We start from the raw sequence: 57,671 nt of genomic DNA, 5'->3' as shown, positions 1-57,671 counted from the left end.
GTCGCCTACGACCGGCTCCTGCCGGGCGCGGCCGTGTGCGGCCAGCCCACCGCGCAGGACGCCGGCCTGCCGGCCGGACCCTGCACGGCCGAGCCCGGCGGCCTGGTCCACCGGCAGGGCCCGGTCGAGCACGGCTACCAGGTACGGGTGGGCCGCCGGTACGTCACGGTGGTGGGGAGCGCCGCCGTCCCCCGCGACCTGCTCCGGTCGGCCGCCCGGAGCCTGCGTCCGGCCGCCGCCCGCGAACTGGGCGACCAGGAGCAGACCGGCGACTACTACGCGGCGCGCGTCCCGGGCTACACCCCCCATCTCACGGGCATCCCGGCGGGCCTGGTCTACACGCCCTCCGACCACACCGGCAACGGGGGCCAGAGCGTCCACATCACGTTGTCCGTGAGCCCGGCCGACGACGACGTCTGCTACCTCGCCGAGAAGTGCGCCCCGGCCGGCTCCGGCCTCACCTACGTCCGCCGCGAGGACACGCACGGTTACGCGGTGCGCCGCGGCACGGTGACCGTCCAGGTGCTCGGCGGCCTGCGGGTGGACGCGAAGCCGCTGCGCCAGGCCGCCCTCGACGCCCGCCCGGCCACCGACGACGAGCTGCGCCGCCTGCTGCCCCCGCTGGAGCCGCGTACCCCCCTCGACCGCCTCCGCCGGTGGCTGCGCACGTTCTAGTGGACGCGCACGCTGGTGGACGCGCACGCCCCCGGACAGCGAAAAGCCTCCGACCCGCCGAGGTCATCGGCAGGTCGGAGGCTTTTGATCACGTGGAGGTGGCGGGAATCGAACCCGCGTCCTTCAATCCCAAGTCAGGGCTTCTCCGGGCGCAGCCTGCTGTGCTTTTCTCAGCCCCGGCGATCACGCAGGCGAGTCGCCGACGGGCTCAGCCACTGTTTGATTTCCCGATCTCCCCCGTGGCCGGGTCGATCGGTTGAGCCTTCTAGCGATGCCAGACACCGGGCCGAAGGCACTCCCGGGCTGACAGAGGTTTCGCTACTTAGGCAGCGAGAGCCAGGGAACCCTGGCTGACCTCAGTGCGCTTGGAATTGGCACTTATTGGTTTGCGGTCACAGGATTAACGAGGTTATGTCCGCAGTCCTCGGCCCGCTTCACCTGGCTTGCAAGATCGAAGTCGAAGCCAGTCACCCCCTGTGCAGTTGTCAACACGCCTCACGCTGATCGCTGATCACACAGAGACGAGCAACACTGAATCTACAGGGGACAACGCCCCCAACGCCAACTTAATTCCAGCATGGCGAAACCCCCGGGAGCGTGGCACAGCAGCACGCGCTCCCGGGGGCCGACCGGCAGGGTCGAGCCGGTCCGGACGGCAGGACTTCCCCCGAGATGAAGTCCTGATCTCATCACGGCGACTGAGTCCGCAACCCCCCGAGCGGGCCCAGTCATTCAGTAAGACGCAGCCGCGACGCGGAACGGTTGCTCGCCGTCACAAGATTTTCACGCAGGGTCACGAATGCCCGAGAAGAAGCTGCCCGCTATGGCCGCCGCGTCGTAGCTCTTGGCCAGGACGGCGATCGCCACGTCGCCCTGCCAGCCGACGAACCAGGTCATCGGCTTGTCCTGGGTGCCCGCCGTCGCGCGCACGCCGTAGACCCTGCCCCGGCCCGCCTGGGCGGGGCTGCCGACCGCCCCGGCGCGCATCATCGCGGTCAGCGCCGTGCGCACCTTCGGATCCATCGGGACGGCGTCCGGCTGCTTGGCCGGGACGACCTCCGCCGCCGGATCGGGCGACGTGGGCGCGGTCACGAGCACCGGCGGCCGCCAGGTGCCCGACCCCACGGCCGCCGCGACCAGCGCCATCGACAGCGGGCTGACCTCGACGGTCTGGCCGGCGATGGCCCGGGCCTTGTCGGCGTCGCTGGACAACTCGGGCATCGCCCCGCTGAACGACTTCAGCGGCAGCCGCCACGGCTGGCCGATGCCGAAGTCCTTGGCGCTCGCGGCCAGGCCGCCGGCGCTGGCCCGGCGGGCCAGCGAGGCCAGCGCGGTCACGCAGCCCTTGGCGAAGTTGTCCTGGAACGTGGCCGACGACGTGACCCCGGCGGTCTGGCTGGCGTGCACGAACTTGGCGCCGCCCACCGTGCGCTCGGCCGGGCAGGCCAGCCGCTGCTTGGTGCTGACGCCGCTTTTGATCAGCGCGTCGGCCGCCACGATCGAGAAGGCCGTGCCTGCCGGGAATCTGCCCGCCAGCGCGTCCTTCTCCTGGTTGAGCCCGCTGGTGCCGACCGCCAGGATCTCGCCGGTGTCGCGCTGCACGGCCACCAGCGCGCTGGTGGCCGTCTCGGCCACCGCCCGCTCGGCCGCCGCCTGGGCGCGGCTGTCGATCGTGGTCTTGACCGAGACGTTCTGGCGGCCCGGCCACTCCTGCAGCTTGGCCACCTGCCGGCCGGTCTTGAGATCGAGGGTGATCACCCTCGTCTCGGTGGAGCCGGTCAGATAGTCCTGGTACGCCTGCTGCAGGCCGCTCTGGCCGATCGAGTCGCCGGCCCGCTGGGGGCCGCCGAGCTTCTGCTCGTCCTCGGGGGTGAGGGCGCTGACCTTGCCGACGATCTGCTTGGGGGCGGCCGGGTCGATGGGCTGCGGCTGCGGGTCGGTCTGGATGCCGGAGATGCCGGCCAGCTTCGACTTCATCGACAGGTAACGCGAGCGCCCGAACGTGACCAGCGGCACGAACTTGTCGGGCGGCGAGGACCTGATCCGGCTCAGCAGCCGGTCCTGGGCGTAGCCGGTGATCGCCGACAGCTTGGCCACGACCTCCTCGGCCCGGTTGCCCAGCGCGGACGGCACCACGCCCACGACGTAGACGTAGAGCTCGTTCTGCAGGGGGTCGTCGGTCCGGTCGACCACGGGCTGGCGCGGCTTGGGGTTGGTCTCGACCGCGAACCGCTGGCCCTCCTTGAGCTGCGGGTGCAGCACCGACGGCGACCAGCGCACCTTCCACCTGCCGTCGACCAGGTGCAGCGGCAGCGAGCCGTCGTACGCCCAGAGCGGGGTGTTCTCGCCCAGGTCGACCTCGGCGCGGAAGTCGGCCTTGGACTCCTCGCCGGTCACGCTCACGCTCTTGATCTTGAAGCGGAACGAGGCCGCGTCGAGCTCCAGCTTGGCGTTGGCCAGGGCCTTGCCCACCTTGGCGGGGTCGCCGTCGGTGCGGCCCGCGGCCAGGGCGTAGTCCTCGGACTGCCAGCCCACGAGGAAGTCGCGCACCGCGTCGTGCGGCGAGGACTCCTCGAAGCAGCCGGTCAGCGTCATGCTCGCGACCGCCAGGGTGACGGTCGCGGCAAGGGTGCGGCGCGCGCGTGTCATCGGTTAGAGTGCCGCCGCTCTCATCGGTTGCGGTGCCGCAGGGCCCGCGCCATCTCCCGCTTGGCCTGCTGCTCGGCCAGCGACTGCCGCTTGTCCCAGTCCTTCTTGCCCCGGGCGACGGCGATCTCGACCTTGGCCCGGCCGTCCTGGAAGTACAGGACCGTGGGGACGATCGTGAGGCCGCCCTCCTTGGTCATGGCGGCCAGCTTCTCGATCTCCTTGCGGTGCAGCAGCAGCTTGCGCTTGCGCTTGGCGGCGTGGTTGGTCCACGTGCCCTGCATGTATTCGGGGATGTGCACGTTGAGCAGCCACGCTTCGCCATCGTCGATGCTGGCGTAGCCGTCGACGAGCGAGGCGCGGCCCTCGCGGAGCGACTTCACCTCCGTGCCCTGGAGCACGAGCCCCGCCTCGAAGGTGTCCTCAAGGTGGTAGTCGTGCCGGGCCCGCTTGTTCTGGGCGATGACCTTCCGCCCGGTCTCACGTGGCATGCTTCGACCTTACCGGCGATTCCTCACACCCTGAGGTATCGGCGGAGCGTCACGAACGAGGCCAGCACACAGATCACGACGCCGATGGCCATGGTGAGCGTGATGGTCTGGGCCACCGCGTCCCAGCCGAGCTGGGCCATGCCGCTGCCGAAGTAGCCGGCGATCTCCTCGAACAGCAGGACCTTCGTCACGATCAGGATGATGGCCGCGAAGACGCCGCCGATCAGACCGGCGATCACGCCCTCCATGACGAACGGCAGCTGGATGTAGAGGTTGGAGGCGCCCACCAGGCGCATGATCCCCGTCTCCCGGCGCCGGTTGAACGCCGACAACCGGACCGTGTTGCCGATCAGCAGCGCCGCGGCCAGCACCAGGACGATGGCGACGGCCAGCGCGTAGAAGGACAGCTTGTCGAGCAGGTCGAAGAACTTGCCGATGAGCTGCTTGTGGTCCATCACCTGGGACACGCCCGGCTGGCCCTTCACGGCGTCGATCACCGGCTGGTAGTTGTCGGGATCGACCAGCTTCACGCGGAACGACTGCGGCATGTCCTCGACTCTGGTGGCCTGGACGAGCGTCGGGCTGGCCTGGTAGGCCGTCTTGAAGTTCTCGTACGCCGTGCTCTGGTCCTCGTAGAAGACCTCCTTGACGCCCTGGAGGCTCTCAAGACGGGTCTTCAACGCCTTGGTCTGGGCCGGCGTGACGGCCTTGCCGTTGCACTCGGGGATCGCGGTGCCCTTGGTGCACAGGAAGACCGAGATCTCGACCTTGTCGAACCAGAACGACTTGAGCATGGAGACCTGGGCGTTGATCATCAGGCCGACGCCCAGCATCGCCATGCCGACTGCCACGGTGATGACGACCGCGATCGTCATGGTCAGGTTGCGACGGAGGCCGATCCAGACCTCGGAGAAGATGAAGTTCGCCCGCATGTTGTGTCTGCCGCTCCCTGTCAGTACGCCTGGCCGTACACGCCACGCGACTGGTCACGGACGATCTTCCCGTCCTCCAGCTCGACGACGCGTTTGCGCATGGAGTCCACGATGGCCGCGTCGTGCGTGGCCATGACGACCGTGGTGCCAGTTCGGTTGATGCGGTCGAGCACCTTCATGATGCCGATGCTCGTCGCGGGGTCGATGTTGCCCGTGGGCTCGTCGGCCAGCAGGATCATCGGCCGGTTGACGAACGCGCGGGCCATGGCGACACGCTGCTGCTCGCCGCCGGACAGCTCGTCGGGCATGCGATGGGCCTTGCCCTCCAGGCCGACCAGCTCGATGACCTCGGGCACGACCTTGCGGATGAACCGCCTGGGCTTGCCGATCACCTCTAGGGCGAACGCCACGTTCTCGTAGACGTTCTTGTTCGGGAGCAACCTGAAGTCCTGGAAGACGCAGCCGATGCGGCGGCGCAGGTGAGGCACCTTGAAGTTGGAGAGGCGGGCCAGATCCTTGCCGGCGACGTGGATCGCCCCGGAGTTGGGCCGCTCCTCCTTCAGGACCAGACGCAGGAACGTGGACTTGCCTGACCCCGAAGGGCCGACGAGGAACACGAACTCGCCCTTGTCCACGTCGACGGAGACGTGGTCGAGAGCGGGCCGGTTCTGGTTCGCGTAGACCTTGGTGACATTATCGAAATGGATCACGAGAGCATCACGGCATGCCAGTCTAGGGGTCAGGACGGAAGCGAGGGTGGCACATGCCCATTTCCCGCCGCCGGCCGATCGGGGGCGCCGTCTTTACTGATGATCGACGTTCCGATTGGCCAGACGACAGTCTAGGGGGAAGACTGGCATGGAACGTCCATAACGGAAACAAAACGATTGTGCGGCTAGACTTGGGGCTGTCATGAGTTGTGAACACCTCGTATGCGCGCAGTGCGCCCACCCCGTGATCGAGGGCCGCTGCCCCCTCTGCCGAGCCAACAGGGAGCGGATGCACAGTCACGGCTTCGCCGGACTGTCACCCGCCCTCGTCGTCGTCCTGCTCCTCGTGCTGCTCTTCGCGACGCTGGTGCTCAGGCACCTAGTCGGTGGCGCCTGACTCCGCCCTGCGCATCCAGCGGATCTCCGACTCGATGAACCCGTCGAGGTCGCCGTCGAGCACCGCCGACGGGTTGCCCGCCTCCGTGCCCGTGCGCAGGTCCTTCACGATCTGGTACGGGTGCAGCACGTAGTTGCGGATCTGCGTGCCCCATGACGTGGTGGTCGCGCCACGCAGCTCCGACATCTTCTCCGCCTCCTCCTGCCGCTTGCGCTCCAGCAGCTTGGCCTGGAGCACGTTCATGGCCGAGGCGCGGTTCTGGAGCTGGGAGCGCTCGTTCTGGCAGGAGACCACGATGCCGGTGGGCAGGTGGGTGATGCGCACCGCCGAGTCGGTGGTGTTGACGCCCTGCCCGCCGGGGCCCGAGGACCGGTAGACGTCGACCCGCAGGTCGTCCTCGTTGATGTCGATGTGGTCGGTCTGCTCGACGACCGGCACGATGTCGACGCCCGCGAACGAGGTCTGGCGGCGGCCCTGGTTGTCGAACGGGCTGATGCGGACCAGCCGGTGGGTGCCGTGCTCGCCGCGCAGCGTGCCGTAGGCGTAGGGGGCCTTGATGGTGAACGTGGCCGACTTGATGCCGGCCTCCTCCGCGTAGGAGGTGTCGTAGACCTCGGTGGAGTAGCCCTTGCGCTCGGCCCACCGCAGGTACATGCGCAGCAGCATCTCGGCCCAGTCGGCGGCGTCGACGCCACCGGCCTGGGAGTTGATGGTGACGAGCGCCTCGCGGGCGTCGTACTCGCCCGACAGGAGCGTGCGCACCTCAAGGGCGCCGATGTCGGTCTTGAGCGTCTCCAGCTCCTTGTCGGCCTCGAGGCGCGTGTCGTCGTCGCCTTCCTCGGCCGCGAGCTCGTAGAGCACCTTCAGGTCGTCGAGACGGCGCGCGACGCCCTCGACGCGGTTGAGCTCGCCCTGGAGGTGGGAGAGCTTGCTGGTGACCTTCTGCGCCTGCTCGGGGTCGTCCCACAAGTCTGGGGCGGCAACCTGCTGCTCCAGCTCCTCGATCTGCTTGCGCATCGCGTCGAGGTCGAGCACGTCCTGGATGCTGCGGAGCGTGTTCGCGAGCTCGTTGATCTCTTCTGCCGGATCGATGCCTGCCACGTCTCCCTAGGGTACGCGACCCTCGCGTGCACGAATAACATGGCGAGGTGCGTGCATACGGTCGGGGGAAGATGCTGGCGCTCGCCGTCGGCGTGCTGGCCGCGGCGACCGCGTGCACAGGCCCTGCTCAGACGTCCCCGGCGGTGACCCAGGGAAAGGCGGGCGCCACCGGCGCGGCGAGCCCCTCGCCCAGCGCGCCGCCGCCCGCCGTCACGCGTCAGGAGGCGGCCGAGGCGGTCGCCGAGATCCTGCCCACCGACGACGTGCTGCGCGTGGAGAGCCCCGTGACGGGGCGGCTGTTCCTCGGCACCGACCTGGTCCGCGACGGTCAGCTGGCGCTCACGCAGGCCGCCTTCGAGTCCACCGGCGACCGCCCGCCGCGCTACTCCTGGGGCTCGCCCACCCTCTACGTGCCCAGGTTCGCCCAGGGCGAGCGGGCGCCCTGGTTCAGCGCGCTGGCCACCCGCAACGGGCAGCCGACGCTGCTGACGTTCGCCAAGAGCGGCGACGACTGGCTGCTCAGCTCGGCCGCGCAACTGCTGCCGGGCCAGGAGCTGCCGCGGGTGCGGCTCGACGCCGACGGCTACGCCACGGCGCTGACGCCCGACGACAAGACCGTCACGATCAGCCCCCAGTACATGGGCCCGGTGCACGCCAGCGTGGCCGAGACCGGGTCGGCCGGGGTGACGGCGGGCCTGCTCGCCGACGGGCCGTACACGACGGAGGTGGCCAGGCAGATCGCCGCCGACCGCGAGAAGGCCAAGAAGGACGGGTTCAGCTACGACTCGATCTTCAGCGCCGACAACTGGCCGGTCTACGCGCTGCGCACGGCCGACGGCGGCGCGCTGATCCAGTACTCGCTGTCGCGCAACACCTCGACCCGCACCGTCGCCAACAACACCTACATCATCCCGGTGCCGCCGGAGGCGGGCTGGGCCATCTCGACCTCGTCGGTGCGCCGCAGCCTCAAGCTCACCGAGGTCCACCAGTACGCCACGGCGGTGCCCCCGCTGTCGGCCCCGGCCGCCGCCCGGGTCGTCGCCCACGACGGAGCCCTCACCCGCGCCAGCGGCGAGTGAGGGCCCCTCCGGGCGGTTCCTACGCCTCCGTGTGAGGCAGGTTGCTGGCGGCCACCAGCGTGCGGATCGCGCGCAGGGCCACCGAGAGCGTCGCCAGGTCGAAGTGGTCGCTCTCCCAGATCTCCGACAGCGTCTGGCGGGCGCGTCCCACGGCGGCCGAGTTGCCGTCGGTCCACCGGGCCAGCCGCTCCTCGGGCGGCAACCCGGACGTGCTGTGGGCCAGCACGTCACGGGTCAGCGAGGCGTGCGCGGCGTACAGGTCGTCGCGCAGCGCCGAGCGGGCGATGGAGTTCCACCGGTTGTCCCTGGGCAGGGCGATGACGCGTTCGCGCAGACGGGCCAGCTGCAGGCGGTCGGCCAGGTCGAAGTAGACCTCCGCCACCTCGTTCACCGGACGGCCCGTCACGGACGCCACCTCGACCAGGTCCAGCGTCGAGTACGCGGGCACCATCGCGGCCACCCGCTCGGCCAGCTCCTGCGGCACCCCGCGGGCCACGAAGGAGTCGCGGCGCTCCTCGTACGCGGCCAGGTCGGGCCCGGTGAGCAGCTTGGGGATGTGCGCGGACAGCCCGTTGACGCCCTTGAGGAAGAAGCCGACCGACCCGGCCAGGTCGAGCGGCGGACGCCGGTTGACCAGCAGCCAGCGGGTGCCGCGCTCGACCAGCTTGCGGGCCTCCAGCAGCATGGCGATCTGCGTGGCGGTGTCGACCTCGTTGTCCAGCGCCTCCACGGCCCGGTAGAAGCTCGGCAGGTCGAAGACCTCCCGCGCCACCAGGTACGCCCGCACGATGTCGGACGTGGACGCGCCGGTCTCCTCCGCGAAGCGGAACATGAACGTGGTGCCCATGGCGTTGACCAGCTCGTTCACCACGCAGGTCGTGATGATCTCGCGCCGCAGCGGGTGGGCGTCCATGTACGTCCGGAACCGCTCGCGCAGGGCCGACGGGAAGTACGACACCAGCCACGACGCCAGGTACGGGTCGTCGGGCAGGTCGGAGCCCAGCACCTCGGCGTCGGCCACCAGCTTGGTGTAGGCCAGCAGGACCGAGAACTCCGGCGCGGTCAGCCCGAGCCTGGCCTGCCGCCGCTCGGCCAGCGTCTTGTCCGAGGGCAGGAACTCCAGCTCCCGGTTGACCAGCCCGTCGCGTTCGAGCTTGCGCAGGTAGCGGGCGTGGATGTGGAGCATCTCGACCGCCTGGGCGCGGGTCGCGTCGAGCACCACGTTCTGGGCGTGGTTGTCGCGCAGCACCAGCTCGGCGACCTCGTCGGTCATCGACGTGAAGACCTGGTTGCGCTGCTTGTCGGTCAGCTCGCCGTCGCGCACGACCTGGTCGAGCAGGATCTTGATGTTCACCTCGTGGTCGGAGGTGTCCACGCCGGCCGAGTTGTCGATGAAGTCGGTGTTGACCAGGCCGCCGTTCAGGGCGAACTCGATGCGGGCGAGCTGGGTGAAGCCCAGGTTGCCGCCCTCGCCGATGACCTTGCAGCGCAGGTCGCCGGCGTTCACCCGGAGCGTGTCGTTGGCCTTGTCGCCGACGTCGGCGTGGGACTCCGAGCCGGCCTTGACGTAGGTGCCGATGCCGCCGTTCCACAGCAGGTCGACGGGGGCCCGCAGGATGGCGCTGATCAGGTCGTTGGGGGCCAGCGAGCTGACGCCCGCCTCGATGCCCAGCGCCTCGCGCATCTGCGGGGTGATCTGGATCGACTTGGCCGTACGCGGGAACACGCCGCCGCCGGCGGAGATCAGCGAGGGGTCGTAGTCGTCCCAGGAGCTGCGCGGCAGGTCGAACAGGCGCTGCCGCTCGGCGAACGAGCGGGCCGCGTCGGGCGTCGGGTCGATGAAGACGTGCCGGTGGTCGAAGGCGGCCACCAGCCGGATGTGCTGGGAGAGCAGCATGCCGTTGCCGAAGACGTCGCCGGACATGTCGCCGATGCCGGCCACGGTGAAGTCGGTGGTCTGCACGTCCACGCCCATGGTGCGGAAGTGGTACTTGACCGACTCCCAGGCGCCGCGGGCGGTGATGCCCATGGCCTTGTGGTCGTAGCCGACCGAGCCGCCGGAGGCGAAGGCGTCGCCGAGCCAGAAGCCGTACTCCTTGGCCACGCTGTTGGCGATGTCGGAGAAGGTGGCGGTGCCCTTGTCGGCGGCGACGACGAGGTAGGTGTCGTCGCCGTCGTGCCTGACCACGTCGGCCGGCGGCACGACCTTGCCGTCCACCAGGTTGTCGGTGATGTCGAGCAAGCCGGAGATGAACATCCGGTAGCAGGCCACGCCCTCGGCCAGCACGTCCTCGCGGGCGCCGGACGCGGGCGGCTGCTTCACCACGAACCCGCCCTTGGACCCGGTGGGCACGATGACGGTGTTCTTCACCATCTGCGCCTTGACCAGGCCGAGGATCTCCGTCCTGAAGTCCTCCATGCGGTCGGACCAGCGCAGGCCGCCGCGGGCGACCTTGCCGAAGCGCAGGTGCACGCCCTCGACGCGGGGCGAGTACACGAAGATCTCGTACTTCGGCCGCGGCAGCGGCAGCACGCTGATCGCCTGCGGGTCGACCTTCAGCGAGATGTACGGCTTGCGCTGCCCGTCGACCGTCTGGAAGTAGTTGGTGCGCAGGGTCGCCTGGATCATCTCCAGGTAGGCCCGCAGGATGCGGTCCTCGTCGAGGGAGGCCACCTCGTCGAGGGCGCCCAGGATCTCCTCGTTGAGCGCGTCCACGAGGTCGACCCGCACGTCGTCGCCGCGCCTCGGGTCGAGCTTGGCCTCGAACAGGCGGACCAGCAGCCGGGCCAGCCGCACGTTGCCCAGCAGCACGCGTTCCATGTAGAGCTGCGAGAACGTGCTGCCGGCCTGCCGCAGGTACTTGGCGTAGACCCGCAGGATCTCGACCTGCTCCCAGGTCAGGCCGGCCCGCAGGATGAGGGCGTTGAAGTTGTCGGCCTGGACCCGGCCCTGCCACAGGGCGCTCAGGCCGTCCTGGAAGAGTCGCTTGAAGTCGTTCCTGTCCACCTCGTCCGAGGGGGTGTAGCGCAAGCCGAAGTCGTAGATCCAGGCGTTCTTGGTGCTCGCGTCGCCGTCCCGGTCGATCTCGTACGGCCGCTCGTCCACGACCTCGACGCCGAGCCGCTGGATCAGGGGCAGCGCCTCCGACAGGGAGATCGGCGAGCCGACCTTGTAGATCTTCAGCCGCCGCTCGCCCTCGGCGGCGTCGTACGGCTCGTAGAGGTTGATCGCCACCTCCTCGCCGTCGGCGACGAGCTGCTCCAGGCGGCGCAGGTCGACCACGGCGACCTTGGGCGGGAAGTCGGCCTTGTACCCCTCGGGGAAGGCGGAGACGTACCTCCTGGCCAGCGCGGGGGCCTCCTCCTCGGAGGTCATCTCGTCGAGGGCGGCGGCCAGGTCGTCCTCCCAGGAGCGGGTGAGCGCGGCCAGACGCGCCTCCAGCTCCTCCACGTCGACGCTCGGGGCGGGGAGCTGCTTGCCGCGCTCGCCGCGCACGACCACGTGCAGCCGGGCCAGCACGGACTCGCCGATCATCGCGCTGTAGTCGAGCGACCTGCCGCCGAGCGCCTTGAGCAGCACCTCCTGCATCTTCAGCCGCACCTTGGTGGTGTAGCGGTCGCGGGGCAGGTAGATCAGGCAGGAGATGTAGCGGCCGTAGTCGTCGCGCCGCAGGAAGAGCTTGACCTGCTTGCGCTCGCGCAGCCGCAGCACGCCGAGCGCGATCGGCAGGAGCTGGGCGACCGAGGTCTGGAACAGCTCGTCGCGCGGGAACGTCTCCAGGATCTCGATCAGGTCCTTGCCGTCGTGGCTGTCGGGCGCGTGGCCGGCGGCGTTGAGCACCTCGGCCAGCTTGCGCCGCAGCACGGGGATCCTGGAGATCGACTCGTTGTAGGCCACGTGCGTGAGCAGGCCGAGGAAACGACGCTCTCCGATCACCTCGCCCTCGGGCGAGAACAGCTTGACCCCGATGTAGTCGAGGTAGGTCGCGCGGTGGACGGTGGCCCGGCTGTTGGCCTTGGTGATGATCACGAGCTGCTTCTCGCGGGCCTTGGCGCGCACCTCCGCGGGCAGCGCGGAGAAGCTGTCGGAGCCCACCTTGTCGTCGCGCAGGATGCCGAGCGCGGCGCCGGGCAGGGCCTTCAGCATCTCGCCCTGGTCGGTGTGCTCCAGCCGGTACTCGCGGTAGCCGAGGAACGTGAAGTGCCCGTCGGCGAGCCAGCGCAGCAGGTCGAGGCTGTCCTCGACCTCAGCGGGCTCCAGCGGCGGCGGGTTCATGCTCAGGTCTTCGGCCGTCTGGACGGCCAGGGCCCGCATCTTCCTGAAGTCCTCGACCGCGTACCGCACGTCGGCGAGCACCCGCTGCAGGTCGGCCTCGACGCGCCTGAGCACCGCAGGGTCGGCCTGGCGGTCGATCTCGATGTGGATCCACGACTCCACCAGCATCTGGCCGGTGACGTCCTCCTGGCCGCGGCCGAGCATCCGGCCCGTCATGTCGCGGCGCACCCGCATCTGGGGGTGGACCACGAGGTGGGTGCCGATGTCCTGCCGGTCGAGCTCCATGGTGACCGAGTCGACGAGGAACGGCATGTCGTCGGTGACCACCTCGACGACCGAGTGCCCGGGGTCCCAGCCGTTCTCCTCCAGCGTGGGGGTGTAGGCGCGGACCACGGCCCGGCCCTGGGGGCGTACCTCGGCGAGCTGCCGCTGGGACATCGCCGGGCCGTACACGTCGACGGGGTTGCGGTCGAGCAGGTCCTCGGGTGCGACATGGCGGTAGTAGAACCGCAGGAAGGAGAGGGCCTCCTCCGCGCTCATGTGCTCGCTGCCGACCGCGCAACTCTCCGCGGCTCTTTGCAGCAGCTCATCCTTGGCCTCGTCGAGCGGCATTTCGCTCTCACTCCTTTGTGAGGGTTTGCCATGACTGTTCATAGCCAGGCTCTTAGTTCCCATAGCGAGGGGAAGTAGTGCAGACGGGTACGTCCGCGGAGATGGGCGACACCTGGTCGCCTTCCTCGCCGGACCGCCGGCGCGGGGGGAACGGGCGCATCACCGTCGATGCCCACCGAACACCTCCCCCTGAACGCCCGGCCCTGATTCCGGGCGTGTGCCTCGCCGTACCGATATCACCCGAAAAGGGCATAGACGTCAACGTGACATCGACATGGGGGGATCGTCGCCGGAGGCCGAGGGGGCGGTCTTGAGGTCGTCGAGCCGGTCGGGAAGCTCGGCCAGCTCCAGGAGCTCGGCCTGGCACCGCTCGCACGCGTCGAGGTGGCGTTCGAACGCCTCGTGCTCCTCTTCGTCGAGGACGCCGAGGACGTAGGCGGCCACCCCGTCGTGCATCAGCCGGCTACCCCCTTGTCACGCAGCTGTTCGCGGAGAGCCCGGATCCCGTAGTAGAGCCGGGACTTCACCGTGCCCGGCGGAATCCCCAGAATCTCCGCCGCTTCACTTATCGTACGGTCTCGGAGGTAGGTCTGCTCAATGACTTCGCGGTGTTCGGCGGACAGGCTGCGCAGCGCGTCGGCGACGACGATCGCCGACAGGGCGCGCTCGGAGCCGTCCGGCACCGACATCTGGTCGACTTCGGGCGGCTCGACCTCGTGAGGCCGGGCGCTCTTCCGTCGGCGTCCGTCGATGACGATGCGGCGGGCCACTGTCAGCAGCCACGCCCATAAAAGGCTCGGTTCCCATTGCAGTCTTGCCGAGTTTCGCCAGGCCCTGACCAGGGTCTCCTGTACGACGTCCTCGGCCCATTGCAGATCGTTTCCGGTCGATTTGCGTACGTGGCGCAGCAGAGGGCCGCCGAACTCCTGGTAGAGCACCGCGATGCGATGTTCCGCCTCGGCATCCGCACTCTCGAACCTGCCGTCGAGGTGACCTAGCACGGGGCACATCTTTACACCTTCGTTATCGGTCCGGCAGCCACTCCGATAACTCCAGTTATTTCTAACTATCTCCGGTCATGGGTGAACCTGATGGTGTAAGCCCGCGTACCTCCCACCATGCAACGGCTGACAACCATGAGAACCGGGCGCATGGCCGCGGCCATGACCGCTCTTGCCGTGGCGGCGGGCGGCCTGGTGTCCGCCGCCGTCATCGGCGTGGCGCCGGCGCGGGCCGACCACTGCGACCCGGCCCAGGCGAGCCAGGACGACGGCCGCCGCCAGCGCGACCGCGCCCCCGACCAGCAGGCCCCTGACCAGCAGGACCCGGACCAGCAAGCACCCGACCAGCAGAACCCGGACCAGCAAGCACCGGATCAGCAGGCGCCCGACCAGCAGTTCCCTGACCAGCAAAGACCGGATCAGCAGGCGCCGGACCGGCAGGGGCGGGGCGGGGATCGGCAGGTGCAGGGCGGCGGGATCGTGCTGCGCGACCCGGCGCGGTCGCCGGAGCCGGAGGACTCCGGCGACGCCCTGTTCCGCCGCGACCGTTCCCCCCACACCCCCACGGCCGCTCCCCAGGACCCCCAGAACCCGCGCGACCCCCAGGACCCCCAGGACCCCCAGGATCCCCAGAACCCGCAGGATCCCCAGGACCCCCAGAACCCTCAGGACCCGCAGGACCCCGGCGACCAGTCGCAGGACCGGCGTGGCCGGCCGACCCGGACCGCCTCCCCCTCCCCCACGGCCTCCCAGGACGACGACTGCAAGGACCTCGGTCCCTTCGTCACGGACTTCGTGGACATCCGCCAGGTCCAGCCCCTGCGGCTCGACGCCGGCATCGGACGGAACGGCTCACGTGGCACGTTCGTCGCCCAATGCGGCACCAACCGCAACGGTCACAACAACCCCGACAACTTCATCGTGGCCCCCGGCGTCAGCAACGGCGCCCACCACCTGCACGACTACGTCGGCAACCTGTCCACGGACGGCTTCTCCACCGACGAGAGTTTGGCCGCCGCCGGAACCACCTGCCGCCTAGGGGATAAATCCACTTACTTCTGGCCAGTTCTGCGCGACCGCAAAGTGGACGCGAACGTCCAGGACCCCGACGGCAACGTGGGCCGGGTGATCCGCGCCGGCACGGTGAGCCTGCAGTTCCGGGGCAACGCGACCTCCAGGGTCGTCGCGATGCCGAGGTTCCTGCGCCTGATCACCGGCGACGCCAAGGCGGGGACGAACGGCGCCGCGAACGCCCGAGCCCGCTGGAGCTGCACAGGATTCACAAATCGCATAAGTCCCGATAAATATCCGCTTTGCCCGCGCGGAAGTCAGGTTCTTCGTATTCTGGATTTCCCCAGCTGCTGGGACGGTCAGAACACCGACAGCGCCAATCACCGCACGCACGTGGTCTTCGCCGGGCAGAACGGCGCTTGTCCGCAAGGCACCAGGGCGATTCCGCAACTGCGCATGCTCCTCGCCTACACGGTTCCACAGGGTCCGTCGTTCGCCGTGGACGCGTTCCCTGAACAGAAGCACAACCCGGTCACCGACCACGCGGACTTCGCCAACGTCATGCCCGAACGGCTGATGCAGTTCGTCGTCTCGTGCATCAACCGGGGTCGCCGCTGCTGACACGTCCCCATCAGCCTTCCGAGTCGTACCCTCACCCGACCTTGGAGGGAAATAGATGCTCCACAGACGACACCCCCGGCACGCCCCCACCAAGCTGGACACAAGGAATGTCCGGCTGGGGGCGAGCGCCTCGTTGACGGCCGTCCTGTTGTCGGTGCTCGCGCTGGCCAGGACAGAACGCGGCGTCGCGCTGCTCGGCCGAGGAGTGAGTTTCCTAGAGTTCTACGCGGGCGTGTTCGCCCTGGTGCTGCTGACCGCGACGGTCGCGCTCGGCCTGGTCACCACCGAACGCGTGTTCCTGTCCCCGCCCAACCGGGTCAGGGCCCAGCTCGCGCACCGCGCCACCGCCCTCATCGGGCTCGCCTACCTGGTCACGCACATCGTCCTGATGATCAGCTTGGGACACGCGCCGCCGGGCGCGGCGATCGTGCCGGTCGCCGGGGTCTACGTGGGGTTCGGCGCGCTCGCCTTCGACCTGATGGTCGTGGCGGTGGCCACGGGGATGCTCAGGGGCCGCTTCGCCGTGCGGGGCACGCCGTGGTTGTGGCGGCTGCTGCACTCGGCCGCCTACCTGGCCTGGCCCATCGCGATCATGCACGGGCTGACGGCGGGCCGGTCGCCGGCCGGCTGGGTGGCCTGGTCGTACGTGGCGTGCCTGGCCGCGGTCGGGTCCGCGTTGATCGTTCGGGTGCTGGCCACGTTGCGCAGGCCGCCCGTCGTACCGGAGAGGGTCGAGGCGCCAGCCGTGACGGCCGGGGTGGCGGCGGACGTGCCCGTCGAGCGGCCGCGGGCGACGGCCGCGGCCACAGCGGCAGCCACAGCGGCGGCGGCCGACGCGCCGGTGAGCCTGGCCGACGCCCGGCGCAGGTACCGGGAGGCCGGATGAGCCCGCGCCGCGCGACCCCGGGGAGCCGGTCGTGATCCCGCACCGGGTGCCGCGCGTGCTCCGGATGGGCCCGGCGCGGCTGACCGCCGGGCTCGACCACTGCCGGCGGCTGGACCTGCCCGCGCACCGGACGCTGCACGGCGAGCCGCGGCCGCGCGAACTGGCCGAGCTCATCTCCATGGTGAACGAGGTCGACATGCGCGGACGGGGCGGCGCCGCCTTCCCGTTCGCCCGCAAGCTGCGGGCCGTGGCCGACGCGGCGGGCACGGGCGAGAGCGTGGTGCTGGTCAACGGCGCCGAGGGCGAGCCGGCCAGCTCCAAGGACGCCATGCTGCTCACCCGCACCCCGCACCTCGTGCTGGACGGCGCCATCCTGGCGGCGGAGGCGCTGGGCGCCCGCGAGGTGGTCGTGGCCACGGTCGAGGGCGAGGTGGCCGAGTCGTCCGTGGCGGCGGCCGTGGCCGAGCGCCGGGCCGCGAACGTGTCGGGCGGTTCGGAGAGCCGCATCCCGATCCGGGTGGTCGGGCTGGCGGAGAGGTTCATCAGCGGGGAGGGCGGTGCGCTCGTCCGCGGCGTGAACGGCGAGGAGGCCATCCCGCCGGGCAGGAAGCGGCGGGCCGCGACGAGCGGCGTGGACGGGCTGCCGACCCTGCTGTCCAACACCGAGACCTTTGCCCAGTTCGCGCTGCTGGCCGAGTACGGCCCGCAGAAGTACGCCGAGGTGGGCACCAGCAAGGAGCCCGGCACGATCCTGCTCACGGTGAGCGGCGGCGCGGCCAACGGCGCGGTGATCGAGGCGCCGACCGGCGTGCTGCTGGCCGACGTGCTCGCCCTGTGCGAGGCCGAGGCCGGGGACGGCGTGCTGGTCGGCGGCTACCACGGCGCGTGGTTGTCGGCCGAGGTGGCCGGGTCGGCGGTGATCTCGCGGGAGGGCATGAAGCTGGCCGGCGCCACGCTGGGCGCGGGGATCATCGTGCCGCTCGGCGACGGCACCTGTCCGCTGGGCGAGGCGGCCAGGGTGGCCTCGTACCTGGCCGCGGAGTCGGCCGGGCAGTGCGGTCCCTGCCGTCTGGGGCTGCCCGACGTGGCGCGTGCCCTGTGCGCGATCGCCGAGGGCACCGGCTCCGTGGACGCCGTGCGCCGGTGCGTGCGGGCGGTCGAGCGGCGTGGCGCGTGCTTCCACCCTGACGGCACGGCCAAGTTCGTGTTGTCGGCGCTGGACGCGTTCGAGAGCGAGATCGCACTCCACCTGGAGCACGGCTCGTGCGGCCGTCCGGTGCGCGGCGTGCTGCCGATGCCGGAGCCGGAGGTGGAGCCCGAGTACCGGCTGGAGGTGGACTGGACCCGCTGCCAGGGGCACGGCCTGTGCGCGCACCTGCTGCCGGAGTTCGTGGACCTGGACGACTACGGGTTCCCGTCGTTCCGGAACGTGCCGGGGTGGATGGTCAAGGACGCGCGGCGGGCGGTCGAGATGTGCCCGGCGCTGGCCCTGCGGATCGTCCAGACGAGCGGGGAGGCGCCGAAGCCGCCCACGTCGCCGCTGCGGCTGGTCAAGGACGGCGTGTTGCGAAAGGCTCCCGGGCTGACCCGGGTGGGGGCCACTACCAACCTCTTCGGATTTGGCGGGACGGCGGGGTGATGTCGGTAGTGATGTAGTTGTGACCAACTTGTCCGGAGGGCCAGGCGTCTCATCGATCGGTTCGACACGACCGACGGGGGACGCCCATGGACCGCCGCGACTTTCTCCATCTCACCGCGCTCGCGCCGCTGGCGCTGGCCGCCGACGCGAGGACACCCGCCGCACCGGCCACCGGCGCCCGGCCGTCCGGCACGGGACCCTACGGCCCAGGTCCTCACGGCCGGGGGGCACGCGGGGCGGAGCTGGTCGGCGCGCTCGGCGCCGGGCGGTCGGCGCCGCCGCCGGACTGGGCGCGGCTGCGCGGGCGGCTCGCCGGCACGCTGGTGCTGCCCGGCGACTCCGGGTACGACGACGCCCGCCGCCTGGTCAACCCGGCCTACGACCGGATCAGGCCGGGCGGGGTGGCCTACTGCGCGAGCCCGGCGGACGTCTCGGCGTGCCTGGCCTTCGCGCGCGCGAGCGGCGTCGCGGTCACCCCCCGCTCCGGCGGCCACTCCTACGCGGGCTGGTCCACCGGGACCGGCCTGGTCATCGACGTGTCCCGGATGAACACGGTCTCCTACGCCGCCGGGCGGGCCACGATCGGGGCCGGCGCCAAGCTGGTCGACGTCTACGACCGGCTGGCCCGGCACGGCGTGAGCATCCCGGCGGGCTCGTGCCCGACGGTCGGGATCGCCGGGCTGGCCCTGGGCGGCGGCATCGGGGTGGTGTCCAGGAAGTACGGCCTGACCTGCGACACCCTGGAGTCCGTACGCGTGGTCACGGCCGACGGCCGCCTGCTGACGGCGGACGCCACCCACCACTCCGGCCTCTACTGGGCCTGCCGCGGCGGTGGCGGCGGCAACGTCGGCGTCGCGGTCTCCTTCACCTTCCGCACCCACGCCGCGCGCGACCTGACCGTGTTCTTCCTGCACTGGCCGTGGTCCAGGGCCGCGGCCGCGGTGCGCGCCTGGCAGTCGTGGGCGCCGTCCGCGCCGGACGAGCTGTGGTCCTCGCTGCACCTGGCGCGCGAGGAGCGCGACCTGGACGTGCTCCTCGTCGGCACGTACGAGGGACCGAAGGCGTCACTGGACCGCCTGCTCGCCCCGCTGGTCGCCCGGGTCGGCGCGCCGTCGTCGAGGTCGGTGCGGACGACGTCGTACCGGGAGGCCATGATGATCATGGCGGGATGCTCGTCACGGTCCGTGGCGCAGTGCCGCCGGCCGCGGCGGGAGGCGTTCGCCGCCAAGTCGCACCTGGCCTACGCCGAGCTCCCCGCCGACGGCGTGCGCCGCCTGGTGGACGGGGTGGCGCGCGGCGGACGGCACGCCGTGCTGCTGGACGCGCTCGGCGGCGCGGTGGGCCGGGTCAAGCCGGCGGCCACGGCGTTCCCGCACCGGGCCGCGCTCTACAGCGTGCAGTACTACGCGAAGGGCACGGACCGGACGTGGCTGCGCCGCCTGCACGGCGAGCTGACCCCGCACTTCGGCGAGCACGCCTACGTGAACTACGTCGACCCCGACCTGACCGGCTGGCGCGGCGCCTACTACGGCCCCAACGCCGCCCGCCTGGCCGAGGTGAAGTCCACCTACGACCCCGACCGGCTGTTCCGCCTGCCGCAGGGCGTCTGACCTACTTCTCCCGCACATAGACCGGCTCGCCGATCTTCACCATGTCGAACAGCCGCTTCGAGGTGGGCAGCGGCAGGCGGACGCAGCCGTGCGAGGCGGGCCGCAGCGGCACCTTCGACGAGCCGTGCATGGCGATGCCCCCGACGAAGTAGAGCGAGTCGTACATCGTGCCGAGCGGGCCCTCGGTCCAGCCCGGCGCCCGGCTGGTGACGTGGAAGTCGCCGGTCGGGGTGATCGCGTTGCCGCAGTGGCCGTTCTCGCAGTAGTTCACCCGCGCGCCCGTCGAGACGTGCGAGATGAGCGCCGGGCGGCGGTGGCGGTAGACGACGAGCAGCTGGTAGCGCAGGTTGATCTCGACCCGGTCCGCCTCGCCGCGCGGGACCAGCGGCTTCATCCGCACCGGACGGTCGAAGGCCCGCCACACCTCGGGCCCGACCGCGCCCTGGGGACGCAGGTGCCGGTGCTTCTGGAAGGCCCACACGCCGAACTTGGTCTGCTCGTCGTAGACGCCGTTGAGCCGGCCGAAGTAGTAGCCGTTCCGGTGCAGCCGCTCCTGGAGGCGCCTGACGGTCTCGCCGCGGTCGCCCGGCCGCAGCACGACCACCCCGCCGGGCACCGCCTTGTCCGCCCGGTCCACCTTGTCGGTCTTGTCGGTCTTGTCCGCGCGGTCCGCCTCCGCCCGGTCCACCCTGTCCGTCCGGCCCGCCGTGTCCGTCCGGTCCACCCGGTCTGGCCGGTACGCCCTGTCTTCTACGTCAACCGTGTCCGTCGCGTCCGCCGTGTGCGCCCTGTCCGCCTTGTCCGGCGTGTCCGCCATCGCGGGCGTACCGGCCAGGAAGGGAAGCCCACCACACCCGAGAGCGGCGAAAACAACCGCTCTCCGAACCTTTGTGATCATAGGTCAACGCCTACCCAGATCGCCGACAATTCACGACACTGGCAAATCCCGCTAAAAGCAGGCATATCGCTTTTATGCGACGGCACGGTCAAAGCTTTAGCAAGCGTGGACCGAGGCGAGACATCCGCGAAATCGGCGGAACGAAGAAAAGGCGGATGCGCCATGGACGCATCCGCCTTTTCTCCAGAGGCCGGGGAGCGAGCTGCGCGTTCACCCGCCCGGCCACTGTTCACCCCTCCGAACAGCCCCAACCTTAACCAAGACGACGCCTGGAACGCACACCGTTCCGCAAAACCTTTCCAGGAATCCTCGGGGGCCGGCAAAAAACGAGTCGCGCGGACGGGGATACGCCTGGAAGCATGCCGGAATATGCGTCACTGGCCGCTCTTTGAGCTCTCCATCACCACGCCGCGACTGGAACTGCGGCACCCCACCCTCGACGACCTCGACGACCTGGCCGACCGGGCGGCCGAGGGCGTCCATGAGGCCGGTTTCATGCCGTTCATGTTCCCGTGGACCGAGGCGCCCCCGGCCGAGCGGGCCCGCCGTACGGTGCAGTACCACTTCCGCAACTGGGCCGGGTTCACCGCCGACGACTGGTCGCTGGAGCTGGTCGTGGTGCACGAGGGCCAGGTCGTCGGCACACAGGGCGTCATGGCGACCAGCTTCCCCGTCACCCGCGAGGTCAAGACGGGCTCCTGGCTGGGCCGGCGGTTCCAGGGCCGCGGCATCGGCACGGAGATGCGCAGGGCCGTCCTGCACCTCGCCTTCGCCGGCCTCGGCGCGCGGCACGCCGTGACGGAGGCGTTCGAGGACAACCACGCCTCGCTGGCGGTGACCAGGAAGCTCGGCTACCGCGAGGACGGCGTCACCGTCCACGCGCGCCAGGGCGAGCCGGTCGTCACCCGGCGCTTCCGCATGGCCCGCGCGGACTGGTCGCCGTCCCCCGACGTCGAGATCCGCAACCTCGACGCCTGCCTGCCCCTGTTCGGGCTTGCGCCCTGAGCCCCCGCCGTCACGGCCTGAAGTGCCGCAGCACCTCCGGGTTGGCCATGGCGTCGGGGTTGGCCGCCTCCTCGACGGGCGTGCCGAGCAGGATCTTGCGTACCGGCACCTCCAGCTTCTTGCCGGACAACGTCCGGGGGATGCCGGGCACGACACGGATCTCGTTCGGCACGTGCCGGGGCGACAACTCCTGGCGCAGGGCCGCGCACAGCGCGCGTTCGAGCCGCTCGCCGAACTCGGCGCCCTCGGCGAGGGTGACGTAGAGCAGCAGGCTGCCCTCCTGGCCGAGCTGCCCGGTGTCGATCACGAGGCTGTCGGCGATCTCGTCGAACCGCTCCACGACCCGGTAGAACTCGCTGGTGCCCATGCGCACGCCGCCGCGGTTGAGCGTCGAGTCGGAGCGGCCGTAGATGACGCAGCTGCCGTCCTCGTTGATCTTGATCCAGTCGCCGTGCCGCCACACGCCCGGGTAGACGTCGAAGTAGCTGTCGAAGTAGCGCCGCCCGTCGGGGTCGTTCCAGAACATCACCGGCATCGAGGGCATCGGCCGGGTCAGCACCAGCTCGCCCACCTCGCCGACCACCGGCTCGCCCTTGGGGTCGTACGACTCCACCTTGGCCCCCAGCGACCGGCACGGGATGATCCCCGCCCTGATCGGGTGGAGCATCGTGGCCCCGACGAACCCGGTGCACACGTCGGTGCCGCCGGAGAACGACCCGATCGGCGTGCCGGGCAGCTCGGCGGCGACCCAGGCGAAGCCCTCGGGCGGCAGCGGCGAGCCGGTCGAGCCGATGCCGCGCAGCCGCTCCAGCCCGTCCGGATGCAGCCCGGCCTTCAGCGAGGCCATGATGTACGGCGCCCCCACCCCGAAGTACGTCACCTTCTCCGAGGCGGCGATCCGCCAGAGCGCGGCGGGCGAGGGATGCGTGGCCGAGCCGTCGTAGAGCACCGGCGTGGCCCCCACCAGCAGGGCGCCGACGAGGTAGTTCCACATCATCCAGCCCGTGGTGGTGTACCAGAAGAACACGTCGCCCTCGCCCAGGTCCTGGTGGAAGGCGAGCGACTTGAGGTGTTCCAGCAGCACGCCGCCGTGCCCGTGCACGATCGGCTTGGGCAGCCCGGTCGTGCCGCTGGAGTAGAGGATCCACAGCGGATGGCCGAACGGCACCCGTTCGAACTCCAGCGGCCCCGCCTCGGCCCGCAGCCCCTCCCAGCCGATGACCTCGCCGTGCGGCACCGAACGGGCGGGCGCGGCGGCCGGCTCGGCCTCCTGGGGGGCCTGGCCCTCGCCGGCCGCCGCCAGGTAGGGGATCCAGACCGTGGCGCGCAGCGTGGGCAGCTCGGCGGCGATCTCGTTCACGGCCTCGGAACGGTCGTAGGTCTTGCCGTTGTAGTGGTAGCCGTCGACCGCGATGAGCACCTTGGGCTCGATCTGCCTGAACCGGTCGACGATGCTCGGCACCCCGAAGTCCGGCGAGCCGGCCGACCAGACGGCGCCGAGCGAGGCCGTGGCGAGGAAGGCGATCAGGGCCTGCGGGATGTTCGGCAGGTAGCCGGCCACGCGGTCGCCCCTGGTGACGCCGAGCCTGGCCAGGCCGGCGCGGACGCGGGCCACCTCGTCGCGCAGCTCGGCGTGGGTCAGCTCCTGGCGGGCGCCGTCCTCGGAGACGAAGACCAGGGCGGTGCCCTCGGTGCGCCGCAACGCGTTCTCGGCGTAGTTGACCTCGGCGCCCGCGAACCAGGTCGCGCCCGGCATCTCCCCCGACAACACCGGCCCGTCGCCGCGCTCCCCGACGACGTCGAAGTAGTCCCAGATCGACGTCCAGAACTCCTCAGGACGGTCGACGGACCACTGCCACACCTCCTCGTAGCTCGCGCCGGACCGCCCCAGCCACTCCAGGTAGCGGGTCAGCTTGGCGGCGGACACGACCTCGCCGGTCGGTTCCCAGAGAAGCGCACCTTCAGCAACCATGTGCCCCATCCTGTCGCCCGTCAGGTGGAAAGTCATACCTGACCTCCCCCATAACTTGCTACCTCCGTAGGTGGTCCACCGCCATACGGGCGGCGGTGCCGATCACCGCGTCGGCGCGCGGCTGGATGACCGCCGTGCTGAACGAACGGGTGAACACCGCCACCGCGTACCGGCCGCCGTCGGGGTACTCGACCACGCCGACCTCGGTGCGCAGCGTCGGCAGCGAGCCGGTCTTGCCGCCGACCTCGACGTCGTCGTACGGGAAGCCCGAGGCCAGCCGGTGCGGCCACACCTGCATGTTGAGCACGCCGCGCATCCAGGAGCACGACTGCGGCGAGGCGGCCTCGTCCCGCCAGATCATGGACAGCAGGCGGGTCATCTCGCGCGGGGTGCTGCGGTTGGTGTGCGCCGGGTCGAGCGCCCGCATGCGGGAGATGTCGTCGGGATCCAGGTACGGCCACCCGTGGCCGGTGTCCAGCTCCATGGTCTCGTACAGGTCGCGGCCGCTCTGCAGCATCCGGGTGCCGTCGAGGCCGAAGGCGTCCAGCATGGCGTTGACCGCGTCCATGCCCACCCGGTCGAGCAGCACGTCGGCGGAGGTGTTGTCGCTCACCGCCATCATCAGGTACGCCAGGTCGCGCAGCGACATGGTCACGTCGTCGAGCATGGCCGACAGGCCCGTGGGCCCCGGGACCCGCCGGCCGGACGGCACCGTCGTCGGGGCCGTCGCGTCCAGCCGCCCGGCGTCGGCCTGCCGGCAGAACTCGACCAGCAGCGGCAGCTTGTACACCGACGCCAGGGGCATCGGCTCGTCGGCGCCGTGGCCGGACTCCCGCCCGGAGTCGATGTCGCAGGCGTGCAGCCAGCCCGTCACCCCGGCCATCCGGAACAGCGCAGCGTAGTCGGGCTCGCTCATGCCAGCATCCCCGGCCTCCGGCTGATCCGCCGCGCGGGCGCGGCGCCCTCGTCGGTCATCCCGGCGCTCTCCTTCAACGTGCGTACGGCGACGTCCGAGAACTCGGCGACCCAGTCATTCCGCTGGGCCGTCGCCGCGCGCCAGGCCGTGGAGACCCGGCACGCGATCGGCGAGCCTAGCAGCGGCCGCCAGGCCAGCCCGGGGACGTCCGCCCTGGGCCCGAACGCCACCGCCTGGCCGGCGAGCACCAGGCCGAGCCCGGCGCCCTGGTGCACCTGGCCGGGCACGTACCCGTGCCGGCGGCACTCGGCCAGCGTCTCGGCGTGCCAGCCCGGCTCGCCCTCCTTGGGCGGCATCAGCAGCTCGCGCCCGGCCAGGTCGGTCAGGTGCACCTCGCCGGCCGCGGCCAGCGGGTCGTCCCCGGCCAGCAGCACACCCAGCGGCTGGACGAGCACCTGGCCGAAGTCCAGGCCGGGGGCGGCGACCGGATGGCGGACGAGCCCGACGTCGATCGTGCCGCCGGCCAGGCCGGACACCTGATCGGCCGTCCAGGTCTCGACGGGGACGAGCCGTACGTCCGGATTGACCGCGCGGAAGCCCGCGACCAGGGCGGCGATCACGGAGGCGGCCAGGTCGGGCGGCACCCCGATCTTGAGCACGCCGCCGTCGCCGCGGCGGGCCAGCTCGCGCAGCCGCTCGACCCTGGAGACGATCTCACGGGACTCGCCGAGCAGCAGCCGTCCGGCCTCGGTCAGGCGTACCTGCCGGGCGGAGCGGTCGAAGAGCTGCACGCCGAGCTCCTCCTCCAGACGTTTGATGCGCTGGCTGAGCGGCGGCTGCGCCATGCCGAGGCGGATCGCGGCGTTCCCGAAGTGCAGTTCCTCCGCCACGACGACGAAGTAGCGGAGATGCCGGACCAAGTCCATGACCAGCCACTATATCCAGATTTATATCCATATGGCCGTCATATCAATATTGGACGAGGCTCCTCCCCCTCTGGTGTCCTCGGGCCATGGCATCACAAACGGGGACACTGTACGGGCGCGCCCGGCCGGAGGGGCCACGTCGCGGACAACGGCGCAGGTGGCCGCTGGTCCTGACCGTCCTGGTCGTGCTGATCGTGGCCGCGGGGGCCACGGTCTGGGTGTTGCGCACAAAGGGCTCACCCGAGCAGACGACCGACGAATACCTCTCGGCCTGGTCCGTCCAGGATTATGCGAAGATGCGCGAGCTCGTCGCCGACCCGCCCACCGACTTCGAGTCCTGGCACCGGCGTTTCCGCACCGACCTCAAGGCCGAGCAGGCCACCTTCACCCGCTCCCGCTCGACCGGCCCCTTCGCCCACGACGGCCCGGACGACGACGGCTACGTGAGCTTCGACGTCAGGCTGACCGGCCCCCGGGACTGGACGTACGGCAGCCGGCTCAAGCTGGTCGAGCGGGACGGCGCGTGGAAGGTCGCCTGGACCCCGGCGGCCATCCACCCCAAGCTCAAGAAGGGCCTCTCGCTGCGCCTGGTCGCCCGGAAGCGCGACCCCGTCAGCGTCCTGGCCGCCGACGGCACCGAGATCGGCGGCGCGGACGCCCCCGGCTCGGTGCAGCAGCTTGTCGAGGGCATCAAGCAGACCTACCCCGACCGCTTCGAGCTGGGCGGCGACTCGATCATCGGCCTCTACAAGGGCGACGAGCTGGTCGAGACGCTGGCCGAGCCGGGCGGCACCGAGCCGTTCAGCACCACGATCGACCTGAAGGTGCACGCGGCGGGGGCGGCGGCGCTGGAGGGCGTCACCAAGCCGGCCTCGCTGGTGGCGCTGCGCGCCTCGACCGGCGAGATCCTGGCCGTGGTCAACAAGCCCGGCGGCTTCAACCGGGCGCTGCTCGGCAAGTATCCGCCCGGCTCGACGTTCAAGGTCGTGACGGCCTCGGCGCTGGTCGCGGACGGGGTCGAGCCCGGCAGGACGGTCACCTGCCCGGCCGAGAAGAACATCGGCGGCTTCCCCTTCCACAACGCCGGCTTCAAGGACTACGGCACGCTCTCCTTCCAGGACGCCTTCGCGCACTCGTGCAACACGACGTTCGGCGAGATGAGCGTGGCCGAGCTGAACGGCGGCAGGCTGGCCGAGGTGGCCAGGAGCTTCGGCTTCGGCATCCCGATCAAGCCGGGCGTGCCCGCCGTGCGGGCCGAGTTCCCCGACCCCAAGGACGACACCGACCTCGCCTCGGCCTCCATCGGCCAGGGCCGGGTGCTGGCCAGCCCGCTCAACATGGCCTCCGTCGCCGCCGCCATCGCCTCGGGCGCCTGGATCCCGCCGCGGATCGTGTCCAAGGAGATGGCCTCCGACGACCGTCCGCGCCCGCTGGAGCGCGGCGTGGTGTCGGCCCTGCGCAAGCTCATGCCCGCCGTCGTCACGGACGGCACCGCCAAGGGCGCGCACTTCCCGGCGGGCACCGCGGGCAAGACCGGGACGGCCGAGTACGGCTCGGGCAAGGAGCCGCCCGCGCACTCGTGGTTCATCGGCTACAAGGGGGACGTGGCGTTCGCGGTGATCGTGGAGGGCGGCGGCGCCGGCTCGGCCGTGGCGGCCCCCGTCGCCGCCCGCTTCCTCGCCGCCCTGCCGCGAAACCCCTGAGGTCGGACGGGAGGGGCGGTCAGCCGGCCTTGCGGTCCAGCGGGGAGGTCAGGCCGGCCACCGCGGCCACCACCTCCGAGGCGTCCGACAGGTCGGGCAGCACCAGGTCGGCGCCCGCCTCGCGCAGTTCGGCGGCCGTCGACCGCCCCGAGGCGATCCCGATCATGGCGGCCCCGCCGATCCTGGCGGCCTGCACGTCGCGCGTGGAGTCGCCGATCACCACGGTGTTGGCCGCCGTGAACGGCGTGCCCAGCCGCTGCTTGGCCCTGCCCTGCGCGACCTGGAGCAGCGTCGCCTTGGGGTAGACCTCCTCGCCGTAGCCGCCGAGCTCGAAGTCGACGTACCTGTCCAGCCCGAACGCCTTGAGCTTGTGCACGGCGTTGCCCTTGATGGTGCCGGTCAGCACCGACTGCACGACGCCGTCGAGCCGGGCCACCGACTTCAGCGCGTCCTTGGCCCCCGGCATCATCCGGCCCTCCTTGGCCAGCCGGCCGCGCCGGTCGGCGAAGGCGAGGGCGAGGGCGGCCAGGAACCTGGGCAGGTGGTCGTCCTGCGCCGGGATGCCGTTGACGGCCAGCGTCTCGAAGACGATCTCGGAGTCGGGACGGCCGAGCGGCGGCACGAGCTTGACCAGCGGCCGGCCGGTCACGGCGCGGAACGCCTCGGCGTAGGCGTCCCGGGTCACGATGGCGACGTCGACCAGGGTGAGATCGACGTTCCAGAGCACAAGGCGGTTGATGGCGACCTCCTGAGGGGTTCCCGGCAAGGGTACGGCCCCGGCCCGGCCGGGAGCTGCCTCCCGGCGGATCCGGCATATCCCCCTCAGGCGTACTGGAGCGCCTGGGCGAGCGTGTCCACCACGGGCAGGCCGGTGCCCTCCAGCTCGGCCCGCGTGGTCATGCCGCCGGTGTAGAGCACCGCCCGCGCGCCGACGTGCCGCGCGGCGAGCCCGTCGTCGACGCTGTCGCCGATCACCAGGATCTCGCCGGGGTCGAGGTCGAGGGCCTGGATGTGCGCGGTCATGTGCACGGCCTTCTCGCCGCCCGTGGTGCCGACCAGCCCGTCGATCCGGGTGAAGTGCCGGGTGATGCCGAAGGACTCGACGATCGGCACGAGATGGGCGTGCGGGGCCATCGAGCACAGCGACTGGGTGCCGGCCCAGCCGCCGAGCACCACCTCGGCGTCGGGGGCCAGCCCGCAGGCGGCGCTGAGCCTGAAGTAGTGCTCGTGGAACCCGTCGTCCAGCAGCTCCCACTCCCCCTCGGCCAGCGGCCTGCCGAGCAGCCGCTCGTAGGCGACCCAGATGGGACGGGTGTAGACCGCGCGGAACCCGTCGGCGGTCAGCTCAGGCAGCGCGTACGGCTTGAACAGGGCGTTGGTGGCGCCGACGACGGCCTCGACGTCGTGGAAGAGCGTCCCGTTCCAATCCCAGATGATGTGTTTTGTCATGTCCCGGCAAGCTTATTCGACAGGGGTCACGATCCTATGAACCCAGCAGGTCCGGGATCTCCTGGGTGGCGTACCACATGAGCTCGTGGGCCTCGGCGCCGTCGACCGTGAAGCGGGCGTCGTCGTCGCCGTCGTCGGCGGCGGGCAGCGCCTCGACGGCGGCCTCGATGTCGCCGACGGCGTCGTGGTCGTCGACGTGCACCGCGGCCACCTTCGCCATCGGGACGGCCGCCGCCAGCCGCACGCGGGCCCGCTCCTCCAGGTCGACGCCGGCCGAGACCGAGCCGTCGGGCACCTCGGCGGCGACCACCACCCGCCGGGGCGCGGCGGCCACGCCGTCGGCGCGGTCGGCGGCCAGCATGCGCAGCGAGGCGCGGGCCGCCTCGGTCAGCGCGACGTACTCCAGTTCCTCGGTGTCGCCCGAGGCGTACCACTCGGTCAGCGCGGGGGTCACCGCGTAACCGGTCAGGGGGGCCGGACCCAGCTCCCCCGCCTCGACCGCGCGGGCGAGGGCGGGGAGGGTGCACGGCAGATAGACGCGCATCACGAACCTTTCCGAAATCGCAAGGGCACCATCATGCCCGTCGCAGCGTGAGCCGGAGTACGGTCTCCAGCTCTGCGAGGGTCGTGTCGGCGTCGCGGTGGTGGATGCCGGTGATGCCGAGCGCGCGGGCGGCCAGGATGTTGGCCTCGATGTCGTCGATGAACACGCACTGCTCGCCGGGCAGTCCGACCTGGTCGAGGGCGTGGCGGAAGATGCGTTCCTCGGGCTTGCGCATGCCGACCTCGCCGGAGATCACGACCGCGTCGAAGAGGCCGTCCCATTCGTGGCGGGGGTAGGTGTTCGACCAGGAGTTAGACAACAAACACGTCTTAACACCATTTTTCCGTACGTCGCGAAGCATGTCGTACATGGCGTCAACCCGTTCGAAGCCCGCGAACATGCGCTCCAGCAGCCCCTCGGCCACCGGCGGCACGCCGTCCACGGTGAGCAGCCGCGCGGCCAGGTCGCGCTCGAAGGCCGGGCCGTCGAGCTCGCCGCGTTCGAGCGCGTGCACGACGTTCTGCCCCTCGCCGCCCCGGTAGGCGTGGTCGACCAGCTCGCGCATCACCGAGCGGTAGTGGTCGGCGTCGATCCGGTCGGCCGCGAGCCACCGGGCGATGGAGTCGGTCAGGCTGGTCGTGAGCACGCCACCCCAGTCGATGAGCACCCCTGCGACCACGACCGCCTCCTCGCTCGAATCCGGTTCTAGGATAGAACCACGCGAATCGGCCTTCGCGCCTACCCCGCGGCCCGCACCTTGGCGGCCAGCCTGCGGTGCTCGGGGGAGCGCAGCACGCCGGCCGCCTGCTGCGCCGACGCGACGGGCGCCGCCGCCAGCAGGCCCCTCTTCTGCTTGAGCCTGAGCAGCCGGACCACCGACTGGTCGAGGCGGTCCTCGGAGATGCGCCCGGACTTCACCGCCGCCAGCACCGCCTGGTACGCCTTGCCCAGGTCGTACGGCATGAGCAGCAGGTCGGCCCCGGCCAGCACGGCGCGCACCGCCACCTCGCCGTCGCCGTACTTCTTGCGCACGCCCTCCATGTTGAGCGCGTCGGTGGAGATCACGCCCTTGAAGCCGAGCTTCTGCCGCAGCAGGCCGGTCAGGATGGGCTTGGACAACGTCGCCGGGTCGCCCGACGGGTCGAGCTTGGGGAAGACGATGTGGGCGCTCATCACGGCGTCGACCCCGGCGCCGACGGCGGCCCTGAACGGCGGCGCGTCGATCCTCTCCCACTGGGCCATGGTGTGCTTGATCACCGGCAGGCCGGTGTGGCTGTCGACGGAGGTGTCCCCGTGGCCCGGGAAGTGTTTGGCCGTGGCCGCCACCTTGGCGTCGCCGAAGCCCTTGACCGCCGCCGCGACCATCTTCGCCACCGCGAGCGGGTCGTCGCCGTAGGCCCGCCGGCCGATGACCGGGTTCCGCGGGTTGACGTTGACGTCGGCGACGGGCGCGAAGTCGAGGTTGACCCCGAGCGCCCGCAGCTCCTCGCCGGTCGCCCTGGCCACGGCCCTGGACATCGCCGGGTCCTTGGTGGCGCCGATCTCGGCCGCGCCCGGGAAGTCGGTCATCAGCGCGGACATGCGGGAGACCAGGCCGTTCTCCTGGTCGGTGCCGACCAGCAGCGGCACCTTCTTCGACGCCTCCTGCAGGCCGTTGGTGAGCTGGACGACCTGGGCGGTGGACTTGACGTTCGCCGGGAAGAGGATCACGCCGCCCAGGTGGTAGCGGGCGATCACCTTGGCCGGGGTCTGGGCGCCGTAGCGGGCCTGGTTCTCGCCGGAGACGGTGTCGGCGGCCGTGCCGTACAGGACGGGCATGAACAGCTGGCCGACCTTCTCCTCCAGCGTCATCCGCCGCAGGGCGCGCAGCACCGGGTCGGCCTCGGCCTGGGGCGGGCTCTGTGGGGTCGTGCCGGCGGTGGGGGTGGCGGGGGTGGCGGGGGCGGCCCCGTCGCCCGCCGGGGCCGCGCTCGCCGGGGCGCCACCGCCGCCGCCGCACGCGGTCAGCGCCAACACCAGGAGCCCTGCCGGGCCGATCCGTCTGAACATGCCTTCCAAGGTATCCATGCCGCGGCCCGGACGAGTCCGGCGACCCGAAAACGGGCCGTTCACAGCCCCAGCGCCGCGAGCCCCGGCAGGTGGGTGCGCGCCACCGCGCGCGCGTTCGCCGCCGTGACCTGGGCCCGCGCGTTGCGCGCCGCCATCCCGCACTGCTCCAGCGTGTGCGCGGCCAGCGCCGCCCGTACGGCCCCCAGCGCCGCCGCCCCCATCGACAGCGTGGTCGCGCCCAGCCCGACCAGCACGCACGCCAGAGCCGGGTCGGCGGCCGCCTCACCGCAGATGCCCACCGGCTTGCCGTGGCCGCAGGACATGGCGATCAGGTCGAGCAGCGCCGGCTGCCACGGGTCCTGGAGCCCGCTCACCGTGCCGAGCTGGCGGTCGGCGGCGAAGGCGTACTGGGCCAGGTCGTTGGTGCCGATCGAGACGAAGTCCACCACCCCGGCGAGCTGCCCGGCCCGCAGCGCCGCCGACGGGATCTCGATCATGACGCCCACCTTGGACAACCCGCGCGCCCGGCAGGCGTCGGCGAACCACCTGGCCTCCTCGGCCGTGGCCACCATGGGCGCCATCACCAGCAGCTCGGCCGGCGCGTCCTCGGCCGCCGCCGCCAGCGCGCGCAACTGCGCGTCCATCACCTCGGGGAAGCGCCTGAACAGGCGCAGCCCGCGCTCCCCCAGCGCCGGGTTCGGCTCGGCGGGGGCGGGCAGGAACCGCAGCGGCTTGTCGGCGCCCGCGTCGAGCGTGCGCACGACCACGGTGGCGCCCGGCGCGGCCTCCAGCGCCGCCCGGTAGACCCGCTGCTGCTCCTCGGCGGCGGGGGCCTCGGCCCGGTCGAGGAAGAGGAACTCGGTCCGGTAGAGCCCGACGCCCTCCGCCCCGGCGGCCAGCGCCGCCGCCAGCTCGTCGGGGCCGGCGACGTTGGCCAGCAGCGGCACCGCGTGCCCGTCGGCGGTCCGGCCCGGCCCCCTGGCCGCGCCGATCGCCGCCTGCTGCTGCGCCGCCGCGTCCCGCGCCCCGGCCACGTGGTCGTCGGACGGCTCCAGGCTCACCTCGCCCGTCGTGCCGTCCACCAGGACGGGGACGCCGGCGGGGATACCGGTCGCCCCCGGGCAGGCGACCACGGCGGGCACGCCCATCGCGCGGGCCATGATCGCGGTGTGGCTCGTGGGGCCGCCCTGCTCGGTGACGAACCCGGCCACGTCCCGCCTGGACAGCAGGGCCGTGTCGGCGGGCGCCAGGTCGGTCGCGACCAGCACGTACGGCACCTCGGGGGCGACCGGCAGCCCCGGCATCGGGTGCCCGGTCAGCTGGGCGATCACCCGGTCCCTGATGTCGTCGAGGTCGGCGGCCCGCTCGCCCAGGTAACCGCCGGCCCCGCTGAGCACGTCCCGGTACTTCGTGAACGCCTCGAAGACCGCCCGGGGAGCGGCGAGGCCCCGGTCGATGAGGGTCCTGACCTTCACCACCAGACCGGGGTCCTCGGCCATCAGCGCCTGGGCCTTGAGGATCTCCTCGGCCTCGCCGCCCGCCTGGTTGCCGCGGGCCTCAAGCTCGCCCGCGACCTGTGAGAGCGCGGCCGAGGCCCGCTCCTTCTCCTGCTCCGCCTCACCGGTGTAGGTGCTGCCCTCGGGGGGTTCGGGCACAGAGGCGGTCAGAACGTACGCGGGGCCGTGCCCGATTCCCGGGCTGACCCCAACCCCCCGCAGGTTCATGGCGCTCCGGCGATCGTGGCCAGTTCGTCCAGGATCTCCTCGGAGCCGTCGCCCTCCGCCGTGATCACGACGGTCTCGCCCTGCCGGACGTCGAGCGCCATGATGGCGAGGATGCTCTTGCCGTTGACCGGGGCCCCGCCGCCGCTGGCCTTGGCGACGCTGATGTCCATCGGGGCCAGCTGGGCCCGTTTCACGAACGTCGCCGCGGGACGGGCGTGCAGACCCACCTCCGCCGCGACCGTGACCTTGCGCTCACCCATGAGCCTCTCCTTCTGTACCCGGTCCAGACCAGCTGGACCCTTGCGTGAATGGCGGCCGGCCGCTCGCGGTCGGGCCGGGCGCCGGCGTGGCTGGGGGCACGCCCATTGTGACGTCTTCTGCCGGTACGACCGTGCCGACGAGGCGCCGTACGCCGGTCTCGGGGACCGCGCCGACGGTCTCTACGTCCATGTGAACAGCTCGTCCCCCACGTGCACCGCCCCCTGGACGATGCCGGCCACCGACTCCGGAAGGGCGTCCAGCGCCACGACGGGGCAGACCGGGGACCGTCCGCCGGCCTCGACGACGGACGGGTCCCACGCCACCACGGGCTGCCCCGCGCTGACCCTGTCGCCCTCGGCCGCCAGCAGCTGGAACCCCTTCCCCTTGAGCTGGACCGTGTCGATGCCCAGGTGCACCAGCACGCCCCTGCCGTCGTCCCCCACGATGACGTAGGCATGCGGATGCAGTTTCATAATTTTTCCCGCTATGGGGGCTACGGCCTTGCCGGGCCCCCGCAGCGGGTCGATCGCCGTTCCCGGTCCCACCATGCCCGCGGAGAAGACCGGATCGGGCACGGCGGCCAACCCCACAGCCGCCCCCTCGACCGGGGCGAGAACAGTCGTCATGGTCTCGCCCTTAGCCGATGATGTCCTCGATGTCGCTGGCGATCGTGTCCGCCTCGGGCCCCACGACGACCTGGACCACGTTCCCCGCGGCCATCACGCCGTGCGCCCCCGCCGCCCGCAGGGCGGCCTGGTCGACCTTGGACGCGTCGTGCACCTCGGTGCGCAACCGGGTGATGCAGGGCTCGATCTCGATGATGTTGTCGGCACCGCCGAGACCGGCGATGATCGCATTCACATCCGCCGCCATCCGGTCCTCCCTCGTTCCAACTCCGTGACCAGGCTAAACGAGGCGCCCCGCTCAGTCCGTCTGCGTGACCTTGTTGAGCCCGCGCGGCGAGTCGGGGTCGATGCCGAGGCGCCGGGCCAGCGCTTCGGTGAGGAGCTGACCGGGGATGATCAGGCCCATCGGCGCCACCCATTCGGGCAGGTCGGGGCCGTTCAGCGCGGCCGTGCCGGCCTGCGCGAGCGCGTCGCCGCCGCCGATCGTGTACGCCGCCGCGCCCGCCGCCACGACCCGCTCGGCCAGGGCCACCGTGCCGGACAGCGTGGGGCTGTTCTCGGCGGCCACCAGCAGCGCCGGGGTGTCGGCGTCGACCACGGCGATCGGGCCGTGCAGCAGGTCGGCGTAGGACAGGCCCATGGCGTGCAGGTAGCAGGCCTCCTTGAGCTTGAGCGCGGTCTCCAGGGCCGTGGAGAAGGCCAGCCCGCGTCCGGACACGACCACGCCCGGCTTGTCCAGCAGCCCCTCGACGACCGCGTCCAGGTCGCCCGGCTCGGCGATCAGCTTCTCGACCGCGTCGGGCACCCGCCGCAGGTCCTCGGCGTCCACGTCGGCGCCCAGGCCCAGCGCGAGCACGGCCAGCGCGGCGAGCTGCGTGGTGTAGGTCTTGGTCGCCGGGACGGCCTTCTCCTCGCCGGCCAGCGTGCACAGCGCGACGTCGGCCGCCTGGGCGAGCGGGCTGTCCTCGCCGCCGTTGGTGATGCCGACCGTCTTCGCGCCGCAGTCCTTGGCCCAGGCCAGGGTCTCGACGATCTCCTCCGTACGGCCCGACTGGGAGATCGCGACGGCCAGCACGCCGTCGAGGTCGAGCTTGCGCCGGTAGGTCGTCGCGATGGACGGCGCCGCCAGCGCGCCCATCCGGCCCGCGTGGGACTCGACCAGGTAGCGGCCGTAGACTGCGGCGTTGTCGGAGGTTCCACGCGCGATGAACAGCAGCTGGCGAGTCTGCTCGCCCACCGCCTTCACCTCGCCCACCCTGGGGAGCAGGGCGTCGAGCGTGGCCCGCAGCGCCTCCGGCTGCTCGGCGATCTCACTGCGCATCTTGGTGGTCATCCTGAGCTCATCCCTCGATTCAATACGGTGTCGGACTTGACCGTCTTTCGCGACATGTGGTCTAGTCCGGACTAGACCAGTACGAACCATAGCCCATGGCCACCAAACACGAAATCTGCCCATAGACTGCCGCACCACCAGATCCAGATTTCTGCCGATCGAGGGGAGGATCCGTGGCGCACATCGATCCGGATAGCCCGGTGCCCAAGTACTTCCAGCTTCGCGAGATCCTGCTGGACCTCATTGACAGCGACGAGCTCAGCATCGGCGCGGCCATCCCGTCCGAGCGCGAGCTCTGCCAGCGGTTCGGCCTGTCCAGGATGACCGTACGGCAGGCCGTCGACCACCTGGTCTCCGAGGGCCGCCTGCACCGCGTGCCGGGCAAGGGCACGTTCGTGGCCAGGCCCAAGATCGAGCTGGCGTTGCAGCTCACGTCGTTCACCGACGACATGAGGGCGCGCGGGATGATCCCGGGCTCGCGCGACCTCGACCGCCGCATCGTGCGGGCCAGCGCTCACCTGGCCAAGGAGCTGGGGATCCAGCCGGGTGAGGAAGTGCACTTCATCGAACGCCTGCGTACGGCCGACGGCGAGCCGCTGTCCATCGAACGGGCACACATCCCGGTCAAGCTCGCCCCCGACCTGGCCGACGACGACCTGTCGGACAAATCACTGTACGAGCTGCTGGAGAGCCGCTACGGGCTGGTCATGGACGCCGGCGAGCTCACCATCGACGGCGGCATCGCCGACCCGAGCGACGCCGACCTGCTGAAGCTGCCGCGCGGCGGCGCCGTGCTGCTGCTCCAGCGCAGGTCCTTCTCCGGCGGCGTCTGCGCGGAGCTCGGCGTGTCCACCTACCGCGCTGACCGCTACCAGCTGCGGACCATCCTCGAAATGCCCGTTAGACGGGGCTAGGGCCACTCCGCCGGGCCCGGACGGCCTGCCCGGCGGACACCTGACTCCCACCCCCCGGAGGAACGCCCGGTGAACGAGACCACCGCCGCCGCCCGGCCTTCGCCGTTCGCACGCGTGATGAACGTGCTCCAGCGGCTGGGCCGCTCGCTCATGCTGCCCATCGCGGCCCTGCCCGCGGCCGCGCTGCTCTTCCGGTTCGGACAGCCCGACATGCTGGGCTCCAACGGCCCCGCCCCCGGCGGCCTGGCCGACGTGCCCGGGTTCGCGTGGATGAGCCAGGTCGCCGAGGTGCTGGCCGCGGCCGGGGACGCGCTGTTCCAGAACCTGCCGCTGCTGTTCGCGGTGGGCGTGGCCATCGGCTTCGCCCGCAAGGCCGACGGCACCACGGCGCTGGCGGCCGTCGTCGGCTACCTGGTGTTCGACCGGGTGACCAAGGTGATGTTCTTCGGCTCCGACATCCGCGACACCGTGGCCATCCGCCAGGTCCAGGACCAGGGCATCAAAGAGGTCATCAACTACGGCATGCAGAACCCCACCAAGGTGCTCGGCGGCATCGTGATGGGCCTGGTCACCGCGCTGCTGTGGCAGCGCTTCCACCGCATCAAGCTGCCGCCGTGGCTGGCCTTCTTCGGCGGACGCCGGTTCGTGCCGATCATCACCTCCATCGTCGCGCTGCTCCTCGGCGTGCTGTTCGGCTGGCTCTGGCCGGTCCTCGGCGAGTGGATCCGGCACGCCGGCGAGGCCCTGGCCGCCATCGGCCCGATCGGCACCGGCATCTACGGCCTGATCAACCGCCTGCTCATCCCGCTCGGCCTGCACCACTTCGTGAACTCGGTCGTCTGGTACGTCGTGCCGCAGTGCGAGGTGGGCGGTCACGTGCTGGGCGGCGACTGGAACTGCTACTTCGGCGGCGCCCCGCACTCCGGCCAGTTCATGGCCGGCTTCTTCCCCGTCATGATGTTCGCCCTGCCGGCCGCCGCCCTGGCCATGTGGCGGGCCGCGCCCCCGCACCGCCGGGCCACGGTGGGCGGCATCATGCTCTCGGCCGGGCTGGCCTCGTTCGTCACCGGCATCACCGAGCCGATCGAGTTCGCGTTCATCTTCGTCGCGCCCGCGCTGCTGGTCGCGCACGCCGTCCTGACCGGCCTGGCGATGGCGCTCACCACGCTCATCGGCGGGCAGCTCGGCTTCGGCTTCTCCGCGGGCCTGCTGGACATGCTGCTGAACGTCAGCAAGTCCAACACCCAGAACGTGCCCGGCATCCTGCTGCTCGGCCTGATCTACGGCGTCGTGTACTACGTCGTGTTCACCTTCCTCATCCGCAGGTTCGACATCATGACGCCGGGCCGGGAACCCGAGCCCGACCTCGACTCCGGCGAGACCTAGCGCCCGTTTTCCGCCACGCCCGCCGTGGTAGGAACCTGGCATTCCCCCGCTGACGGACCACCGAGCGGGGGTGAGGACCATGGGCGCGTCGCCCTGGTCGGCCACGTTCGCGGTGTTGCAGCGCATCGGCCGCTCGCTCATGATGCCCATCGCCGTGCTGCCCGCCGCCGGCCTGCTCTTCCGCTTCGGCCAGGACGACCTGCTCGGCAAGGACGGCCTCGGCGGCCTCCTGCCGTGGATGCTGCCCGTCGCCAACGTCCTGGCCGCGGCCGGCGGCGCCCTGTTCGACAACCTGCCCGTCCTGTTCGCGATCGGCGTCGCGATCGGCTTCGCGCGCAAGTCGGACGGCTCCACCGCGCTCGCCGCCCTGGTCGGCTACCTGGTGTTCGACCGCGTCAGCCGCACGCTCTTCTACGACGCGGGCCACGGCGCGGTCTACGACAAGGTCGTCGTCACCACCCCGCAGGGGCCGATGCTCAATCTGGGGGCCCAGAACCCCACCGGCGTGCTCGGCGGCATCGTCATCGGCATCACCGCGGCGCTGCTCTGGCAGCGCTTCTACCGGCTGAAACCGCCCCCGTGGCTGGCCTTCTTCGGCGGCCGCCGCTCGGTCCCGATCATCACCGCCGTCGCCGCCCTGCTGCTCGGCGTCGTGTTCGGGCTGGCCTGGCGGCCGGTGGGCGACTGGCTGTCCGGCGTCGGCGACTGGCTCTCGGCCCACGGCACCACGGGCACCGGCATCTACGGCGTGGCCAACCGGCTGCTGATCCCCGTCGGCCTGCACCACTTCCTCAACACCATCGTCTGGTTCACCCTGCCCGAGTGCCACGCCGGCGTGCACGGCGCCACCCGGGACGCCGCCGGCGACCTGAACTGCTACTTCGCCGGCGAGCAGGGCGCCGGCATCTTCATGACCGGCTTCTTCCCCGTCATGATGTTCGGGCTGCTCGGGGCCGCCATCGCCATGTGGCGGGCGGCCCCGCCGGAACGCCGCAAGTCCGTGGGCGGCATCATGTTGTCGGCGGGGCTGACGGCATTCATCACCGGCATAACCGAGCCGCTGGAATTCGCCTTCATTTTCGTCGCGCCGGTGCTTTTCGTGGTGCACGCCCTGCTGACCGGGCTGTCGATGGCCCTCATGGCGGAATTGGGCGCGCGGCTCGGCTTCACCTTCTCCGGCGGGGCCATAGACATGCTGCTGAACGCCAGCAAATCGAACACCCATCGGCTCGGCCTGATCATCGGCTTCGGGCTGCTGTATTTCGTTCTCTATTATCTGATCTTCGCGTTCCTGATCCGCCGTCTGAACATCCCCACCCCCGGCCACGAACCCCCCGCGACGCCGGCTCCCTAGCCGCCCCCCGCGAACGACGAAGCCCCCGTCCCCCTGCTCGCGCAGGGGGACGGGGGCCCGCTCAGGCTCGCCTCAGCGTGTCAGACGGCGTTCTTCGGGTCGCCGTGGCAGCGCTTGTACTTCTTGCCCGACCCGCAGGGGCAGGGCGCGTTGCGCTCGACGTTCCCGTACGCGGCCCGCTCGGCCGACGTGGTGCGCACCCGCGTGTGCTCGACGTCGCCCTGCTCGCCGGGGGCGGAGTATTCGAGCTCGGCCGGGCGCTGCGGCGCGCGCAGGGCGGTGGAGATGATCGACCGCGTCTCGGTGACCGCGGCGTCCTCCTCCTCGACGATCGGGTTCTCCTGCACCTCGACCTCGAGGTTGAACAGGAAGCCGACGGAGTCCTCCTTGATGCCCTCCAGCATCGCGGAGAACATCTCGAAGCCCTCGCGCTGGTACTCGATCTGCGGGTCCTTCTGCGCGTAGGCCCGCATGCCGATGCCCTCGCGCAGGTAGTCCATCTCGTAGAGGTGCTCGCGCCACTTGCGGTCGAGCACCGACAGGATGACCTGGCGCTCGAAGTTGCGCGTGGCCTCCGCCCCGAGCTGCTCCTCGCGCCTGGCGTACGCCTCCAGGGCGTCGGCCTTGATCTTCTCGGAGATGAACTCGGCGGTCAGCTCCTCGCGGCCGCCGGCCTCCTCGACGAGGTTGTCGATCGTGACCGTGACGGGGTAGAGGTCGCCGAACGCCTTCCACAGCCGGTCGAGGTCCCACTCCTCGGCGAAGCCCTCGGAGGTGGCGCCCGCGACGTAGCCGTCGATCACGTCGCCGATGAAGCCGCGCACCTGCTCGTGCAGGTCGGCGCCCTCCAGCACGCGGCGGCGCTCGGAGTAGATCACCTTGCGCTGCCGGTTCATGACCTCGTCGTACTTCAGAACTTCCTTGCGGATCTCGAAGTTCTGCTGCTCGACCTGGTGCTGGGCGGAGGCGATGGCCTTGGAGACGATGCCCGACTCGATCGGCTGGTCGTCGGGGATGCTCAGCCGGTTCATGATCATCTCGACCCTGGCCGCGTTGAACAGGCGCATGAGGTCGTCGCCGAGCGAGAGGTAGAAACGCGACTCGCCGGGGTCGCCCTGACGGCCGGAACGGCCGCGGAGCTGGTTGTCGATGCGGCGCGACTCGTGGCGCTCGGTGCCCAGCACGTAGAGGCCGCCGAGCTTGGTGACCTCGTCGTGCTCGGCCTTGACGGCCGCCCTGGCCTTCTCCAGCGCCTCGGGGTAGGCCTTCTCGTACTCCTCCGGCGTCTCGACCGGGTCGAGGCCGCGCTGGCGCAGCTCGAGGTCGGCGCGGAACTCGGAGTTGCCGCCGAGCATGATGTCGGTGCCTCGACCGGCCATGTTCGTGGCGACGGTGACGGCGCCCTTGCGGCCCGCCTCGGCGACGATCGCCGCCTCACGCGCGTGGTTCTTGGCGTTGAGCACCTCGTGCGCCACGCCCCGGCGCTTGAGCGCCTTGGACAGCCGCTCGGACTTCTCCACCGAGGTGGTGCCGACGAGGACCGGCTGCCCGGCCTCGTGACGCTCCTTGATGTCCTCGACCACCGCGTTGAACTTGGCGTCCTCGGTCTTGTAGACCACGTCGGGCTGGTCCTTGCGGACCATCGGCCGGTTGGTCGGGATCGGGACGACGCCCAGCTTGTACGTCTGGTGGAACTCGTTGGCCTCGGTGACCGCCGTACCGGTCATGCCGGACAGCTTGGTGTAGAGGCGGAAGTAGTTCTGGAGGGTGACCGTGGCGAGAGTCTGGTTCTCGTCCTTGATCTTCACGCCCTCTTTGGCCTCGATGGCCTGGTGCATACCCTCGTTGTAGCGCCGGCCGTGCAGCACGCGGCCGGTGAACTCGTCGACGATGAGCACCTCGCCGTCGGCGACGATGTAGTCCTTGTCCTTCTTGAACAGCTCTTTCGCCTTGAGCGCGTTGTTCAGGAAGCCGACCAGGTGGGTGTGCTCGGGCTTGTAGAGGTTGTCGATGCCGAGCCAGTCCTCGACCTTCTCGACGCCGGCCTCCAGGACGCCGACCGTGCGCTTCTTCTCGTCGACGATGTAGTCGCCGGTGCTCTCCTCGCCCGGGTTCTTCGCCTCGACGCCCTTGCGCAGCCGGGGAACGATCTTGGCGAACTCGCTGTACCACTTGCCCGACTGCTCGCCGGGGCCGGAGATGATCAGCGGCGTGCGGGCCTCGTCGATGAGGATCGAGTCGACCTCGTCGACGATGGCGTAGTGGTGGCCGCGCTGGACGCACTCCTCCAGCGACCACGCCATGTTGTCGCGGAGGTAGTCGAAGCCGAACTCGTTGTTGGTGCCGTACGTGATGTCCGCTTGGTACTGCTTGCGCCGCTCGTCCGGCGCCTGGCCGGAGAGGATCATGCCGACTTCCATGCCCAGGAACCGGTAGACGCGGCCCATGTTCTCGGCGCCGACCTTGACCAGGTAGTCGTTGACGGTGATGACGTGGACGCCGTTGCCCGCCAGCGCGTTGAGATAAGCCGGCAGCGTACAGGTCAGGGTCTTGCCCTCACCCGTCTTCATTTCGGAGATGTTGCCCATGTGCAGGTTGGCCCCGCCCATGATCTGCACGTCGAAGTGCCGCTGGCCGAGCACGCGGCGGGCCGCCTCGCGCACGGTCGCGAACGCCTCGGGAAGCAGATCGTCGAGGCTCTCGCCGTCGGCGTAGCGCTGCTTGAACTCGTCGGTCAGCGCGCGCAACTCCGCGTCGGACAGGCTCGTGAAGTCGTCCTCGATGGAGTTGACCTGATCGGCGATCCGCTTGAGCTTGCGCAGAGTCTTGCCTTCGCCGGCACGTAGGATCTTGTCGAGAATGGCTGCCACTTTATGTAAAGCTCCTCGCAGGTCTACCCCGGCGGCGCCGCCAGGAGGAGAGGCCGAGACAAACTTCCCCGGTTGCCATCGTAGGCGGTTCCGCAACCAGACACAGCCACCGTGACGACGAGGGCGCCGGACACGTCTGGGAGAATGGGGCCAAGGCAGAGGGTATGCCGGTTGAGCGCCGGTTCGCACCAATAGCGGGATATCCGGCAAAGGAAGGATTAGTCATGGTTGAGGGGAAGAAGTCCGAGCACACGGAGAATCTCGGCAGCCACGGCGGGCGCGCCTCCTCGTGGCTGGCCGTGACTGTCATGGTGGTGGGCACCATCGTGGCCGGCTTCGGGCTGACTGCCGACAACTGGACGCTGGTCTGGGTCGGCGCCGGCATGTTCGTCGTCGGCGGCATCCTCGCCCTCGTCTTCGACATCTTCACGGACGTGGTGATCGACGCGCCGCGCGTCGGCATGCGCGCCGAAGACCACCGCTGACCCACCCGGCACACGGCGGGCCCCGACGGACCGGGCGCCCGCCGTTCCCATGCCCGGCCCCCTCCCGGACTCTTTGTTCTCGGCATCCACTTCCCCAACCCCGGTACATCGGCGTGTCGCCCCTCGCCCGGCCGGCCCTCCCGGTCCGGGGCGGTCCGGGGCGGACCGGGGGCGGACCGGGGGCGGGCCGATTCTGTCGGTGGGCGCCGCTAAATTCCTCCCATGGATAGCCCTACCGTCCCCCAAAGCCACCCGGGGTTCGCCGCATGACGAACGTGACCGACCTGACCGCCGACGAGGCGCGCCGGGTCATCCTGCGCGCCCAGGGGCTCGTCGGCGCCGACGCGCGCAAGGGCGGGGTGCGCGGCATGCTGCGCCGGCTCGGCGCCGTGCAGCTCGACACGATCTCCGTGCTGGCCCGCTCCCACGAGCTGGTCGCCTACGCGCGCCTGGGCGCGGTGGGCAGGCCCGCGGTCGAGCGCGCCTACTGGCACGATCCCGCCCAGAGCTTCGAGTACTGGTGTCACGCCGCCTGCATCCTGCCCATCGAGCACTGGCCGCTCTACGCCTTCCGGCGCCGCGCCTACCGCGACCGGCGCTACCGCTGGCACGAGGTGCCCGACAGCGTCGACAAGCTGTTGCAGCAGGTGCGCGACTCCGGCCCGCTCACCACGTCCGACGTCGGCGGCGCCAAGAACGGCGGCCCGTGGTGGGACTGGTCCGACTCCAAGATCGGGCTGGAGTGGCTGCTCGACATCGGTGAGATCACCTGCGTGCGCCGCGTCGGATGGCGTCGCGTCTACGACCTGACCGAGCGCGTCGTGCCCGCCGACCTGCTGGCCGACGACCTGCCCGACGAGGAGTGCGTCGTCCTGCTGGCCGCCATCGCGGGCCGGTCTCTCGGGGTGGCCAACCGCACCGACCTGCTCGACTTCCTGCGGCTCAAGGGCAAGTACGCGGCGATGCTCGACCAGGCGCTGCTCAGCGGCGCCGCCGGGCTGGTGCCGGTCAAGGTGGCGGGCTGGCCGGCCAAGAAGGGCCAGGCCAACGCGTGGGCCGATCCGCAGGCGCTGGAGTCCGAGCCGCGCGGCCGCCACCGCACGACGCTGCTGTCGCCGTTCGACTCCCTGATCTGGCACCGCGGCCGCACCGAGCGCGTCTTCGGCTTCAAGTACCAGCTTGAGCTCTACGTGCCCAAGGAGAAGCGCGTCCACGGCTACTTCACGATGCCGGTGCTGGCCGGGGGCCGCCTGATCGGCCGGGTCGACCCGGCTCGCGAGGGCACCACGCTGGTCGCCCGTCAGGTGCACCTGGAGCCCGGCCTGTCCCCGGCCAAGTGGGCCGACGCCCTGCGCGACGCCCTGTGGTCGGCCGCCGACTGGGTGGGCTGCGACGCCGTCCGCGTCGAACGCACCGACCCTCCGGAGCTCGCCCAGCTCCTGACCGGGCCCCGGCCGTAGCTCGGGCCGGGCGGCGGGCCGGCGTCACGGCCGCGCCCGCCGCGCCCGCCACGGCCGGAGAAGGGAACCGGGGACGAGCGACGGCGATCGCGCCGGGTCACCGTCCCCGGGGAACGGGTTCGGGGGCGCGGCCGGCGGCCTTCGCACGGGCCCGCGCCAGGGTCATGTGATCTCCAGCATGCGTTCGCGCACCGCGTAGACCACCGCTTCCATCCGCGAGTGCAGCTGGAGCTTGTCGAGGATGTTGCGGACGTGGTTCTTCACGGTGTTCTCGGAGATGAACAGCTGCTTGGCGATCTCGCGGTTGTTCATGCCCTTGGCGACCAGGCGCAGGACCTCCATCTCGCGGTCGGTCAGCCGGGGCACGGGCAGCTGCGGCGGGCGTTCGGCCTCCTTGCGGCTCATGTTCGCGAACTCGCTGATGAGCTTGGCGGCCATCGCCGGGTTGATTAAGGACTGGCCCTCGTGCACGCCCCGCACCGCGGCGGGCACGTCGTTGATCTGCACGTCCTTCAGCAGGTAGCCGGTGGCGCCGGCCTTGATGGCCTCGAAGAGGTCCTCCTCCTCGTCGCTCACCGTCAGCATGATGATGCGGGTGCTCGGGACGGAGGCCCTGATGCTCTTGGTCGCCTCGATCCCGTCCTGCCGGGGCATGCGCACGTCCATCAGCGCGACGTCGGGCATGAGGCGGTCGGCCAGTTCGACCGCCTCCTGCCCGTCGCTCGCCTCACCGACCACCTCGATGTCGGGCTCCGCGGCCAGCGTCAACGCCAGGCTTCGCCGGATCAGCTCGTGATCGTCAACGATCAGCACGCGGATCGGCTCGCTGTCTGCCGTGCGGACCTCGCCGGACTCGGTCACGAGCCCTCCTCGGTCCGGCTCGCGCCTGCCTTGCTCACGGGGAACCTGCTCATCGGACGGCCGCTCCGCTGTCACGCCCGGTCGGGGCCGTAGCGGCGGTCCGCGTGGCGGTTGTCCCGTCAGTACCCTCGCTTCGCTCGCTCATCTGAACCTGACTGAGCTCGCTCACGTCTCCTCCTCGTCGGGGGGCCAGAGCCGTCGGACCGCCATGATGGCACGTATGGCACGGTCCTCGGGTGGTCGAGAAGATCTTCCGGTGTGCGATCAGGGCTCTATGAGCCGCAACACGCCGTAGTTGTACCCGCGCCGGTTGTAGACCACGCTCGGCAGGCCGCTCTCCTTGTCACGGAACAGGTAGAAGTCGTGCCCGACCAGTTCCATCTCGAGCATGGCCTGGTCGATGGTCATGGGTTCCGCCTTGTGGAACTTCTCCCGCACGACGAGCGGGCCGTCGCCGTCCATCTCGATCGGGACGATGTCGTCGTCGATCTTGTCCTCCTGCACCGGCAGGTCCTCGTAGGACTCGGCCGGCTCGGGGACGGGCTTGGCTCCCCGGGACGGCGGGCCGGCGACGTCAGGGAGCGTCGCGGTGAGCTCCGCCACCGAGGGCGGGCAGTGGTTGCCGTGATGGACCTTGCGCCGGTCGGCCAGCCTGCGCAGGCGGCCTTCCAGCTTGTCGAGGGCTATGTCGAGGGCTACGAACCGGTCGTCGGCCGAGGCTTCGGCGCGGATGGCCGGGCCTTTCGAATGGATGGTGAGTTCGACGCGCTCGCGCTGGTCGGCGAGGCGAGGGTTGCGTTCTTTGGACACCTCCACATCGACTCGGATGAGTTTGTTGTCCAGACGTTCGATCCTGGCCAGCTTGGTCGTCACCTGGTCTCGGAACCGGTCACTCACTCCTGTGTGCCGACCCTTGACGATGATGTCCATGCAACAGCCCCCCTTCGTCTAACGACTGAGCAAGAGCGCCCGACGATGTGCGTACCGGACGGGGTTTCCTGTCCGCCTCTCTGTCACCGCTACCCTCTTCCGCCACGACGTCACCGGGATCTCGGGTGGCACCCGTCCGGCCGACCTGGTCTTCGACCCCACATTCGCCTGCTGAGGATTTCGCAGCTCTGTTGCCACTACTGCCCTTCTCTTCTGACGAGGGACATCTGGACCCTCGGGAAGGCAGGACTTACCCCTAAGCCGCACCGTGATCGGTCGACAAAGAGTCGCCTTACGTGGACCGTTTTGCCTGCGGCTGGCCTCGGCTAGCAGAGCCGGGGACACCGGCTCTGCGCAACCACGGACCCGGACGGGTGCCATGTCAGAACGCTATCCGCATCCTGGGCGAATGTCAGCCGGAGGCTCGGCCGAAGGATCACTTTCCGTGATTTTCCCGGAGTTCCGGACGCCCGAATGACCCCGGCGCCACCGCACGCCAACCCCTGCGGCCACGCGTGTTCCGGTCTCCCGACCTGTGCTGCCTCTTGTTCCCAGGAAGAGACAGCCCCCCTTCAAGACGTCCCCAAGAATTGGATCTTTCTTTACCGACAGTGATGCCGAGCGTTTCAAGATCTTCGGCGTGTCGCGGCGACGGTGGCCGCCATCGGCACCCGCAGGCCGGCGGCGCGCAGTGCTCGCGCGGCTTCGGTGAGCGAGGCGCCGGTGGTCACGACGTCGTCCAGCAGCAGCGCAGACGGCGCTGGAGGGCCTTTCGCGCGCCGGGCCACACAGAGGGACCCGGCGAGGTTCGCGGCGCGCTGCGTGGAGCTCAGGCCCGCCTGGTCGGCCACCCGGCGAGCCTGCCGCAGCGCCGGCCACGGCTCGGCCCGCACGCCGGACGCGACCAGATGACGGGCGACGAGCACCGCCACCCGGCCCATGGGATCGTGCCCGCGGACCCGCAGCGCCCTCCTCGCGCTCGGCACCGGCACGACGGCGAACGGCCCCCGCGCCCACCCCGCCCCGGCCCCGGCCGCCGTCCCGGCCTCAGCTCGGGCCTCAGCTCCGGCCCCTGCGCCCAGCGCCGTGAGCACGGTGAACGCCAGCACCTGCGCCAGCACGCCGGCCAGCCCCACCGCCCCCCGCTCCTTGTACGCCAGGATCGCCGCGCGGGCCGCGCCCTCGTACGACGTGGCCGACCAGCACTCCGGCAGGCCGGGCGGGCCCGGCTCGGGCCCGCGCCTGGCGGGCGCGACCGCCATCCCGGCCGCGCACCCGGCGCAACACCGCGCCCCGGCACGCCCGCAGCCCACGCAGGACTGCGGCAGGAACACATCAAGCACACCCGCCAACACGCCCCCCAGCATGCCCGCCACCACCGACAGTTCCACCGGTTCAGATCAGGAGGGAGACGGCGCGGGCTACGCGCCCCTCTGTCGGAGCGGGGGACCGCCCCGGGAACGCCCCCAGCCCAGAAGAAAAACGGGGACATCCCCTCAGTCCGGGTGGAGGACCGTTCCCAGGACACTCCTCCAGGCGGAGGCGGTGCCCCCGACCGGGTCAGCCCAGGGGGAAGAACGGGTTCTTGGCGTTGGGTTCGATCTTGCTGGTCCAGCCCTGGCGGTCCTGGTTGAGCTCGATGATCTTGGGACCCTTCTCGGTGCTCGCCTCCGCGAGCACCCGCCCGTTCAGCGCCGTCACCCCCGCCAGCCGGTCCTTCAGCGGGATCCCGATGGTCTCGCCGTCGCCGATGTCGATCTCGTTCAGGATCTGCCCGGCCTTGCTCTGGATGAGGACGAGCAGGTGCTCGTCGTCCTCCCAGGCGATGTCCTCGATCTTGTACTCGACCTCCGTCGAGGTCAGCGTCTGGAGGTTGCCGAGCATGGGCCCGTTGAGCCCCTCGCTCAGCGCCCCGAGCTGCACGGTGTTCTTGCCGGTGCGCAGGGCCACCCGCACGCCGTCCCTGGCGATCCGGAACGCGGTGACGTCGAGGCCGTCGAGCCCGGGGGCGGAGACGCGCTCGGGGCCGCGCCCGCCGTTGGGGTCGTACCGCAGGACCACCTTGTTGTGCTGGTCGAACGTCCACAGGGAGCCGTCGCGGCGCCAGGTGGGGTCGGTGAGGTCGGCGCCCTCGATGACCTGCTGCCAGCGGCCCTCGGGGGTGAGCCCGGCGATCGAGATGCCGGTGGAGGTGCGCGCCGCGACGATCGCGCCGGTCTGCTGCGTGGACAGCGCGAACGCCCTGAAGTCGGTGTTCCCCTCCCCCGCCGGCCCGGACACGGCGACGCCAGCCCCGTCGTCGCTCATGACGTGCACGGACCCCTTGCTGGTGTAGTACGGCGTGAAGCCGCCGTTGTCCAGCCAGTGGCCGTCCAGGTTGGGCGGCTCGGTCCAGTACTGCTCGCCGTCGAGCTGCACCTCGATGGTGCGGCTGTTGGCGACCTTGTTGGTGGTCAGGCTGTACTTGAGCTGCGCCACCAGGGCGGCCTTCTCGGCCAGGTCGAGCGGCAGGAGCGGGCCCGAGAAGTTGATCAGGACGCGGTCGTCGCCGGTGCCGACCGACTCGACCTTCGTGCCCTCGGGGAAGACGGTGCCCACGGCGCCGCGCAGCGCGCTGCTCGGCCCCTTGAGCAGCCGCTTGACGATGGTCTGGGCGAAGGTCTCGGTCGGCTTGAGCCGCAGGCACACCCGGTCGACGACCAGGCGCTCGCGGGCGCTGTTGAGGTAGTACAGGTTGGTCAGCCGGTACGCCCGCGCCACGTCGGACTTGGTGAGCAGCAGCCCGTCCGGCAGGTCGTCGACCCGGTAGACGCCCCGGGCGTCCTTCTTCAGCACGAACAGCCGCTCGGGCGCGTTCCCCGACAGCGGCACGTACGCGTCGTCGGGGTCGATGCGGGCGACCTGCTTGCCCTTGAGCCCGTACGTCTCCGCCTCGTCGCCCTCCCCCGGGTACTCCACCTGGAACGCGTCCTCGATCACCGTCACCGGCCCGGACGGCTTCCACTTGGCCTGGGCCTTGGGTGTCAGGTACCTGGCCAGCACGGCGGGGTCGTCGGGGTAGGCCGCCATGGCCGCCTGGAGCCCCCTGATGAGGTGGTCGGGGTCCCAGTCGTCGCGCGGCGGGACGGCGATCATGCGCTGGAACGGCTTGTTCAGCGGGTCGCCGCCCCCGGTGTCGCTCACCGTGTACGGCCCGCTCACCGGGATCACGGTGCACCCCGAGCCCGCGCAGGCCACGGCCGCGGCGAGGGCGACCGCGGCGCCCACCCGTCTAGTCCTCCTCATGGCCGCCTCCGTCCCCCGAGGCCGGGAGCAGCACCGGCGTCATGTGGCTGCGCCAGGTGCGCCGCATCTCGATCTCGGGCGGCACCAGCGACAGCGGCGAGCCCTTCAGGTCGGCGCCGGCCAGCCTGGGCAGCGTGAGGCGGAACTGCGAGCCCTCGCCCGGCTGCCCCCACGCCTGCAGCCAGCCGCCGTGCAGCGTGGCGTCCTCGCGGGAGATGGCCAGGCCGAGCCCGGTGCCGCCGATGGTCCTGGCCCTGGACGGGTCGGCCCGCCAGAACCGGTCGAACACCATCGTCTCCTCGCCCGGCTTGAGCCCGATCCCGTGGTCGCGGACGGCGACGGCGACGGCGTCCCGGTCGGCCCCCACGGTCACCACGATCTCCCGGCCCTCGCCGTGCTCGATGGCGTTGAACAGCAGGTTGCGCAGGATGCGCTCGACGCGGCGGTTGTCGACCTCGACCATGCACGGCTCGTGCGGCAGGCGGATGTCGAAGCGGGTGGAGTGGCGCTCGGCCAGCGCCTCGGAGTCGGCGATGGCCCGGTGGACGACGTCACGCATGTCCACCGAGTCGACGTCGAGCGTGGCGGCGCCGGCGTCGTAGCGGCTGATCTCCAGCAGGTCGGCCAGCATCGACTCGAACCGTTCGAGCTGGGCCTGCATCAGCTCGGCCGAGCGGGCGGCCATGGGGTCGAAGTCCTCGCGGGCGTCGTACAGCAGGTCGGCGGCCATGCGGACGGTGGTCAGCGGCGTGCGCAGCTCGTGGGAGACGTCGGAGACGAACTGGCGCTGGACCTGCGACAGCTCCTCAAGCTGGTGGATCTTGAGCGCCAGGTTGGCGGCCATCTCGTTGAACGAGTTCGCCAGGCGGGCCAGGTCGTCCTCGCCGCGCACCTTGAGGCGTTCGTCCAGTTTGCCGGCGGCCAGGCGCTCGGCGGCCTGGCGGGCCAGCCGCACGGGCGTGACGACCTGCCGGGCGACCAGGTAGGCGATGGCGGCCAGCAGCAGCACGAGCCCGAGCCCCACCACGACGATGGCCAGCCGGACGTTGGACAGCAGCTCCTCTTCCTCGCTGAACGGGAAGAAGTGGTAGACCTGGTAGTCCTCGCCGGTCGTGGGCTCGTGCACGACGCCGCCGACCACGAACGTCAGCGTGGCCTGGCTCTGCCCGGCGAACCTGATCGACTCGATCTGGGCCTCGGTCTTGCCGTACTCGGCCCGGTTCATGTACTTCTGCAGGCGCTGCCGGAGCGAGGCGGGCACGTCGGCCTGCACCACCCGGCCCGAGGCCCGCGACATGCCGGGCTTGGCCTCGTTGAGTATGAGAACGTCGTAGCGCTTCTTGGAGCCGTCCTCGCCCGAGCCGGTGACGGTGTCCATGACCTCGTCGAGCGGGTTGACCTTCTGGTCGGTGTCGGGGGCCTTGGCGCCGTCGTCGGAGGGCGGGATCAGCGCGTCGGCGATCTGCAGGCGGTCGGCGTACGCCTCGTTGAGCGACGACTGCTGGCTGCTCGCGACCACGGACCGGTTGATCTCGTCGGACAGGAACGTGCCGAGCACGACCACGACGGTCACGGAGATCACCAGTGTGCTGGTGACCACCTGGAGCTGGAGCGAGCGCCGCCACACGCTGCGCACCCGGCCCGCCGCACGGCGCACCCTCCGGCGGACGCCGCCGAGAATCTGGCGGATCGTCCGTCGGCGGGCTTTTCTGGTCGGGGGCATGGCGGGGCAGGGGAAGGCTAGGCGGGGCCGGCTTTGTAGCCCACGCCGCGGACCGTCACGACGATCTCGGGGTGCTCGGGGTCCTTCTCGATCTTGGCGCGGAGTCGCTGCACGTGCACGTTCACCAGCCGGGTGTCGGCGGCGTGCCGGTAGCCCCAGACCTGCTCCAGCAGGACCTCGCGGGTGAAGACCTGGCGCGGCTTGCGGGCCAGGGCGACGAGCAGGTCGAACTCCAGGGGCGTGAGGTTGATCGTCTCCTCGCCGCGCTTGACCGAGTGGCCGGCCACGTCGATGGTGATGTCGCCGATCTGCAGGATCTCGGGCGTCGGCTCGTCGGTGCGGCGCAGCCGCGCCCGCACCCGCGCCACGAGCTCCTTGGGCTTGAACGGCTTGACGATGTAGTCGTCGGCGCCGGACTCCAGCCCGAGCACGACGTCGATCGTGTCGCTCTTGGCGGTGAGCATCACGATCGGCACCCCCGACTCCGCCCTGATCCGGCGCGCCACGTCGATGCCGTCGGCGCCCGGCAGCATCAGGTCGAGCAGGACAAGGTCCGGGCGTGTATCCCGGAACGCGTCGAGGGCCTTGTCGCCGTCGGAGACGAAGGACGGCTCGAAGCCTTCTCCGCGCAACACGATGCCGAGCATCTCGGCGAGAGCGGCGTCGTCGTCGACGACCAGCACGCGACCTTTCATGGCCCCTCATTCGTTCTACGCATTGTGGGACATACCCGCACGATCGCTGAAGGTTACCCTTGGTCGGCCCATGTGTGGGACATGAGCCCTACGAAAGGCGAATTTTAGGTTCCCCCGGCAACCACAAACCCAGTCTGCGGTAACGGAGCGACTTTCGGCCATCCCCGGCTGCCTTCCTTGCCCCGTTTCGCCGATAAATGAGGGCAAGATGAGCCGGCGAATCACCTCGGTGACACCAGCCACCCGCCCAGCGTGCCAGGATTGGGATATGTCAGACGGTCACGGACGCACGCCCGAGACGCCCCCAGGCTGGTCTGCCGAACAGCCCCCGCCCTACAGCGCCCCGCAGGCTTCACCGTGGACCGCGCCGGGATCGCCCACGCAGACGCCGTACGGCCAACCGTACGAGCCGCAGGGCGAAGCCCCCCAGCCGCCGCCCTACGGCCCGCCGGGGCCTCAGCCACCCTACCCCCAGCCGGGCCACCCGCAGTCCGGTCCTCCGCAACCGGGCCACCCCCAGGGCGGCTACCAGCAGGGCGGCTACCAGCAGCCCGGCTACGGCTACGGCTACATGCCGCCGCCCGCGCTGCGGCCCGGCATCATCCCGCTGCGGCCGCTGGGGCTCGGCGACATCCTCGACGGCACGATCAAGCTGATCAGGTCCAACCCCAAGGCCGTGCTCGGCCTGTCCGCCGTCGCCGCCCTGCTCGGCGCGGTGCCGCTGGCCGTGGGGCAGGCGGTCATGCTCACCTCGATGGGCGACGTCTTCGACGACCCGCAGGCCGCCTCCTCCGCCGGTCTCGACAGCTTCTACGGCGTCGTCGCCCAGTACGGCGGCATGCTGGTCTCGTACGCGATCCAGTTCGTCGTGGTCACGGTGCTGACCGGCGTGCTGACGCGCATCCTCGGCCGGGCCGTCTTCGGCGGCAACATCACCGCCGCCGAGGCCTGGCACCTCAGCAAGGGCCGGCTTCCGGCGCTGTTCGGGGTCGTCGGGCTGATGGCCGTCATGATGGTCGTGCCCCTGATCGTCCTCACGCTGGTCGTGGTGGCGCTGGCGATGAACGTCTCCTCCTCCTCCGAGGGGGTCGGGCTGACCCTCGGCGTGTTGGTGCTGTTCGTCCTGCTGTTCATCCCCTACTACCTGTTCATCACCACGCGCTTCGCGTTCGCCGCGCCCGCCGTGGTGCTGGAGGGCAGAGGGCCGATCGACGCGATGCGGCGCTCGTGGCACCTGGTGACCGGTGACTTCTGGCGGGTGCTCGGCATCCTGCTGCTGACGTCGCTGCTGGTCGGCCTGGTGTCGGGGGTGCTGTCGGTGCCGTTCTCGTTCGGCGGGACGCTGATCGGCATGCTCGGCGGCGGTTCGCCGGGGTCGGCCGTGGTCGCGGCGGTGTTCATCGCCGCCGGCGCCACGCTGAGCTCGATGTTCGCCTATCCCTTCCAGGCCGGCGTCTCCGGCCTGCTCTACGCCGACCGGCGCATGCGCGGCGAGGCGTTCGACCTCGTGCTGCAGACGGCGGCGATCGAGCAGCAGCGCCAGGGTTGGGTGCACGCCTCGGCCGACGACCTCTGGCACCCGTCCAACTCAGCCAGGTCGTGAGCCCGGTCGGCCGGGAGGAGGCGGCGCGCAAGGCGGCCGAGGAGCTCCTCAAGCCCGGATACGAGAAGGAATCCCTGTTCGACCAGCTCTACCGGCGTTTCATGCAGTTCATCGGCGACCTGACCGACGCCGTGACGGGCGGCGGCCCGGCGGGCGGGATCATCGCCGCGGTCGTGATCACGGTCATCATCCTGGGCGTGATCCTGCTGGTCGCCTGGCGGCTGCGCAGGACCGCCCGCAGGAACGCCATGGCCGCCGGCGGCCTCTACGGCGAGCGCGTGCTCAACGCCGCCGAGCACCGCAGCGCCGCCGAACGCCTGGCCGCCGAGGGCGACTGGACGCAGGCCATCCGCGAACGCCTCCGCGCCATCGCCCGCGACCTGGAGGAACGCGCCCTGGTGGACGGCATGCCGGGCCGCACGGCCGACGAGCTGGCCGCCGAGGCGGGCAGGGCGCTGCCCGGCTTCGCCGCCGAGCTGGCCGCCGCCGCGCGCTCGTTCGACGACGTCAGCTACGGCGGCGTGCCCGGCACGCAGGCCGCGTACCAGGCGATGAGCGACCTGGACGAGCGGCTGCGCCAGGCGCGGCCCGTCCCGCTCGCCGTGGGAGGCGGCCCGTCGTGAGCATCTGGAACTCCGAACCGGCCGCGCCAGGCAGCGCGCCGAACACGGACACCGCGCCAGGGGCCACCTCCGCGCCGGGCGCGGGCACCGCCACGGTGACCACTTCCGCGCCGGGGGCCGCCGGGCCCTCCGCCGCCACCTCCCCCACCGCCCGCTCCACCTGGCGGGCGAGTCGCATGATCGTCCTGCTCGGCCTGGTCGTCGTCCTGGTCGCGGCGGCCGCGGTGTTGTTCGGCCCGCAGCGTGGCCCGTCGCGTTTTCTCGACCCCGCCGACACCTCGCTGGCCGGGTCGAAGGCGCTGGCGGAGCTGCTGCGGGCGCGGGGCGTCCAGGTCGACCGGGTCGACTCGGTCGAGGCGGCCGCCGCCAAGGCCGCGGGCGGCGGCCGGCTGCTGCTGGTCACCGACCTGACCTACCTCGACGAGCACCGGCTCGCCGAGATCCCCGGCGACCGGCTGATCGTCGGCGACCTGCCCGGCCTCGCCGTCCTGGCCCCCGGGACGAGCACCGAGCGCGAGCCGTCGCGGGTGCGCTCCCGCGAGCCCGGGTGCGCTCTGCCCGCCGCCACGCGGGCCGGCAGCGCGTACGTCGGCGGCCTGGTGCTGACCGGCCCGCCCGGCGCCGCCTCCTGCTACCCGGCGGGCGAGGGCTACTCCCTGGTCAGCTACCGCACCGCCGACGGCGCCACCACCACGGTCGTCGGCGACGGCGAGTTCATGACCAACCTGCGCCTGCCCGAGGACGGCAACGCGGCCCTCGCGCTCAACCTCGTCGGCACCGGCAGGCCCGTCACCTGGCTGGTCCGCCCGGACAGTCCGCCCCCGCTCGACCTGCCCGGCTCCGAGGGCAAGTCGATGTACGAGCTGATGCCCCCGAGCGTGCCGTGGGCGATCCTGATGACCTGCCTGACCGTGGCGCTCGTCGCGTTCTGGCGGGGACGCCGTCTCGGGCCGGTGGTGACCGAGAAGCTGCCCGTCGTCGTGCGGGCCGCCGAGACGGTCGAGGGCCGCGGCAGGCTCTACCGCGCCAGGAGGGCCAGGCAGCGGGCCGCCGATTCGCTGCGCGCCGGCACGGTCGACCGGCTCACGCCCCGCCTGGGCCTGGCCCAGGGCGCCGGGCCGCACGAGCTGGTCGCGGCCCTGGCGGCGCGGATCGCCGACGACCCGCAGGTGGTCGGCGCCGCACTGTACGGCCCGGCGCCGGCCGACGACGCCGGGCTCGTCGCGCTGGCCGGGTACTTGGACTCCATCGAAAGGCAGGTCAGTGAACTCTGAGGAGACTTTCCGCGTGGCCCCCTCGGGCGAGGCGGCCAGGGAGGCGCTCGGCGCGCTGCGGGCCGAGGTGTCCAAGGCCGTGGTCGGCCAGGACGCCGTGGTCACCGGGCTCGTCATCGCCCTGCTGTGCCGGGGGCACGTGCTGCTCGAAGGCGTGCCGGGCGTGGCCAAGACGTTGATGGTGCGCACTCTCTCAGCGGCCCTGTCGCTCGACTTCAAGCGCGTGCAGTTCACGCCCGACCTGATGCCGGGCGACGTGACCGGCTCGCTGATCTACGACGCGAAGAGCAGCGAGTTCGAGTTCAGGGAGGGGCCGGTCTTCACGAACCTGCTGCTCGCCGACGAGATCAACCGCACCCCGCCCAAGACGCAGGCAGCGCTGCTGGAGGCGATGGAGGAGCGGCAGGTGAGCGTGGAGGGCGCGGCCCGTCCGCTGCCCGACCCGTTCGTGGTCTGCGCGACCCAGAACCCGGTCGAGTACGAGGGCACCTACCAGCTCCCCGAGGCCCAGCTCGACCGGTTCCTGCTCAAGCTGACCGTGCCGCTGCCGCCGCGCGAGCACGAGATCTCGGTGCTCGAACGGCACGCGCGCGGCTTCGACCCGCGCGACCTGTCCGACGTCAAGGCCGTGGCCACGGCCGAGGACCTGGCGGCCGGCCGCGCGGCGGTCTCGCAGGTGCACGTGGCCCCCGAGGTGCTCGGCTACATCGTCGACGTGGCCCGCGCGACCAGGAACTCGGCGTCGCTGCAGCTCGGCGTCTCGCCCCGTGGCGCGACGGCGCTGCTGGCGGCCTCCAGGGCGTGGGCGTGGCTGTCCGGGCGCCCCTACGTGACGCCCGACGACGTGAAGGCGCTGGCCAGGCCGGCGCTGCGGCACCGCGTCCAGCTGCGGCCCGAGGCCGAGCTGGAGGGCGCGACCGCCGACGGCCTGCTCGACGGCATCCTGGCCTCGGTCCCGGTCCCGCGCTGATGGCCCGCTCCGACGCACGCGAGAGGTCCGCGGCGGGCTCGGCCGGGAGGCGCCGATGGCTCTGACGGGACGCGCCGGGCTGCTCGCCGCGGCCGGGATCGTGGTCGTGCTGCTCGCGCCGCAGCCCGGCGCCGCGCTGGCCGGGGTCTGCCTGCTGCTGGCCGCCGCGATCATCGTGGACCTGGTGTTCGCGGGCGCCGTGCGGCCCCTGCGGTTCCACCGTTCCGGCGACACGCTCGTACGGCTGGGGCAGACGGCCACGGTCGAGCTGGTCGTGGAGAACCCGGGCCGCCGCCGGGTGCGCGGCCGGATCAGGGACGCCTGGCCGCCCTCGGCCGGGGCGGTCCCCCGGGTCGCCGAGCTCGACGTGCCGGGCGGCGAGCGGCGCAGGATCGTGGTCACGCTCAACCCGACCAGGCGCGGGGACCGCTCGTCGGTGGCGGTGACCGTGCGCTCGGTCGGGCCGCTCGGGCTGGCCGCCCGTCAGGGCAGCCACCGTTCGCCCTGGTCGGTACGGGTGCTGCCGCCGTTCCTGTCGCGCAAGCACCTGCCGTCCAGGCTGGCGCGGCTGCGCGAGCTCGACGGCCGGCATCCGGCGCTGGTGCGCGGGCAGGGCACCGAGTTCGACTCGCTGCGCGAGTACGTGGTGGGCGACGACGTGCGGTCGATCGACTGGCGGGCCACGGCGCGCCGCAACGACGTCGTCGTGCGCACCTGGCGGCCGGAGCGCGACCGGCGCGTGCTGATCGTGCTCGACACCGGCCGCACGTCGGCGGGCCGGGTGGGCGACGCGCCGGTGCCGCTGTCCGGGGCCGCCGCGCAGGGGCCGGGGCTGCTGGTGCGTCCCGACCCGCGGCCCGCACCCGGCTGGCCGCGGCTCGACTGGTCGATGGACGCGGCGCTGCTGCTGGCCGCGCTCGCCGCCAGAGCGGGCGACCAGGTCGACTTCCTGGCCTACGACCGGGCGGTGCGCGCGTGGGTGAGCGGCGCGTCCCGTACCGAGCTGCTGTCGTCGCTGGTCAACGTGATGGCGCCGATCGAGGCCGAGCTGGTCGAGGCCGACGGGCAGGGCATGGTGGCCGCCGTCCTGTCCCGGGCCAAGCGGCGCTGCCTGGTCGTGCTGCTCACCGACCTGAACGCGGCGGCGCTCGACGAGGGCCTGATGCCGGTGTTGTCGCAGCTGTCCTCGCGGCACCTGGTGCTGGTCGCGGGCGTGTCCGACCCGCGGGTGGCGGCCATGGCGGCCAGGCGCGGCAGCACCGAGGAGGTCTACGACGCGGCGGCGGCCGAGCAGGCCCAGCTCGCGCGCCGGCGCATCACGGCCCGGCTGCGCCGGCACGGCGTCGAGGTCGTGGACGCGCCGCCCGAGGACATCGCGCCCGCCCTGGCGGACGCCTACCTGGCGCTGAAGGCCGCGGGCCGGCTCTAGACCGAGCGGGCCTTCGGACTGGAGGGCGCTAGGCCGTGGGGGCGACGTCGGGGGCGCGTTCGACGTCGCCCGTCTCGTTCTCGCGCAGGGCCCGGCGGCCGAAGACGATCACGTACGCCAGGAAGGCCGCCTCGGCGAGCACGCCGATGCCCACCCGCACGGCCGTGGGCAGCCCGGACGGCGTCACGAACGCCTCGATCAGGCCCGACACGAACAGCACCACGACCAGCCCGAGCGCGACGCTCATCACCGCCCGGCCCTGCTCGGCCAGCGCCTCCAGCCGCCTGCGCGGCCCCGGGTCGATCACCGTCCAGCCCAGGCGCAGGCCGACGGCCGCGGCCAGGAAGACGCCGGTCAGCTCCAGCAGGCCGTGCGGCGTGATCAGGCCGAAGAAGATGTCCAGCTTGCCCCTGGAGGCCATCAGCCCGGCCGAGACGCCGACGTTCTCGGCGTTGCTGTAGAGGATGAACGGGATGGGGATGCCGAGCAGGATGGCGTAGATGATGACCTGGGCCGACACCCAGGCGTTGTTGACCCACACGTGGCTGGCGAAGGAGGCGGCGGGGTGCTCGGAGTAGTAGTCGGCGAAGTCGTGGTCGACGAGCTGGGCGATCTCGTCCGGCGAGGCGATCGACGCCTGCACGTCGGGGTTGGCGGCCACCCAGGCCCCCAGCACCCACGCGACCGCGATGCTGGCCAGCGCCGCGGCCAGCCAC

The 57,671-nt window shown here is 71.2% G+C and carries 48 protein-coding genes and 1 other RNA gene (2 of these 49 cut by a window edge); 18 read left to right on the top strand and 31 right to left on the bottom strand.

The window, feature by feature from the left end:
* Positions 1–675, top strand: the 3' portion of a protein-coding gene (locus AB0J71_RS09695) for a hypothetical protein (protein ID WP_364413588.1). It extends 684 nt beyond the left edge of the window; only the last 675 of its 1,359 coding nucleotides appear in the window; the start codon falls outside the window, past its left edge; its stop codon occupies positions 673–675.
* Between the two features lie 90 nt (positions 676–765).
* Here the strand turns inward: AB0J71_RS09695 and ssrA are convergent.
* The 6 genes from ssrA to prfB form a co-directional block, all read right to left on the bottom strand.
* Positions 766–1,150, bottom strand: a transfer-messenger RNA (tmRNA) gene (gene ssrA / locus AB0J71_RS09690).
* 308 nt (positions 1,151–1,458) lie between these two features.
* Positions 1,459–3,324, bottom strand: coding sequence for a penicillin-binding transpeptidase domain-containing protein (locus AB0J71_RS09685; RefSeq protein ID WP_364413586.1), 1,866 nt, complete (start codon positions 3,322–3,324; stop codon positions 1,459–1,461).
* Positions 3,325–3,344: 20 nt separating this feature from the next.
* Complete coding sequence (gene smpB / locus AB0J71_RS09680; protein WP_352321717.1) at positions 3,345–3,812, bottom strand: SsrA-binding protein SmpB; 468 nt, start codon at positions 3,810–3,812, stop codon at positions 3,345–3,347.
* 23 nt (positions 3,813–3,835) lie between these two features.
* On the bottom strand, positions 3,836–4,744 hold the full coding sequence (gene ftsX, locus AB0J71_RS09675; RefSeq protein WP_352321716.1) for a permease-like cell division protein FtsX: 909 nt from the start codon (positions 4,742–4,744) through the stop codon (positions 3,836–3,838).
* A 20-nt stretch (positions 4,745–4,764) separates the two neighbouring features.
* Entirely contained in the window at positions 4,765–5,454 is a 690-nt protein-coding gene (gene ftsE / locus AB0J71_RS09670; protein WP_020541427.1) for a cell division ATP-binding protein FtsE, read from the bottom strand.
* A gap of 379 nt (positions 5,455–5,833) precedes the next feature.
* Positions 5,834–6,952 carry a peptide chain release factor 2 gene (gene prfB, locus AB0J71_RS09665; protein ID WP_352321713.1) on the bottom strand — a complete coding sequence of 373 codons (1,119 nt, stop codon included), beginning with the start codon at positions 6,950–6,952 and terminating at the stop codon, positions 5,834–5,836.
* Between the two features lie 47 nt (positions 6,953–6,999).
* Between prfB and AB0J71_RS09660 the strand changes: the two genes are divergently transcribed.
* Positions 7,000–8,031, top strand: a complete 1,032-nt coding sequence (locus tag AB0J71_RS09660; RefSeq protein ID WP_352321712.1) for a hypothetical protein — start codon at positions 7,000–7,002, stop codon at positions 8,029–8,031.
* Positions 8,032–8,050: 19 nt separating this feature from the next.
* On the opposite strand, the gene AB0J71_RS09655 is transcribed toward AB0J71_RS09660, so the two are convergent.
* The 3 genes from AB0J71_RS09655 to AB0J71_RS09645 form a co-directional block, all read right to left on the bottom strand.
* Entirely contained in the window at positions 8,051–12,919 is a 4,869-nt protein-coding gene (locus tag AB0J71_RS09655; protein ID WP_352321710.1) for an NAD-glutamate dehydrogenase, read from the bottom strand.
* 258 nt (positions 12,920–13,177) lie between these two features.
* On the bottom strand, positions 13,178–13,375 hold the full coding sequence (locus tag AB0J71_RS09650) for a zf-HC2 domain-containing protein (protein WP_352321708.1): 198 nt from the start codon (positions 13,373–13,375) through the stop codon (positions 13,178–13,180).
* On the bottom strand, positions 13,375–13,929 hold the full coding sequence (locus AB0J71_RS09645; protein ID WP_352321706.1) for a sigma-70 family RNA polymerase sigma factor: 555 nt from the start codon (positions 13,927–13,929) through the stop codon (positions 13,375–13,377). Before AB0J71_RS09645 ends, AB0J71_RS09650 begins: the two co-directional genes overlap by 1 nt.
* Before the next feature lie 153 nt (positions 13,930–14,082).
* On the opposite strand from AB0J71_RS09645, the gene AB0J71_RS09640 reads away from it, so the two are divergent.
* The 4 genes from AB0J71_RS09640 (at position 14,083) to AB0J71_RS09625 (ending at position 19,687) form a co-directional block, all read left to right on the top strand.
* Positions 14,083–15,552, top strand: a complete 1,470-nt coding sequence (locus AB0J71_RS09640; RefSeq protein ID WP_364413584.1) for a DUF1996 domain-containing protein — start codon at positions 14,083–14,085, stop codon at positions 15,550–15,552.
* Positions 15,553–15,607: 55 nt separating this feature from the next.
* Positions 15,608–16,438 carry a hypothetical protein gene (locus AB0J71_RS09635; RefSeq protein WP_364413583.1) on the top strand — a complete coding sequence of 277 codons (831 nt, stop codon included), beginning with the start codon at positions 15,608–15,610 and terminating at the stop codon, positions 16,436–16,438.
* A gap of 31 nt (positions 16,439–16,469) precedes the next feature.
* A complete protein-coding gene (locus tag AB0J71_RS09630; RefSeq protein ID WP_352321702.1) occupies positions 16,470–18,077 on the top strand; it encodes an NADH-ubiquinone oxidoreductase-F iron-sulfur binding region domain-containing protein in 1,608 nt (535 codons plus the stop codon).
* Positions 18,078–18,163: 86 nt separating this feature from the next.
* Positions 18,164–19,687 carry an FAD-binding oxidoreductase gene (locus AB0J71_RS09625; protein WP_352321700.1) on the top strand — a complete coding sequence of 508 codons (1,524 nt, stop codon included), beginning with the start codon at positions 18,164–18,166 and terminating at the stop codon, positions 19,685–19,687.
* Between the two features lies 1 nt (position 19,688).
* Here AB0J71_RS09625 and AB0J71_RS09620 read toward each other — a convergent pair whose 3' ends face one another.
* Positions 19,689–20,411, bottom strand: a complete 723-nt coding sequence (locus tag AB0J71_RS09620) for a L,D-transpeptidase family protein (RefSeq protein WP_364413582.1) — start codon at positions 20,409–20,411, stop codon at positions 19,689–19,691.
* A 543-nt stretch (positions 20,412–20,954) separates the two neighbouring features.
* Here AB0J71_RS09620 and AB0J71_RS09615 point away from each other — a divergent pair.
* Positions 20,955–21,590 carry a GNAT family protein gene (locus AB0J71_RS09615; RefSeq protein ID WP_352321697.1) on the top strand — a complete coding sequence of 212 codons (636 nt, stop codon included), beginning with the start codon at positions 20,955–20,957 and terminating at the stop codon, positions 21,588–21,590.
* A 10-nt stretch (positions 21,591–21,600) separates the two neighbouring features.
* On the opposite strand, the gene AB0J71_RS09610 is transcribed toward AB0J71_RS09615, so the two are convergent.
* The 3 genes from AB0J71_RS09610 to AB0J71_RS09600 are packed head-to-tail and all read right to left on the bottom strand — an operon-like array spanning position 21,601 to position 25,404.
* Entirely contained in the window at positions 21,601–23,562 is a 1,962-nt protein-coding gene (locus AB0J71_RS09610) for an acetoacetate--CoA ligase (RefSeq protein WP_364413580.1), read from the bottom strand.
* Between the two features lie 58 nt (positions 23,563–23,620).
* Positions 23,621–24,478 carry a serine hydrolase gene (locus tag AB0J71_RS09605; RefSeq protein WP_364413578.1) on the bottom strand — a complete coding sequence of 286 codons (858 nt, stop codon included), beginning with the start codon at positions 24,476–24,478 and terminating at the stop codon, positions 23,621–23,623.
* Positions 24,475–25,404: a LysR substrate-binding domain-containing protein gene (locus AB0J71_RS09600; RefSeq protein WP_352321692.1), complete on the bottom strand. Its 930-nt coding sequence runs from the start codon at positions 25,402–25,404 to the stop codon at positions 24,475–24,477. The genes AB0J71_RS09605 and AB0J71_RS09600 overlap by 4 nt, the downstream gene beginning before the upstream one ends.
* A gap of 86 nt (positions 25,405–25,490) precedes the next feature.
* On the opposite strand from AB0J71_RS09600, the gene AB0J71_RS09595 reads away from it, so the two are divergent.
* Entirely contained in the window at positions 25,491–27,107 is a 1,617-nt protein-coding gene (locus AB0J71_RS09595) for a penicillin-binding transpeptidase domain-containing protein (RefSeq protein WP_364413576.1), read from the top strand.
* 19 nt (positions 27,108–27,126) lie between these two features.
* Here the strand turns inward: AB0J71_RS09595 and AB0J71_RS09590 are convergent, their stop codons facing one another.
* The 10 genes from AB0J71_RS09590 to AB0J71_RS09545 all read right to left on the bottom strand — a co-directional run bounded on the left by AB0J71_RS09590 (position 27,127) and on the right by AB0J71_RS09545 (position 35,093).
* Complete coding sequence (locus tag AB0J71_RS09590; protein WP_364413574.1) at positions 27,127–27,834, bottom strand: haloacid dehalogenase-like hydrolase; 708 nt, start codon at positions 27,832–27,834, stop codon at positions 27,127–27,129.
* Between the two features lie 95 nt (positions 27,835–27,929).
* Positions 27,930–28,556, bottom strand: a complete 627-nt coding sequence (locus AB0J71_RS09585; protein ID WP_352321686.1) for an HAD hydrolase-like protein — start codon at positions 28,554–28,556, stop codon at positions 27,930–27,932.
* A gap of 34 nt (positions 28,557–28,590) precedes the next feature.
* On the bottom strand, positions 28,591–29,100 hold the full coding sequence (locus tag AB0J71_RS09580) for a hypothetical protein (RefSeq protein WP_352321684.1): 510 nt from the start codon (positions 29,098–29,100) through the stop codon (positions 28,591–28,593).
* Between the two features lie 31 nt (positions 29,101–29,131).
* On the bottom strand, positions 29,132–29,779 hold the full coding sequence (locus tag AB0J71_RS09575) for an HAD family phosphatase (protein ID WP_352321683.1): 648 nt from the start codon (positions 29,777–29,779) through the stop codon (positions 29,132–29,134).
* Between the two features lie 59 nt (positions 29,780–29,838).
* Positions 29,839–31,149: a glycoside hydrolase family 3 protein gene (locus AB0J71_RS09570; RefSeq protein WP_364413572.1), complete on the bottom strand. Its 1,311-nt coding sequence runs from the start codon at positions 31,147–31,149 to the stop codon at positions 29,839–29,841.
* A 59-nt stretch (positions 31,150–31,208) separates the two neighbouring features.
* A complete protein-coding gene (ptsP, locus tag AB0J71_RS09565; protein ID WP_352321679.1) occupies positions 31,209–32,873 on the bottom strand; it encodes a phosphoenolpyruvate--protein phosphotransferase in 1,665 nt (554 codons plus the stop codon).
* Positions 32,870–33,133: an HPr family phosphocarrier protein gene (locus AB0J71_RS09560; protein ID WP_352321677.1), complete on the bottom strand. Its 264-nt coding sequence runs from the start codon at positions 33,131–33,133 to the stop codon at positions 32,870–32,872. Before AB0J71_RS09560 ends, ptsP begins: the two co-directional genes overlap by 4 nt.
* A 180-nt stretch (positions 33,134–33,313) precedes the next feature.
* Positions 33,314–33,760, bottom strand: coding sequence for a PTS glucose transporter subunit IIA (locus AB0J71_RS09555; RefSeq protein ID WP_352321675.1), 447 nt, complete (start codon positions 33,758–33,760; stop codon positions 33,314–33,316).
* A gap of 10 nt (positions 33,761–33,770) precedes the next feature.
* Positions 33,771–34,007, bottom strand: coding sequence for a PTS glucose/sucrose transporter subunit IIB (locus tag AB0J71_RS09550; protein ID WP_125632338.1), 237 nt, complete (start codon positions 34,005–34,007; stop codon positions 33,771–33,773).
* A 51-nt stretch (positions 34,008–34,058) separates the two neighbouring features.
* The gene (locus AB0J71_RS09545) at positions 34,059–35,093 is read right to left on the bottom strand and encodes an SIS domain-containing protein (RefSeq protein ID WP_352321673.1); all 1,035 of its coding nucleotides are present in this window, start codon (positions 35,091–35,093) and stop codon (positions 34,059–34,061) included.
* Between the two features lie 173 nt (positions 35,094–35,266).
* Here AB0J71_RS09545 and AB0J71_RS09540 point away from each other — a divergent pair, with 173 nt between their 5' ends.
* The 3 genes from AB0J71_RS09540 to AB0J71_RS09530 all read left to right on the top strand — a co-directional run bounded on the left by AB0J71_RS09540 (position 35,267) and on the right by AB0J71_RS09530 (position 38,747).
* Complete coding sequence (locus AB0J71_RS09540; RefSeq protein ID WP_352321671.1) at positions 35,267–36,007, top strand: GntR family transcriptional regulator; 741 nt, start codon at positions 35,267–35,269, stop codon at positions 36,005–36,007.
* 69 nt (positions 36,008–36,076) lie between these two features.
* Positions 36,077–37,393 carry a PTS transporter subunit EIIC gene (locus AB0J71_RS09535; RefSeq protein ID WP_352321669.1) on the top strand — a complete coding sequence of 439 codons (1,317 nt, stop codon included), beginning with the start codon at positions 36,077–36,079 and terminating at the stop codon, positions 37,391–37,393.
* A gap of 79 nt (positions 37,394–37,472) precedes the next feature.
* Positions 37,473–38,747: a PTS transporter subunit EIIC gene (locus AB0J71_RS09530; RefSeq protein WP_364413570.1), complete on the top strand. Its 1,275-nt coding sequence runs from the start codon at positions 37,473–37,475 to the stop codon at positions 38,745–38,747.
* An 80-nt stretch (positions 38,748–38,827) separates the two neighbouring features.
* Here AB0J71_RS09530 and secA read toward each other — a convergent pair whose 3' ends face one another.
* Complete coding sequence (gene secA, locus AB0J71_RS09525; protein WP_352326266.1) at positions 38,828–41,617, bottom strand: preprotein translocase subunit SecA; 2,790 nt, start codon at positions 41,615–41,617, stop codon at positions 38,828–38,830.
* A gap of 224 nt (positions 41,618–41,841) precedes the next feature.
* Here secA and AB0J71_RS09520 point away from each other — a divergent pair, with 224 nt between their 5' ends.
* Together AB0J71_RS09520 and AB0J71_RS09515 are read left to right on the top strand one after the other, a co-directional pair.
* On the top strand, positions 41,842–42,102 hold the full coding sequence (locus AB0J71_RS09520) for an HGxxPAAW family protein (RefSeq protein ID WP_352326267.1): 261 nt from the start codon (positions 41,842–41,844) through the stop codon (positions 42,100–42,102).
* Positions 42,103–42,368: 266 nt separating this feature from the next.
* Positions 42,369–43,562 (top strand): crosslink repair DNA glycosylase YcaQ family protein, encoded by a 1,194-nt coding sequence (locus tag AB0J71_RS09515; protein WP_352326268.1) that lies wholly within the window; start codon positions 42,369–42,371, stop codon positions 43,560–43,562.
* A 162-nt stretch (positions 43,563–43,724) separates the two neighbouring features.
* Here the strand turns inward: AB0J71_RS09515 and AB0J71_RS09510 are convergent, their stop codons facing one another.
* From AB0J71_RS09510 to mtrA, 6 genes are all read right to left on the bottom strand, one after another.
* Positions 43,725–44,423, bottom strand: coding sequence for a response regulator transcription factor (locus AB0J71_RS09510; protein ID WP_352326269.1), 699 nt, complete (start codon positions 44,421–44,423; stop codon positions 43,725–43,727).
* Positions 44,424–44,687: 264 nt separating this feature from the next.
* Positions 44,688–45,353 carry a ribosome-associated translation inhibitor RaiA gene (raiA, locus tag AB0J71_RS09505; RefSeq protein WP_352326270.1) on the bottom strand — a complete coding sequence of 222 codons (666 nt, stop codon included), beginning with the start codon at positions 45,351–45,353 and terminating at the stop codon, positions 44,688–44,690.
* Positions 45,354–45,979: 626 nt separating this feature from the next.
* Positions 45,980–46,708, bottom strand: a complete 729-nt coding sequence (locus AB0J71_RS09500) for a ComF family protein (RefSeq protein ID WP_364413568.1) — start codon at positions 46,706–46,708, stop codon at positions 45,980–45,982.
* Between the two features lie 205 nt (positions 46,709–46,913).
* The gene (locus AB0J71_RS09495) at positions 46,914–48,638 is read right to left on the bottom strand and encodes an LpqB family beta-propeller domain-containing protein (protein ID WP_352326273.1); all 1,725 of its coding nucleotides are present in this window, start codon (positions 48,636–48,638) and stop codon (positions 46,914–46,916) included.
* Positions 48,625–50,361, bottom strand: coding sequence for an MtrAB system histidine kinase MtrB (gene mtrB, locus AB0J71_RS09490; RefSeq protein WP_364413566.1), 1,737 nt, complete (start codon positions 50,359–50,361; stop codon positions 48,625–48,627). The genes AB0J71_RS09495 and mtrB overlap by 14 nt, the downstream gene beginning before the upstream one ends.
* Before the next feature lie 17 nt (positions 50,362–50,378).
* Positions 50,379–51,056, bottom strand: a complete 678-nt coding sequence (gene mtrA, locus AB0J71_RS09485) for an MtrAB system response regulator MtrA (protein WP_043620615.1) — start codon at positions 51,054–51,056, stop codon at positions 50,379–50,381.
* A 268-nt stretch (positions 51,057–51,324) separates the two neighbouring features.
* Here mtrA and AB0J71_RS09480 point away from each other — a divergent pair, with 268 nt between their 5' ends.
* The 5 genes from AB0J71_RS09480 to AB0J71_RS09460 are packed head-to-tail and all read left to right on the top strand — an operon-like array spanning position 51,325 to position 56,955.
* Positions 51,325–52,659: a glycerophosphoryl diester phosphodiesterase membrane domain-containing protein gene (locus AB0J71_RS09480; RefSeq protein WP_352326275.1), complete on the top strand. Its 1,335-nt coding sequence runs from the start codon at positions 51,325–51,327 to the stop codon at positions 52,657–52,659.
* Positions 52,656–53,282, top strand: a complete 627-nt coding sequence (locus AB0J71_RS09475) for a DUF4129 domain-containing protein (RefSeq protein WP_364413564.1) — start codon at positions 52,656–52,658, stop codon at positions 53,280–53,282. Before AB0J71_RS09480 ends, AB0J71_RS09475 begins: the two co-directional genes overlap by 4 nt.
* Complete coding sequence (locus AB0J71_RS09470; RefSeq protein WP_352326277.1) at positions 53,279–54,556, top strand: DUF4350 domain-containing protein; 1,278 nt, start codon at positions 53,279–53,281, stop codon at positions 54,554–54,556. Before AB0J71_RS09475 ends, AB0J71_RS09470 begins: the two co-directional genes overlap by 4 nt.
* 13 nt (positions 54,557–54,569) lie before the next feature.
* A complete protein-coding gene (locus AB0J71_RS09465) occupies positions 54,570–55,526 on the top strand; it encodes a MoxR family ATPase (RefSeq protein ID WP_364413562.1) in 957 nt (318 codons plus the stop codon).
* Positions 55,527–55,581: 55 nt separating this feature from the next.
* Entirely contained in the window at positions 55,582–56,955 is a 1,374-nt protein-coding gene (locus AB0J71_RS09460; RefSeq protein ID WP_352330658.1) for a DUF58 domain-containing protein, read from the top strand.
* A 28-nt stretch (positions 56,956–56,983) separates the two neighbouring features.
* On the opposite strand, the gene AB0J71_RS09455 is transcribed toward AB0J71_RS09460, so the two are convergent.
* A protein-coding gene (locus tag AB0J71_RS09455; RefSeq protein ID WP_352330660.1) for a stage II sporulation protein M crosses the window boundary here: on the bottom strand, positions 56,984–57,671 show its 3' portion. The gene runs 305 nt beyond the window's last position; only the last 688 of its 993 coding nucleotides appear in the window; its start codon lies off the right edge, out of view — the gene reads right to left on this strand; the stop codon is at positions 56,984–56,986.

This window comes from Nonomuraea sp. NPDC049637 (assembly GCF_040675235.1).
Classification (GTDB): Bacteria; Actinomycetota; Actinomycetes; order Streptosporangiales; family Streptosporangiaceae; genus Nonomuraea.
The sequence above is the reverse complement of the archived record's forward strand: the minus strand, read 5'-3'. Positions and strand labels throughout refer to the sequence as shown.

Coding starts and splice junctions, on each gene's coding strand:
- AB0J71_RS09685 (WP_364413586.1), bottom strand. CDS start 3,324: ATGACACGCGCGCGCCGCACCCTTGCCGCGACCGTCACCCTGGCGGTC.
- smpB (WP_352321717.1), bottom strand. CDS start 3,812: ATGCCACGTGAGACCGGGCGGAAGGTCATCGCCCAGAACAAGCGGGCC.
- ftsX (WP_352321716.1), bottom strand. CDS start 4,744: ATGCGGGCGAACTTCATCTTCTCCGAGGTCTGGATCGGCCTCCGTCGC.
- AB0J71_RS09655 (WP_352321710.1), bottom strand. CDS start 12,919: ATGCCGCTCGACGAGGCCAAGGATGAGCTGCTGCAAAGAGCCGCGGAG.
- AB0J71_RS09650 (WP_352321708.1), bottom strand. CDS start 13,375: ATGCACGACGGGGTGGCCGCCTACGTCCTCGGCGTCCTCGACGAAGAG.
- AB0J71_RS09645 (WP_352321706.1), bottom strand. CDS start 13,929: ATGTGCCCCGTGCTAGGTCACCTCGACGGCAGGTTCGAGAGTGCGGAT.
- AB0J71_RS09640 (WP_364413584.1), top strand. CDS start 14,083: ATGACCGCTCTTGCCGTGGCGGCGGGCGGCCTGGTGTCCGCCGCCGTC.
- AB0J71_RS09635 (WP_364413583.1), top strand. CDS start 15,608: ATGCTCCACAGACGACACCCCCGGCACGCCCCCACCAAGCTGGACACA.
- AB0J71_RS09625 (WP_352321700.1), top strand. CDS start 18,164: ATGGACCGCCGCGACTTTCTCCATCTCACCGCGCTCGCGCCGCTGGCG.
- AB0J71_RS09615 (WP_352321697.1), top strand. CDS start 20,955: ATGCGTCACTGGCCGCTCTTTGAGCTCTCCATCACCACGCCGCGACTG.
- AB0J71_RS09610 (WP_364413580.1), bottom strand. CDS start 23,562: ATGGTTGCTGAAGGTGCGCTTCTCTGGGAACCGACCGGCGAGGTCGTG.
- AB0J71_RS09605 (WP_364413578.1), bottom strand. CDS start 24,478: ATGAGCGAGCCCGACTACGCTGCGCTGTTCCGGATGGCCGGGGTGACG.
- AB0J71_RS09600 (WP_352321692.1), bottom strand. CDS start 25,404: ATGGACTTGGTCCGGCATCTCCGCTACTTCGTCGTCGTGGCGGAGGAA.
- AB0J71_RS09595 (WP_364413576.1), top strand. CDS start 25,491: ATGGCATCACAAACGGGGACACTGTACGGGCGCGCCCGGCCGGAGGGG.
- AB0J71_RS09585 (WP_352321686.1), bottom strand. CDS start 28,556: ATGACAAAACACATCATCTGGGATTGGAACGGGACGCTCTTCCACGAC.
- AB0J71_RS09580 (WP_352321684.1), bottom strand. CDS start 29,100: ATGCGCGTCTATCTGCCGTGCACCCTCCCCGCCCTCGCCCGCGCGGTC.
- AB0J71_RS09570 (WP_364413572.1), bottom strand. CDS start 31,149: ATGTTCAGACGGATCGGCCCGGCAGGGCTCCTGGTGTTGGCGCTGACC.
- ptsP (WP_352321679.1), bottom strand. CDS start 32,873: ATGAACCTGCGGGGGGTTGGGGTCAGCCCGGGAATCGGGCACGGCCCC.
- AB0J71_RS09560 (WP_352321677.1), bottom strand. CDS start 33,133: ATGGGTGAGCGCAAGGTCACGGTCGCGGCGGAGGTGGGTCTGCACGCC.
- AB0J71_RS09555 (WP_352321675.1), bottom strand. CDS start 33,760: ATGACGACTGTTCTCGCCCCGGTCGAGGGGGCGGCTGTGGGGTTGGCC.
- AB0J71_RS09550 (WP_125632338.1), bottom strand. CDS start 34,007: ATGGCGGCGGATGTGAATGCGATCATCGCCGGTCTCGGCGGTGCCGAC.
- AB0J71_RS09545 (WP_352321673.1), bottom strand. CDS start 35,093: ATGACCACCAAGATGCGCAGTGAGATCGCCGAGCAGCCGGAGGCGCTG.
- AB0J71_RS09530 (WP_364413570.1), top strand. CDS start 37,473: ATGGGCGCGTCGCCCTGGTCGGCCACGTTCGCGGTGTTGCAGCGCATC.
- AB0J71_RS09520 (WP_352326267.1), top strand. CDS start 41,842: ATGGTTGAGGGGAAGAAGTCCGAGCACACGGAGAATCTCGGCAGCCAC.
- AB0J71_RS09515 (WP_352326268.1), top strand. CDS start 42,369: ATGACGAACGTGACCGACCTGACCGCCGACGAGGCGCGCCGGGTCATC.
- raiA (WP_352326270.1), bottom strand. CDS start 45,353: ATGGACATCATCGTCAAGGGTCGGCACACAGGAGTGAGTGACCGGTTC.
- AB0J71_RS09495 (WP_352326273.1), bottom strand. CDS start 48,638: ATGAGGAGGACTAGACGGGTGGGCGCCGCGGTCGCCCTCGCCGCGGCC.
- mtrB (WP_364413566.1), bottom strand. CDS start 50,361: ATGCCCCCGACCAGAAAAGCCCGCCGACGGACGATCCGCCAGATTCTC.
- mtrA (WP_043620615.1), bottom strand. CDS start 51,056: ATGAAAGGTCGCGTGCTGGTCGTCGACGACGACGCCGCTCTCGCCGAG.
- AB0J71_RS09480 (WP_352326275.1), top strand. CDS start 51,325: ATGTCAGACGGTCACGGACGCACGCCCGAGACGCCCCCAGGCTGGTCT.
- AB0J71_RS09460 (WP_352330658.1), top strand. CDS start 55,582: ATGGCTCTGACGGGACGCGCCGGGCTGCTCGCCGCGGCCGGGATCGTG.